This is a genomic window from uncultured Ferrimonas sp., from assembly GCF_947489035.1.
Lineage (GTDB): Bacteria > Pseudomonadota > Gammaproteobacteria > Enterobacterales > Shewanellaceae > Ferrimonas.
In genome coordinates, this window is sequence record NZ_CANLCI010000027.1 from 1 (window position 1) to 57,671 (window position 57,671).

Sequence of the window (57,671 nt, forward strand, 5' to 3'; positions counted from 1 at the left end):
AAAAAGCGTTCCATTGGGCTGTTATCCCAGCAATTTCCTCTTCTAGATAGGCTTTGCTTGATCTGATAACGCCACAAGACCTGTCGGAACTTTCGGCTCGTATAGTGGCTTCCTTGATCACTATGAAACATCACTCCATTAGGTTTTCCTCGTGACTCGTAAGCCATCGTTAAGGCCTTAGAAGTCAATTTACTATCTGGTGAAAACGACATCGCCCAACCGATAGGTTTACGTGCAAATAGGTCTATCACAACCGCTAGATAAGCCCAGCGACTTCCTGCCCATACGTAGGTAACATCCCCGACCCAAACTTGCTTTGGCGCCGTCACGGCAAATTGCCTATCGAGATGATTCGGGATCTCAATATGCTCTTGGGTCTGTTTGGCATAGCGGTGCTTAGGCTGCTGACAACTCACCAGGCCAAGCTTTTTCATTAACTTAGCCGCGCGATATCGACTTAGCTTAAATCCCTGACTGGAAGCCATCATCGCAATAGAGCGAGCTCCAGCAGAGCCATAACTTGTGCTATGCAGTTCACGAACCTTGGCACGCAAAAGAACCTCATCAGTACTGATTTCGCTGGGGCGAGAACGCCAGTATTTATAACTGCTGCGCTGAATACCGAACACTTCGCACAACCGGACTACGCTGTAGCTCTTCCTGAGCTTCTCGATTAACGAGAACTGTTCAGTGAGTCTGACATCAAGAGAGCCGTAGCCTTTTTTAGAATTTCATTGTGCTCTTCGAGGTTTGAGATTTTCTTCTTTAACTCTCGGATTTCAATTTGCTCAGGAGTCAGCGGTGATGCCTTGGGAGATTTCCCCTCTCGCTCTTGCTTCAACTGGCGAACCCATTTGTCCATTGCCGATTTACTAACGTTCATAGCCTTTGCGGCTTCAATGACTGAGTAGTTTTGATCTGCGACTAGCTGGGCCGCTTCAAGCTTAAAATCGGCACTAAAAGTTCTTCTTGTTCGTTTGGTCATAGTCACACCTGTTTGTGTATGAGGAGCATGATAACACCTCTAATCAGGTGGCCAGTTTTAGTCTGCCACTACAACAGGATGATCTGAATACACAAAGTCCATTCCTGTTAGGGATCAACTGAAAACGAAATGTCGGTGCTCCATGCTTCACTGTTTACGACTTCGATCTGTTGTTCCAACTTTTGCAGTAGTGCCAACTGCTGTGCCACATCAAGTTCGAACCCGAATTTAATGGTGTTGAAGCGAGATGTAGGATCAAATAGGCGCCAGTACCCCATCCCCTGATCAAGTTTAAGGTTGAGTTGACTTCCAGACCGAAGAGTTAGCTTTAGCAATCGTCTATGAGGAATATCCGAACGAAGGTTCATAACAGTCAACTCAGGCTCGGCCTTAGTTTTATATTTAAGCCAGTTGCCATATACGTCTCGATGATCTTCATCAAATTGCCAATCTTGATGCAACAGAAAACCACTTCGGTCTTTTTCATTAAAAAACGTCACGATCTTAATGGAAGGGCAATTAGGCAAAACATCACATAGCGCACTAATAACCTGAGAGACCAGCAACATACTTGCTGGGCTTTGTTGGTAACGATCGCTATAGAACACTTCTGTAACTTCATCGTTAGCAAGCATACTCACTAACTCATTATCACCATTTTTAAAAAGGTGCATCCAGAAACGCTCACCAAAACCCATCAACGATCCGTTTAACTGCTCGGTAATCTCCCACTCTCCGTAGTTAGGTTGATCAAGTTTAGGATATGCTTCGATTTGTTTTTCAGAGATTGAAAGCAAGCTACATTGATTACTTTCAACCACTAATCCGCCAGCATTTAGCCATGTGGAACCAGGGGTCAAATTTTCAATGTTCTTGACGGCTATAGAAGTGATATCACCTTTGACCAGAGCCTGAGCTACTATCCCATGACTACGATCAACGTTGTCATCCAGTGAGGTCAATCTTACGCCTATTGCTTGTAACGAAAATAACTCTGCTTGTGTCTCAGTGTCGAAATCAACATTTGGCACAATCAAATTGACTTTAACTTCATCTTTTACGATGTAAGTTATCAAATCATTTTTAAAGTAAGGGTGTAACAAATCCCAATCGTTGACTTCATCGGATAATACAAGTGTCAATTCTTGAGCGCCCTTGTTAACCCACTGGCGAACAGTTTGTGCTACAGAAGTAGGCTGATATGTACCACCAGTAAGTAGCTGTAATTCCTCAGGAAGGGCAATAAAGTTTATAAAATCATTACTCAACCATTGTTTAGCAACGGAGCGATCCAGTAGATCGTATTCCCTGCGAGTATCAGATTGCAGTAGGCAGTCTCCGCATGCTGTTTCGCAACTGCCGCACTCTAAGTTTCGAGTCATCTTAATTAAAAGATCTTCAACTCTTTGCGACGCTGAACTCGCAAATCCAGCCCCACCTGAAATCACATCAAATATTTGAATAACCAATGCGGCCCCTGCATCAGCTACAATCGCAGGCCGCACGGCATAACCTAACTCTGAAGTTGAAATACCCAATTGTTCGGCCAAGGCAGAACGAAGCGCTACAGCCAAAGTAGTGGCAATTATATAGCCTTCTGGACTCTCAGAGATGTACTCGTTTCTAAGTGGGTGCTTAAGGGTCAACTCAAACACATCGGTCTTAGTGTGAGCACCAAGGTGAATCTTATCCATGAGCGTTGGATGACCCTCGCACATTGTTTCTCGATCACCCTTTTTGTCTTTTGGTGAGGCTTTTAAAGGCCGGTGTGGTTTTTCTGTGTTGAACCAAGCTGGAAAATTTCCATTTTTATCCATTGACTCTGCACGTCCACAGGTCATACAAAGGGCATAACCTGTACCGTACTCCCCCGAAGTATGATGGAAAACTGTGCCATCAGTACTTGAAAGCATGCTCCCAATTTTAGTATTTGGTAGACTCACGTTAGCCGCCGCTCCACCACTAACCCATGCAGGCTGAACCGGAATGAATTTCTGGGTAGAAATATTATTCGTTGGCGATACATAGAAGTCGGTAACAAAACCTGCAGGCTGAAGTACACGCCTTATGTGTTTTTGCTTAATCGGCTGAGCGCAATCAGGGTTACTACAACGCAATTCAACCACCGCCCCCCCCTCAGTTTCATAACCTGTATGGCCACAACTATCACAACGCCACGCAATGTCGAACTTTTGCGCCTCATTTGTATTCGTGTGTAGATTCTGCCAGTGCAGTGCGACTCCTCCGGAAGTAAATACACGGCCATCGAGTACAACTTCAGAGCCTGGAGCGTATTCGCGAATAGCTACTGCAAGGTTACGACTCGGTAAGCCACGACTCCGAGTGACGTTATCAACACGATCTTTTTTTGAAGTTTTTTGTTCCTCTTTTTCACGGATAAAATCTTCAATGTTGTTGTTGTCGAAATTCACTATATCTGTCGGAAAACCGTACCCAGGTAAAAAAGACTTAGATGCTAATTCACGTAGAACAAATTCATTTTTAAGACGATATAATTCCTTATTAACGCGATATTCAAAAGGCGAGCCATTAATGGCCGATGTCAGTTGCGTATTGAGGTAATTAAACTCATTAAGCCAACAGTCACGCAAACGACGAACCTTAACTGCTGCGTTGGCGCATAAGTTAAAACTGGTATGGTGTTGTAATACCGTTCCATTAACTAGTGTTAACAGTTCTTTGTCGAAGTGATGAGCGTCGCTATCCAGCCAAGCTAACAAGCGTTCACACACCGAATCACTTTCCGGCAAGTAAAACCATTCAAGGTTAAGTTTAGTTTTCTCTTTGCTAGTTGTACCTATTTGGCGATTCAAAAACAACGAAAGCAGCAGTGAGTTAACATGTCGTTGAACCAGACGTTCAGAGTTAAACGCTACATATGGTGCAGGGATCTGTGTAACAAACGGCCACTTCGGGTTGTCAAATACACGTTGATCGTGGGGATTACTTTTACATAGTGTATAGGAGATTGCTCGTGATTCTTTGCTTCTTCCCGCTCGGCCCGCACGCTGCAAATAGTTCGCAGGGTGAGGTGGTACATTATTCATAACTACCGCAGAAATCCCGCCAATATCAACACCCATCTCCATGGTTGTTGAGCAATTTAAAACGTTAATTTTTCCTTTCTTAAACAGATCTTCATAATCATTTAGGCGCTGAGCACTCTGCTGAGCAGAGTGCTCAGCGGTACGATAGTAAAATCCCCCCTCAACGGCACGATCGTTAATATCAGTCCATAAGTTGGTCCGCCTTAAATTTTCGACCGCATCATCGTTGGCAACTTGTTCCCGTACCGCATTTAAACCATCGGCATAATCCTGCTGGCTGATGTCATATTCCCATAAATGAGGATATGGTACCTCTATACATTGATATTTTTCTGGCTGAGCTAATTTTCGCGGCAGGTAGGGGCTAAAGCCTTTAAATGTGCGATCAATCAACTTGTTGGTGATAGGACATACATAGGCTTTATTAATTAAAGAAAAAGTCATCTTATGACGATCTAACGCATATTGGTTACCATCACTATTGAGAATACGTGCCGTTAATGTCAGTACTTTCCACGCCTCGTTTAACCAACCGTCAATTAAATCCTTACCAACATTTGAATTCGCATCCAAGCCACTACCCAGACTCAATAGTTTAACAAGTCGGTTAAGTTGTTCACCTTTAATTTGTGGCCAGCGCTTAATTCGCCACTCATCCTTTTCTTCCGATTGTGGATTACGTAATAATTTTGCCGAAAAGTGACCACCGATCCATTTAATCCATCCCTCATCCTCCACGCGCATAAAGCTATTCTCACGCACGTAGAAGTCCAGTGCGACTTTTATAAAGTCCTTCCAATCATCAAGCGAAAGTCCATGCTGGTCCCAATGCGGCGGACACCGAGAAATCGACTCTACGCCTAGGTAGTCAACCTTCGCCAAGCCTTGAGTTTCACTACTATTTTGGCGTTTAGGGCGACGTGCAAACTCTCTGAACAACAGCATATCCGCTAGTTTCACGCTACCGTCAGTCTGCTTAAAAATCTCGGGGGATAGATATTGATTGTAAATCTTCATCGCCCCTTTGAAATCGTTTTTTCGAGCAAGTTCTTGCACCATATCGGTCCACGTCACCGACACAGGTTTAAATACTATCGCCCCAGACTCAATTGCATCCGCTTGGCGTTCTAGTTCGTCGATTGCCGCTTGCATGCTTGGCATACCCAAGGCTCTCAAACCAGCAGCTTTATCTCGCAACTCTTTTGCAGATACGTCCTCACGCACTTCGTCCTTAGTGACGTTGTAATCTAACTGCTTACTTTTTAAAACCTCAACGACGGCACCACGTAGCTTCGAGCGCTCAGCTTCTTGCTGCATGCGTACTGAAAGGCGTGCGGTGCCTTGACGACTATCGGTAAAGGTTATTAAACGTCGACCTCGCGCAGGCAACGATTGCGGACCGATATTACTATCGCCTTCAAAGTCTGCACAATACTCCAGCAAAGTAGGTACCACATTTGCTAGGTAAAACGGTGCGCCAAGCATAGCCCTGCGAAATGGCAGAGAGCCTTTGTATCCAATAAACCCACAATTACAACAATTCGCGTCGCCAGTTTGTTCATGAGTAAGTGTATAACCTTCACCACTCAACGAACCTATGTTGCCTTCGGGGCTAATGACCATTGTGCTGTAGTTAGCTTCTTCGTCAATCTGGCTGCCAAACACCTCTAGTAAGTTCCCAGTTTCTGATGCGTCTTGAATGTATTGAGACTCATCGCCCTCCCCCACTTCGTGTTGCAAAGAGAACTCGTCGCCAACGCTGTTATTCCACTGGCTAAGTTTGCCATTGCTATCTTTTGCCAAAAGGTGTGGTTCATTACATTCAAGGCAAAAGCTAAGCTCTAAAACCGGTGCGCCACAATCACACCGTTGACGTGCTGTTATGTATACAGTACCAAAAGGCCACCCTCGTTTTAGCGCCGTTTCCTGTTTACAAGCGCAATCCTTATCGATACATGCGAACAAGCCATTGGTCATGCGTTGAAAGAAGTGTGCCCTGACCTTCAAAAACGCTTCGCTGGACGCATCTGCTTTGGTACCCGTTAACAAGTCAACCCAACGCAACAATTGCTGTTGAGTTAACTCCACAAGTCCAGATGCCTTTCTAACTCGCTTTGCTATCTCATCTAGTGTAAGTGGCTTATTACTTTCAACAATGGCCGTTCTGATGTGCCGAGCAAGCGTATGGGACGAGAGTGCCTGAAAACGTTTTACTGATACTTCGCAGTCGAAAACACCCTTTTTGATTTCGGTGCCTTCCGGTTCAATCAACTCAATTTCTTCGAGCGTTTGTTGTTTACCTTCGACGAAGTCGATATCCGGGATAACCCGCCGGCCACCAATAACCTTAACTTGATTGGGTTCTACTCCGGCCAAATTTGCCAAGTAACTTTGAAGTTGGCCAGCTGCGTCCTCCCCTGCGATCGTGGCCGAAGTAGCGACAAAACGTACGTTTTTAGATTGGACTCCGAAAGACTGCAATACACGACGTAATTGCAAAGACAATTCTGCTGCCTGAGAGCCCACATAGGTATGAGCTTCGTCCAAAACTATCCACCGTAATGATTGCTGTTGTCGCGATAGTTCAACGATCGGTGCGTCGGCCTGTCGCACAAGCATGTATTCAAGCATTGTGCCGTTAGTCACCAGAATAGGGGCAGGTTCTTTGCGAAGTAACTCTCTCGACAGCACCTCATTTGGGCGTTCCTTCTGAGCTGAACGCATTTTGTTTTCGCTGATTTCGGTATTACCGTTGTATAAGCAATAACGAATGTTGCTACCAAAATGCTTTGTCCATGCATCTAGCCGCTCTTGTTGAGAGTTAATCAACGCATTCAGAGGATATAAAAATAGTGCGCGGACCCCTACCAATGGCTGTTTTGATTGTTCGACTTCTCGGTAAAGATCATTGATCACCGGCACCATAAAACATTCAGTTTTACCCGAACCGGTACCAGAGGTAACAACCACTGATTTCGGCTCCTCAGCCAGCAACGTTTCCCATGCAGCTAACTGATGCTTAAAGGGATGAAAATCAGCACCAAAGTGATAACGTCCATTGTGTTTGTCATCCAAGGCATCAACTACAGCACCACAAAGCAAGCTGCCTTTTAATTTCTGCATCTTTGGAGTTGCGAACTCCCACCCAAAGGTGTGTTCGAAAAGAGGTGGTGCCATAAACGATTGTTGTTCACCACTTTGCTGCGACATGATATCGGTTAGGTGCTCGCGCAGGTTTGGGTTGACTATCCCAAGTATGCTTAAGGTCGCTTCCTGTGCACGAGAAATAGATTGCTCAACGAGCGAAGAAAAATAATGGCTCATACTGGACTCCCTAACTAAGCGTCGTTCTGTAGGTGGCTAATCGTGAAACTAAACATTGGTTCAAACCATTCACGATCAAAGTCTTTCAACTTGCGGTAATCAAACAGCACTCTATTTTCAAATTGTTCGAGGACAGGTGTAGGAACACGCCCACATGCCACTGCTGCTGCGAATATAGGGGCATATACCACCCCATTTTGAAAATATGAGTTCACCTTGATATCAAAGGGCAATACATCTAAAGCATGACATAACCAACTTGAGTCACCACCGGAACCATTAGGCCAGTTGTTATCTTCACTGTGCACACGCAACAGATCTTGATACCACTCATCCTGTATAAGCGGCTGCATAATCACACTAGGCATTGGCGGGTTGCAGCGCTCTAGTTTTAAATATTCCGCCCCTGTAGAAGCTAACGATGGGATCTCATGTGCTAACTTATCGATTAAGTTGGCTTGCAATAATGTTTGCATTTCTTCGCCAATTCCCAAGCGTTGCAGAGTAGCACCAAACAAACGCTTCGCATCCAACCAGCATTGGAGAGGGATGAATTCCCACAACACCGGCAATTGCGCTTCCAACTTTGCAATGAAACTCGCATCCATATCGAACTTAAACAACGCAACTGCTAATGATCTTGGGTTTCGTACTAGGTGCCGCCAGACCTCAAATGTCGACATAGGCAAATACTGATAACGCTTCCACAACTGTTCCAAGTAGCTCCAACCACTGTGTTCCCAATCGTTCGCCATCTGCGCGATGACGTGTTCGATGGTTGTGACTTCATCCCGAGGATTAAATGCGCGGGCTGCCTTCTGTAATGTATTAATGTCGCTTAAATCGCTGTCTCTTTTATCACTCGGGATGAATCTCGCTCGAAATGAAACTTCGGAGTTCTCTGCGGGTAGAACCAACCAGGGGCCGCCGTCATGTAAAAAACTAGGTAATTCGTACTCGCCAGTTTCTACCCCTTCACTCATCCGGCTACTAAGTGCAAGGGGAACCTGTTCTGGCTTGGTAACATCCATCAATAGCGCTTTTACGCCGCTACCGTCTTGAAGAATGCGGCTATTCAGGCTGACTAATTGGCGGTCTCGATCGTATTCGATTGTCGTCGAATAATAACTGATGATGAAACGCTTAGTTTCGCCATTACCTTTGATCGCCAATTCAACTTTACTATCAAGGTTCTCACTCAAAGAGAGCAGTTCCAATACGTAATCCCGAAGGCCATAGAGGCTGATCTCTAACGGTTTATCAACCACGCGGTAATCCCAAGCAAAGCCTGCTGGATTTCGTTCGGTGAAATTATTCGAAAGGTCCGTCAATGTAATTTGATAGCGAGTTGGACATCCTTGTTGCGAAAACAGATTAACTCGGCACCCCAATAAATCGTCCACAGCCAGTTGGTTATGCAAAGGTTTACCTTCAGCATTAAAGGCTGTCATTCCGGTCGATGGGAACGGTATCAATAGCGTAATCGGGTCGGATAAAAGCGACGCTTGTATAGTTAAACTGAAGTTCGCAGGAGGCATCCCAGATGCTTCCAGTTCGATAGCTGTCGTGCCCTTGTACGGCTTAGATATTTCTCGTTCAAGTTCACTATCTGCTACACGAGCCAAGAACGGCGACTGGCTCGATATGTACACGGTACCTTGCCTTGGCGTTTCACCAGGTCGTAGTTCAACCTGAAAATCTTTAGGCAACACACCAATACGCTTTCTTAATAACACTTGGTTTTCGCTGTTTTTAACAGAAAACACTTGGCGGCCGTTAACTTCCGAGGGCGCCAAACTATGTATTTCCGCGCCATTCAAATAAGTACATAAACCAAATAAATGCTCACTAACACCCAAAGAGTTGAGTTCAGGCACTCCTTTAAACACCAGTGACGGTACAGTTTTCCACGTAACCAAATCCCCTTTCAGACTCAACAGTTCATCTGCGTAGTTTTCTGCCCCGGTAGTGACAACAAACGAATCGCCATTATTAAACGCCAGCGACACTTTACCTTCTAGGGTGAACGTAACCAGATTCGGAAACGACAACGATTCATTCACCGAAAAATCACCTCTAATCACTTCGGGTTTAACCGACCGTGGTACCAGCACCAATGCTTGTTCGGCCTTTGTTCGTGCAGTTGCTTGACCTGCGACAAGCCACCGGTCATTAGTGGCGACAAGCGTTAACGGCGAATCCTCGCAATCAACGGTACTCGCGGCTAAGATTATCCTTCCTAACTGTTGCCCCGACTGAAGCGCCACCAGAAATAGTTCACTATCAGTCGATCTCCGCACTACAGACGCCAAGCTCTGCCTGATGCTAACCTGTGTTTGATCACCGTCGAATTGGGCAAAACCGGTCCCTAAAGAAGCTAAGTGGCGCTCACCTTCAAAAATGGCCAATTCAATTCGACTACTCGTCAATTGGGTGCGATTGATATCAAAGCTACACCTAAACGGCAGCAACACATCGCTCACCACACATTGATTAGAGAAATCAATGTAATGCTTGCAACGTAAGTCGCGGCGCTTGGTGGCAACCTTACGTACCTCCTCGGTGGCACGCGACAGCAACTGACTTAAAAATAATGTGCCGGTTTCACTGTCTAACGGCAATGGAAACACTTCGCGCCATTGCGGGTAGTTTTGCTCTAGGTAGCTTACAGGGTCTGATTGAGAATCAAGGTTATAGGTATGAACGAAGCTATCCAACTTCTCAACCATATTGCGAATTAGTTCCACTGAACCTTCACCTTGCAGGGACTCAGGTAGATAGCCAAGTTTATTACTTATGAATTGGTTTACGGCACTGTCACCGAACTCGCGAACCATATGGTATCGGTCGAAGATGGAGGAAAAAGTTCGCTGGTATGAGTTGTCATTTCTCGACAACAAATTCGAGGGTAGCCCTCCTTCTCGAAACAACGATCCTAAATAATCATTACGATTTGATTGGCTGTAACGCGATACTGACTTGCGCCAATACCCCTCTAGGCCCTTGGGTACCGCTTCGCTGATTTCGGCTGGTGACAAACTAAATTTAAGTCGTTCAAAGATTGGTTCCCAACTCCAATCTTGGCTGTACTCCCGTCGAAACCACTCAGCGCAATACAAAGTAAAAACGGCGCACCACTCTTTGGTTAATGCCATGTTGTGCTGAAAACTTCGGCTACGATTCAATACCAACTCCAATTCGTCATACTCAGCTTTAGTCATATGTAACTGGTACAGTGACAACGCTTCGTTAGAGTTGTATCGTCGAGAAGAACAGAACTCGTTTAACCATGCTGACGGGGATAGTGCTGGTGACAATGTGTTATTGGACATCGTGTATTTAGCCGTTGTTTTTTATCGTTATACCATTGGCTAAACCAATAATAACGTGGAGTAAATTTGGTGCTTGCTAAGTTAACTTTCTTAGCTTTGCACATTTTAGTAATTGTTTACGCTTTACAGCTTACCGTTGCAGCTTGCAGCAAAACGGTAATTTGTCTACTCATAGGGCCTTGTTGATCAAATCCCTGCTCAAGATGCAGCTGTATCAATACATCTAATTGATTATGCAGCTGCCTGACGAACAGGCATTCCTAGCTCTATGACTTTATTCATTGCTTTCACCCCGGCTAACGCTTCGCCAACTTGACCATCGTAGTCACGCAGGCTCAGCTTCGAGCTGATGAGTTGTTTATAACGGTACATGGCCGTTCTGACAATGAGCGAAGATGGTACTGATTATCCTCTTTCCATTGCTTCAGTTCGTCCTTCTTCTGTGCTTCGACAGCCTCATTCCTAGGGTGCCCATTTTCCCAAAAAGCCGCATTAGAGCGAGGTGGGATTGTTGGCTTTATGCGCTTTCTTTGAAGCAGTTTGTGGCACTCTTTGGTGTCGTATGCACCATCTGCAGAAACTTGTTTTATCCGTCGACGAAGAGGGTTAAGCAAGGTCGGCAGCACTTCATTGTCCGCCACATTAACTAGGCTGACTTCAGCGGCTACAACCTCATGTATTGCTGCATCGACTGCGAGATGCAGTTTGCGCCATGTGCGCCGCTTTTCCTTGCCGTGCTTGCGAGTTTTCCACTCTCCTTCGCCGTATACCTTGAGGCCAGTAGTATCTACGACCAAGTGAGCCACTGGTCCTCGGCAACGATTGCGGTAGCTAACTTCAACGGTTTTAGCGCGCTTGCTGATACAGCTGTAATCCGGCGAGCTCAGGGGAACATTCATCAGTTTGAACAGGGAATTGATGAAGCCTTCAGTTGCGCGCAATGACAGACTGAAAATGCCTTTGAGCATCAGAGCTGTTTCGACGGCGGTATCACTAAACTGGAAGCCTCGCCCTCGACCACCGTGATGCTCTTTGCAACGCCAAGCGTTGATGGCAGATTCATCCAACCAGAAGGTTACGGAACCTCGATTTACCAGCGCTTGGTTGTACTGTTTCCAATTCGTGATTTTACGCTTCGACTTGCCCATTAACTTGTTCCATCAGTGCAACTGAAAGATCAGATCAGCGTTCGGCCAGATGGTTCCTTCTATTTAGTCAACAACGCCTACTCATAGCGTTAAGCTCGTATTTAGCATACGGGCATTCTATTAACTCAAAGAGTTCATAAGCCTATTAATGCCATGTTGTTGGTTAACAACTAGGCGGCTTGTTCCATCAAGCGCGGTGGCGAAAGGTACGATCCAAAGCCGCAACGATTCACTGCCTAAGTCGTTGAACTCAAACGCACTCGGTAAAGCTGATTTAAACCCATCGTGGCTCGGATAAATTAGATACAGATCACCTTTACCGCCTAAGTACTTATGGCCATAGGCAAACATCTGATACAGGTCAGATTGAGAGACGCCATAGTTGTGTTCATTAAGGTCAAGCAGCTTCCATTTAGTGTCCAATACAATGTCGCCACCTAGATTTGGCTTGATCAGCAGATCTGGTTTTAGCTGAAACTTGCGCTGCTTTTCGTGCCTGACTAAATACTTCGATTGGGCTTGGGTTTGTAGCGCTGCCCTACCCTCTAGCTGGCTTCGTAGTACCGAGGCCACATAGCTTTCAAACACCGATTCCATCGGAAACAACAGCGACAGTGAGTTGGTATCGCCCTTCATGCTTAACGGTGAAAACCCCGCCAGTATAAGCTTTACCCACTCTAATGGTCCGTGGTAATCGTGCATGCCGCGGTCCAATTTTAGGGCAGCTATGTCATGGCTTACAGATTTACTGGTCGGCACATCCACAAAGGCAAACTTCAACTCGCGCAGCAGCTTTTGATTGGATGGCAGTTTGGTGTAACTGCCAACTTTTTGCAGCGCCGTAGCGATTAGTCGATTGGCAGGCCGATTTAGCATGTACTTATCAAACTCAACATAGAACTTATGCTTGTTTACTATGTTATGGCGCAATTGTTGAGCCACCAGCAGTTTTCCTTTTTGCACCGATAAGTTGTCTTGCTGGCTTAAGTAGTCACTCTTTAGACCGCGCTTAATTAGGCGATTAACCGATTGTAAGAACTGCTGAATAAACACCTCAAGCAGTGGCATTCGCTTATTGGCCACACTAGCTTGATTGGCACTGATGTGACGAAAGCTGCCAAGGTGTTGCAGCATCAGCAACAAGGTATCCCGCGACCGCGCTTCAGCCTCTTCCTGATTTGCAGCTTTACGGCCAATCTTGGGCAAGATCTCGATGTGTTCGCCGGTTGGGGTAAACACCACGCCAACGTAGTTTTTTACCTGAATTAGCTCAACACCATAACGCTTACTTAAGCTAAGACAGCGACTTAAGTTGGACGGTTCCGCGCTTAAACAAACCCCTTTGAGGTATCGAAAGGCTCGGGCTGAGATCAGTACTGCCCTGATCTGCGATTCAAGCTGCGGCGCATCGTCTTTGCAAGCGATGTAACCATACTCAAAAACGGTACTGTGCATGCTTAGGCCCGGTCTCAGCATTATTGTCGTCTTGTTCGTTACTATCATCGCTGTTGGAGTCACCGCTGGCTAATTCAACACCCTGATAGATACCGATGTAAGCCGATGGTTGTTGCCACACCTCGGCTTTATCCGCGGCCAAGCTGTAGTTGGTGATGGTTTCGCCGTAGCGGTTTAACTGGTGGCCTTTGCCAAATAATGTCGCTAAGTCATCAGGCTGCTGTTGTTCCTTGATGACAAACTGTAACGAGTCTGGCTTTTGATTATCTGCTAGCACCAAACGGATCTTGTCCCAATCCTCGAAGAAATACTCCTCCAACAGAGGAATTACTTTGTTCTTAAATACCGAAACCAATACTGCAAAGCTGGTTACGTTGATGAAAAACGCATGGCCTAAGGTGTGTTCGCGATCGTAGAGGATCTCGATGCGTTTATTCAGTGCTATAAGCAGTTTCTCAAGATCGACGCCACTGACTACTTTGCCAGTTAGCAATTCAGGCTTTGGCATCATCTCTTGGAAATCGAAGCGGCGGCGCAGCGCAGTATCCATCATTGCCAACGATCGGTCGGCGGTATTCATGGTGCCAATGATATGCAGGTTGTTTGGTACGCTAAAACGGTCGCCCGAATGGGGTAGCGTTACTTCTAGCTGTTCGTCTGCTCCCCTGCGTTTTGATGGTTCAATCAGAGTGATCAACTCACCAAAAATTTTGGAGATGTTACCACGGTTAATTTCGTCGATGACCAATACATAGTTTTGTTTATGCCGCTGCTTCGTTTCGGGAAGCTGTTTAGGCATTCGCTGTTGAAGTTCGTGTAATACGCGCACGAAGTAGCTCGCGTGTTGACGAGCCAGGCCAGACACCGAGTCGTTCTTTTTAATCTCTTGTCTTTTAGTCACGCCCGCCAAATACAGGGTTCGTAAGTCCTCGAACTTCATGATTGGTAGCGAGCCCCAACTGTCACCGCCATAGCGAAAACCGCTGTCTTCAATTGCAACGATAGCGCAGGCGTCGGTGAGCTTAAAACCTTTGTCTTCACCATCCTCAACCGCCAGCTTAAACTCCCCTAGTGCCAATTCGAAGCGCTGCTCGGCATCAAGCGATGCTTGGTCTTTTTGGCTATCCATGGAGTTACGTTTAGCGTCGTTGGAGATGGCCTTGAAGATGCCCTCTTTTACACCATAACTTACTTGATTATCTGCGGTCGCGCTGGCAGACAACCCTTCAACAAACTCTTCATAGCCGTAGCTTTGGTGAAAGGTCACAAAGCGGATGCGCTTTTCGGCAATTAGCCGCTCATATTCCGCTTTAAGAGCATCACGGTTATCCCAAGTGAAAATTGGTTCAGCAGCTAAGACCGCCGCTTCAATGGTGTGATAGGTTTTGCCGGTACCAGGGGGCCCATAGAGGATTTGGTTGGTTGCAACGTCAGTAGTCGAAGGGCTTGCACTGAGTTCATCTACAGGTACTCCCTTCAGGGTATCTTCCTCAAAGTCGACTAAATTCAGGCCACTCGCGACTTGTGCGTAGCTCAGCTCAAATCGATTGATCGCTTCAACGGTCCAATCCACTAGTTCTGAGAAACTCATTGCTAGGGCTTCGGAAGGCGTAAGCGATGCCACAATCCCTGATTGCTCGTAACTGTCTCGAATCCCTTCATACGAATCTCGCAGTGGCTTCGAGGCATTAACGGTATCGATTTTTACCCCAAACCGGTCAGATGCGATATGCACGGTGTAAGCCAATTCCTTAGGTGCCGACGCTGCAGGGTAGATTTTGGCCCACAAGTAAGAGAAGAAATTCCCGCCTTGGTTGACTGGGCTACGGCGGATCTTGACATGACCTTGCGGAAATAAGCGTTTTTGAACCGTTTCCGCCCAGTCGTTAACGATGTTGTAGGCGGTTTTTAACTCGTCGTAATCCTTTTCTTGCTGTGGGTCATCTTTGACGCTTTTCTTGCCTTGCCATTTGTTTAGCAACGCTACGTGTTGCTGGGTGAAATACGGCTTGTTCATTGTTCATCCCTAAAACAAAGCACGCCGATGGCCGTGCTTTATGGTGGTTAACTTGTAGTGGTCAACTAAATTTGGCCACTACTACCAATCCGGTAATTGCAGACGCAATTGATGAAACAGGATTAAGACCCATTGCGGGCAGCCTGTTAATGCGTCGGGTACTCGATACCATCTAACGAATTAGGCACCGCAACCGCGTAACTCATCAGGGTCACGATAAGAGTCGACTCAAAGGCCGAATGTAGAGCGGCAGTCCGAACCTTTGATCTCTGTGAAGTTGAATCATATTGACGCTGGTGGAGATCCATGTAGCCGAGTTAAAGCTCAACGGAACTTACGTTGCTGAACTCAAAATTTCCTTCCAACGCCTCTTCAACTTCGGTTGTTGAAGGTGGTGACATGATGAAACGAAAATCGATTCGCCGATTCTTCGGATCGCTAGTTGGCTCTGGATACTCATGCCCTTTTACTGGGCGGTCGTCGCCATAACCACTGACGCTAAATATTGGTTGGAATTGAGGGTTAACCATCTCTTTTAACAATTTTGTGTCATCCACCAGTTTATTAAAGGTGTAGTTTGCACGAGCAGTAGACAGTACTCGATTGCTGGCAAACTGGTTAAGCAACGCCCCACGAATCGGCACATTATCAGTATGGCCCTCAATAAAAACAGAATTTAGCATCCCTTTGGTATCCGGAAGGCACTGCAGTTCCGATGGTTGCTGTGCTGAATAGCACGGAAGGATCTGCGCCAAAATGCTAGATACCGTGTTAAGACGCTTCAGATAACCAGTCTCTAACGCAGCCTCGCCCGTTGGAAACAAAATAGCGTCTTCACCCAAACGCATTACACCATGCTCGAAGTCCATATCCACGGTTAAGCCATTTTTTTGCAGTGCATACTTAATCGTTTTCAGTAATTGCTTGCGCTCCTCTACTCCTTGGATGATCTCAGACAAATAGCCTCGTGCTGCATTTCGCTCCTTGGCAAGCTTGTTGTTGGTGGCCTCAAGATCATCTTTTAGCTTTTCCAGTTCGCTATTCTTAACCTCGAGTTCTAGTGCTCGTCGGTTCAGCTGTACTTCCTGTTGCTTAAGCTTCTTAAGTTGAGCTTGATACTGTAATTCTTTTTTTAAGCTGTCTTCATTTGCTGACATCAGCGAGATCAAAAAGACAGCCAGCAGAATGATAAAAACAAAAATAAGCCCTGCCATAATGTCTGACATTGACAAGATATAGCTATTTTCATCGTTGTATTTTTTTGTCTTCATCCGTTGTTAACCATGTACTCAGAGCGTTTGGGTGTAAAACCAGTAACTTTTTTCAACAAGTAGGACACTGGGTATTGCCAAATCCCTGCACGGCTTAACGATATACCCATATTTGGCTTCATCATTGGCAGTTTTGCGATGAGATCGTGTGCCGGATAGCTATGCTTTGCTGCATTAAAAATGTAGCCCTTTTCACCATTTGCACTGTAGACAATAATTACTTGGTCAAATCGGATAACGATGTACGCTTTTCCATCATCCAGTGCCTCATGTGACTGGCAAGAGGGCACTTTATTTAATACGCTGACGTACTGGTCAAAAGCACAAAAAATCTGAATGTTGCGAACTACACCGGCTTCAACATAGGTGTCAAAAAACGCGTTAACCCAACGACTGTTTCCTATATCAAATTCCGATTCACTGTACTTTCGAAAGCTAGAGAACTTCGATGCGAGGTATTGTTGGCGTTTTTTAACCAAGCCATCAGGCTTAGTGTTACTATAGGTTGTTACAACCTGCTTGATTACCCTACGATTTCTCGCATTTGTATCAGATCGACGGGCTACCGTACTTACCGCGAGGATAATATCAGACGCGATTTCGATGATGTCTAAATCAATATCCATACTCACTAGGTTATCAATATTGCTTAACAACACTTCGTAGCTAATTACATCTACTCTCTGTTCAAATAGCACAGTTGCCCGCGGCCAAAAACCATCAAAGTCAAACACATTGCCAACCCGCTCTCGAACACTAGGCGCCAACACACAAAGATGAGCGATTACTCGCTGGGCGTACAACGAAATGTTGGGCAACGAAAAAGCATCGCCTTCAACAAGACGTTTTACGTGAGAGTAGCCAAGCGTAAGCTCTTCCTCTGTAGGAGACCAACTTTTACCAAATAGACGCTCTTCAACATTTGAAGACACCTTCGACAACAATGTTGGTGATGCATTATTTTTCATCAAAAATTACCTTCCATCGCCTTTTGAGCTTCTGTCGTGGTTGGCGGGGTCATGATTAAGCGGAAATCAATACGGCGATTGATAGGGTCATTTTTCGGGTAGTCGTATTCGTGCCCAGGTACTGGACGCCCTTCCCCATAGCCACTTACGCTAATAATGGGTTGCTCGGACACGTTAACCATTGTTACCAATACCGGCTGTAGTGTAGTGATTTCGCGATAAGTAAACATTGCACGACTAGAAGACAAGGCCAGATTGTCTTTATATTTTAGTGCCAAGCGGCCAACGATTGGTACGTTATCGGTATGCCCCTCAATAAATACAGAATCAACTTTACCCTTGGTGTCTTCTAAACACTTGCCATTGTTTGGTTGATTATCGCCATAGCAAGGCAGGATTTCTGCTAAAACTTCGGCAACTACAGCTAGACGCTCTAACTGTTCGGTATTTAGATCCGCTGAGCCAGTATTAAAGCGAATCGCGTTCTCGTTTAATCGTAAAACGCCATGCTCAAGATCGACATCCACTTCAATGCTGCGCTTTGCCAACAGCTCCTTAACATCCTCTAACAGAGATCTGCGCATCTGATCGTTTTCTTGTAGATCACTAACGATTCCATTGAGTTGCTTTAATTTCTCGTCTTGTTCTCGAGAGGCAACTAAGAAGTCAACGACGAAGATCGCAAGAGTAATAATAAAGATGAACATCAAACCAGCCATGATGTCAGAAACTGACATCATGTAGTTTGACTCATCACTGTGGCGCCTGTAACTCACGCTTCAGTGGCCTTTCGCAATTCGTTACGGGATAGGTCATTTACCAAGTCGCCAATCTCGTTAGTCGCATCAATAAGATTATTAGCAACATGGGCCGCTTTACCATCCATATCAACTAGTCGATCGTTGGCATGAGCTACATACTGCTCAAGCCCATGATTCAACTGCTTGAATGCGCCAACAATAGAAGACTCTAACTGACCAGAAAGCCCTGCTTGAGAGTCTATAGCTGTTCTCAATTGCTCGGTTGCGCTTGCGATTGAACGATTAGACTCATTTGTCGAGTCAGCAGTAGAGCGCATTTTTTCCACGAGTTCTTGGAATAAACGCATGGTTTCGTCATTTTGTTTATTGGCGTAAACAAAATCTGCCGATGTTTGATCTAAGTGCAACAGAGTATTAGATAGGTTTTCTAGGTTACCATTGCTCAATTGGTTAAGCTCTTTAAACGCTGAAACGCTGTCTCTGACTTCACTATTCATCTGATCGAAACCAGTCAACACTGAAGGCAGAGTTGCAAGCGAATCTGCCACTGCTGATTCCGCCCCTTTAATTTCCTCAGTAAGTTTCGATACTTGTTCGCTTAAGCTAGACGATACTTGTTCGAGCATTGGCGGCAGCATCTCATCAGTGAGAGCTTGATAGCGGCGAAGCGACTCTTGCATGTTTTGATCGGCCACACCGGAAATCTTTTCAGGGATCTGTTCGAATTCAGCAGAAATCTGACCCATGGTGGAGCCATAGCTTGCAGCCATGTCCGACATTTGTCGCTGTAAAACTTTGATCATCGACTGCACTGTACTGTCGACATTAACGATAATTTTCTGCTCGCGTTCCGCCATCTCTGCGACCGCAACATTCAACTTTTCGACCAGCCCGGTTACTGACTTTTCAATGTTTACACTTAATGTGGATGTAGCGCTAAGAGTTCGCTCTTGTGCTTGCGTTAAGCTTTCGACATTAACCTTTAAGCTCTCGCTCATCTGCGCCAACACATCGCCAATTTGGTCGATCTCTTTCCCGGCAGATTGCAACAATGTTTCTCGGAATTCCTTTGATACCCGAGAAATGGTTTCGTCGGTAATCCGCTGTTGATCCAACTGGAAGTCCGACAACGCTTTAGTTTGCGCTTCAGTCGCCTCTAACTGCAAACTCGCGAGTTTATCGGAGTCCATAAACTCAATATGGGATGACAGGTAGTCACTGAATTCTTTGACCGCTTTTTCCAGTTGGTGGAATCTATCTTTCTCAAACCACGAAAAAATCATGGAGCAAATGATACCGACAACAGATGTTGTAAAGGCGATGCTCGCGCCAGAAAGCAAAGGATTCAGTGATTGTTTTGCCGCATCAATGTCAGATGAGCTTAACCCGATCGACGCTTCGCCAATACCGATCATTAATCCAACAAAGGTAAACAGTAAACCCGCACCTGTAAGCGTATTAGGGATCGCCGTGTACTGCCTTAAGTTGATAACAGGTTCGACAATAGACTCCATATTGAATACCGAGCTGACCTGAAGAGTGTTACGCAACGCCGGTGCTTGTTCAGGCTTACGGCTGTAGTCCACATCGGGCAACTGCATACTGCGTTCGTAAGATTTCCAAGATGGTTTTAAGCAGTCGACCTCAGTAATTACTGACTTCATTGTCGTGTAGTTCTGAAAAGCAATTGACGCAGCGTTTGGCTGCCACTCTAGTTCCATCGCGTCACCGTTATCATCGTACTCAACTTTGGTCTTAAACTGGTTAAGTTCGTCATTTACAGACTGTAAGGATCGGACAAGGTGCCCTGTTTTCATTTTCAACAACATGCCCGACACAAGCGCAAATACCACGATAATTGTGCTAAACCCGAGTGTTAACGGGTCTTGAAAAATTGTTCCCATCAGGGTCTTCTTCCTATCTTAAAATAAATGTGGATATCAGAGAGGCCAAAATAGAGGCGTTCTTTGTCTTGAGAGGCTTGCAATCTCTGTTCTGAAGTCAAAGGCTCGAGCCAGTGTCGACCACTATTTGGGTTTAGTCTAATGCCTTTGTTCTTTAAGAACTGAGTTAATCGTTTTTGCCAGTAGCTGCGGTGGTCATGCACCCAATCTGGCGATAGTTTCATTAGGGTATAAGAGTCAATGTACTCAGGTTCAAATAAGATCGACTCTAGTTCCATCGTTTTTTCAAAAATACCTAGGTCAAAGCTGGTCCCACGGAAGCGTTCAATAAGGATGAAGTTACCCACCTCGAAGATACAAATCTCACTTTTGTCATTAAACGGCTTAGATTCCATCACTGTGACGTTGTATTGAGACAAATCAATTTGTCTGTTTAATAATTTTTCCGATCTGGCTGTTAACAGGAATCTAACTCTTTCGAAAGAGTCACTAAAATCGGCCCAATAGCTGGTCCGCTTCTGCAAATGGTTGGATTCTCTAAGCGTGATACCCGGATCAGTACGTATTTCACTGAGCTCATGGAACAGCACTTTAACGGATTCGAAATCGATCACGTTATACATACTCTTAAGTTTCAGTTGGGCGTCACGAGACAAACGAAACCAAATACTTTGTTTCGACTCTGGTAGGCAATATTTTTTAATCCAATTCTCAAAAGGTGTGCCCGTTACAACCTGATTTACCTTTGCCAATAGACACTCAAGTTGTTCGATGGTCTGATCGACATCCAAATGGTCTTGGCAACTTCGCCACCAAGTTAATTGACCGGTTGACGGGTTAACTGGGATAGCAGCTTCTGCTTGGCACAATAAAGCCTCTATATGTTGACCTTTACTCTCTAGCCCTAAAGATCGAAAAAATAACTCAAGACCTTGGTTCAGACTCAAGACCAGTTTTGCGCAGTCAATGTATTGTTTGTTTCTTAGATACCTAGCGACTTGGGCCTGCAGCTTTAACTCTGGCTTAAATGCCGCGGGAATAATCCGTGGAAACTGCTCCAATAGCACATCAGTAACCGGTTCGTAACCTCTGGCCAACCCTGCTACCAGTTTGATAACCACTTTAGAGAATCGTTGTTCGTCAGACAGTATCGCTCTCCAAACGGTTTGCACAGCTTGATCTAGCTGCCCTTCCTCCATTTGTTGGTATTGCTCGTCTGATCGAAGAACTAGCAGCCATTCAAACTCTGTAAGCACGTTACGATTGCTAAGCTTTTCAATGATATCAATAAGCGACTTGTCACTAACGAATACCTTTTCACAACTGGGATTACTCACCAAACCACCAAGCGGCGGAACAGTAGATGCAATTTGAGGCGATTTCGGCAGTCTTGGCTCAAGAAACCAAGGGCGATTTACTCCCACATTATTGCCCTCTTAGCTCAGTAAGGTCATGGCTCTTAAACTCGAACCGAAAGACAACCTTTCTATTGCCTTGTGCAGGCAGTTGATCGTCTGCATCAAGCTTGCCCCGTGCAGCAGGAAGGGCCTTATCAAGAAACCGTCCCTTATAAGGAAAGATCATTCGTTCGATGTAGGTAGTAACTGCTTCAGCCCGATTTAAGCTCAGCGACATCGCTTTGCGCTTACCCTCGTTTTTAGCGGCATGGCCTTCAATCACTAAATGAAGAACTTCGACCGAGGTTTCATCATTTAAGAAGATCGCTTGGCTGTAGATCGGGATAAGCTTATCTAAAAAGCTTTTGGCCGCGGGACTTAGCATTGCACCATCGTGCTTGAAATTTAAGCCTTCGCTCAACGACAACGAGCCTGTTTCCAAATCGACTTTTGATTCAATCCCAGCTTTGATCAGCCCTTTTTGGATTTCTTCTATGATGACAATACGGTTGCTTTCCGACTGCTCTTGATACTCGTAGAGCTCGGCCATTGTCACCACCAGCAATAAAGCAAAGACCATCAGCAGTCCTGCCATTAAATCGCCAATGGAGAGCCAACTGCCCGTTTCATCAATGTGTTCGTCAGCCTGCTCTACCGTTGGTTCCATCACGCCAGCGTCTCCGCTTTATCCGCCAGTTGTTCCTTTTCCTGTTGAACCTCTTCAATCATGGTATTAAGCAAATCTACCGCTCGGTCTAACCGCGAATATATTCGAGACGAGGTAGCGTCAAACGCCGAGAAATATTGCTCAACCGAGCTATTGGCTCGTCTAAAGTAGTCGTCCATCTCAGGGCGAATTTGCGTCGCTAATTGAGTAAACTGGGCAGAAGATTCGGCGTACGCCTTACCCAGATCGGAAACCTGACGTCCGATGGAATGATTCAGCAACTGGATCTCACTTACCCAATCCGCTTTTTCAAGCCCCATTGCTTTCGCCATGGATTGAACACGTTCGGCCGCTTGTGCGAGCTGCACGAACTGCTGGTCCAGATCGCTTAACAACGATGAGCGCTTCATGTATTCGTCTTCGAAAACACCTCTAAAGTTGTCAACAACCTCATTCAAACCGTTCTTCTGGTCATTCAATGACTCATCCAATAGACGATTTTGTTCTGTGAAGTAGAAAGTGAGCTTTTGCTGATATAGCTCTCGGAATCGCTCTAACTCTCTCTGAACCGTCGAAGACATACTCACTACTTTACTATCAATGTCTCCAAGGCCAGATTCAAGTTCATGTCGAGCGGAGTTCATCAACTGTGCCGACTCGACACCAACCGCTTTGAGTGTGATCGCTTGCTCTTGGAACATCGACTCAGATGCACCGATCATCACTGAGAATGCTTGCGTTTGTTGCTCAATAGAACGGCTACCGAACTGAACGATCCCTTTCACTTCTTCAGAGATAGCTGAAAGTGCTTTCGTACTGTTGGTCGCAAACTCATTCAGCGAGCGATCCATCGAAACAGTAAAAGCGTCGAGTTTAACCAAAGTACGCTGCTCAAACTCAACCACCTTCTCAGTGGTTTCTTCTAGTTTTCCAATCGACGACACGACATTTTTGTTTAAATCGTCGCTAACGCTAGCGAATTTAGTTACGGCTCGGTTGGTATCATGCAATTCAACAGTAACTGGCTTAACGACCTCATCACCCAATAACTTAACCAGGTAATCGAATTCATCCATTCGAGACTTCGACAGCTCATTTAGGCTCGCAACAACTTGAGCCGACGACATAGTTAACTGGTCCACGCCTGAATCAATTTGAGATGTGTCTTCTTTCACGCTTCGAATAGCCTCGACCAATGGCTGCTTAACCTGAGTAATTAACGCAACAACTAACTGCTCCTGGGTAAGCGGATTGGCATTGCTTTGCTGCAATGCTTCAAGTGCTTGAGATACCGCATACATGGCTTGGTTTGCTTGGCGGCTCTCGTCAACCACTTCGTGTAGCCTAGCCGTTATCGGCACACTAACATGCCGTTGCAACGAGTCATCAATCTCACTACGCGTAACCGTTTTCGCAACGAGATCGTCAATACAAGAAACTTTATGGCTGATGTCGGAAAGTCCATCCGTTATTGGTTTGGCAACGTTGCGTTCTAATACAGTTCCAACCTGAAGCCCAAGTTGTTGAGCCAATACGCCTTCATCCAGCTTCAGAGGCGCTAATGATGCAATGAGCTCCTTTCTCAACTTGTCAATGCTACTGTCGATTTGTACAGCATTAATCTGTGCAATAGCGGAGTATTCCTCGCTCGTCATTGCACTAGGCTTATCGATCAGCCCTTGAATCGCTGAAATCAGCGATGAGAAATCCATGGTCTCTGACTTGCTCTCTTTTTGATGCTCCACGATCTGATGAAGTAGATCGTTACCGGAAATCAGCTTGGATTTTTTTTGGATTTCAGTAATGAGCTTTTGTCGAGATTTGCTTTGCACTGAAAATGAAATACTTAGCGACACCATGAAAATAAAACTCGCCGCCATGCCTGCAATCGAGGTAGCGAATGCCGTGCCTAATCCTTCAATTAGGCCCATGGCTTGATTCACGAGCTCGGCCGAGCCAGTATTATCATTCCCTAGCGCCCCTAAGCCTAAAGTGATACCTACAAATGTTCCGAGAATACCAATGGTGGTCAAGATGGCTGGCACAGACTTGAACGCAGCAGTCGCAAAAGGCGGAACGATTCCTTCAGCTGGGCGAAGCAACAATACATGGCCACGTTCGAATGAGACTCGTTCGCCACGTTTACTTGTATGCGTAGCGCAGGATTGAACAACTAGCTCCTGTGTTGCTTGGTTTAGCTCTGAAATTGGCAAGCCTTCGTTCAAGGTAATCTCATTGAACTTCTTTCTTATCACGTGGAGGCTTCTAGAGTATTGACCTAGCGATTGCCAAAGCTGGTAGGCGCAGAACAATAGAATTAACACTGTAATAGCAATAAATATCACATTCATGTTTATCATAGTTTGTGTTTTCGTTGTGTTGCGTGCTGAAATTCAGGTTTCGTGAGTAGCTCAGACAGTAAGTGCTTGGGGATATGCTCTGCATTCCATTTTTCGTCACCATCCGCCGTTGTAACGGTTTGTTCACAAAATCGAACGCTGTACACGCTTCCATCTGGAAAGCCATCTACATCAAGTTTGAACCAGACAAGATTTGGATAAGTTCTGTATAGCTCGATTTGCCACGCAGACTTTTGCTTCTGAAGGCGTTTTGCCAACTCCGTATTGATATACGGAGTGCCGTCACCTAAAGCGACTTTCCATGCGCGATTAATCGCTGTGATTCTTTGCACGATTTGCTCTAAATTCATCATCGAATATGTTAGGTCAAAGCCAGTCTAAACCGAATGTGCCTTAAGGTAAGGTCAGGTAAGCGCATGCTACCTCAGTTGATTCCACCGGGCTATTTCAATATCTGCCTAGCTTTTATAATTTTTAATGCTCCAGATTGTATAGGTTCGGCCTAGGCTTGGGATCTACTAAGCTTAAAATCTGCAATCTAGAGCAATAATTTTCACGTCGACAATTTCAGTGTGCCATCAAATTAACAAAAAACACAACACGATCGCCATGAATTTTAACGATAAAAGATACAAAGCTCCTCACAAGATTAGTAATCAAAAAGCATGATCCATATGACAAATAAACCCATAAACAATCAATCTATTAATTATATAAACCAGTAGAAATAATAGGTCGGTTCTTCTTCCTTTTTGATATATTAGCATTCGCCTTAAGTAGCCGTTTTCTGTATTTCGAAGCCAGTAGATCTTTCAGGCGTTGTTGATCAAGCCCATCGCTCAGACGTACTGATACCAAAGGTTTCTGCGAGTTAAGCAACTTGCTGACGAGCAGGGGTAGTCCTCCCTTTTTTAACTGAAGCTAAAAGTAGAGGTTAAGCGGCCATCAACGGTGGTCGCCCATTGTTGGCTTTGTGTGGCCGTTCATGATTGAATAGCCCCGACTTTTCTAGACACCTGATTGGTTAGAAAAATACTGGTTCTCAAACTCTACTGGTGACAGGCCATCATTGGAACCATGTCGCCGCTTCGGGTTGTAAAACATCTCTATGTAATCGAACACATCACTTCGGGCTTCTTCTCGTGTTCCATAAATTTTCCGTTTGACCCGTTCGCGCTTAAGAAGCTGGAAAAAGCTTTCTGCAACGGCGTTGTCGTGACAGTTGCCTCGACGGCTCATGCTGCTGACCAGATTGTTGTCCTTCAAGAATCGTTGCCATTCGTCGCTGGGTTTTCGGCGCCAAACAGCCATGAGTAAAGCATCGGTGGCTAAGTTCAGTGGTCATCCGTGGCTTCATGGCCCATCCCACCACTTGGCGTGAAAACAGGTCTAGGACAACGGCCAAGTACAACCAGCCTTCATGGGTGCGGATGTAGGTGATATCGGTAACCCAGGAGCGATTCGGTTCTGCCACATCGAACTGCCGGTCCAGAGTGTTGGGTGCCGCGACTGGCGCTTTGCCACCGTAATGGGCTTTACGTTGTTTGTAGCCTGTTTGAGAGCGCAGGCCTTCAAGCTTCATCAATCGGGCGACCCGGTTCTTACCGCAAGCTTCTCCGTCTTCGCGCAAATCGGTATGGATCTTTCGATACCCGTACACACCACCGCTTTCCAGCCAGAACTGTTTAATGAGCCCAAGTAATCGCTCGTCGTCTTGCTGGCGAGCTGACTTGGGTTGCTTCAACCAAGCATAGAAACCACTGCGGTTAACCTGTAAGGCCCGACACAGCGGAACGACACCATAGCGGTCGAGTCGGGATTTTATGAACGCGTACCTTTCCTTGACTCGCTGGCAAAGTACGCGGCGGCCTCCTTTAGGATATCACGCTCCTCTTTGACCATACGGAGTTCAGCCCTGAGTTTGCGCAGCTCTGCCTGAAGATCAGCTTCTTCTTTTTGTTGGGCATCGGGCTTGTCATACCGCTTCATCCAGGCATACAGGCTATGGCTGGATACGCCGAGTGCCTTGGCTACATCGGCAACGGTTCGGTTCCGCTCAGTGATTTGCTTGACCGCTTCTTTTTTGAATTCTTCGGGGTAACGCTGACTGGACATAACATCTCCTTGTTCGAGCCTTATTGTAAGGCTCTGAGATGTCTATGGAAGTGGGGGGCTATTCATCTACATGGGCCACGGCAATTCGAGCCTTTCTACCGGCTTGTACTACGAGCTGCAACAAGCGCTGCGGGCTCAATATCCAGAACAACAAATCTACGTGGGCTTAGTGGAAGGCCACCCCGATTTCGAGCGCATAAAAAGCCAGATCCAGCACGACCACGTTACCAAAGCGCACCTGCGCCCCTTGATGGTAGTGGCCGGAGATCACGCCAGCAACGACATGGCCGGTGACGAAGCCGACTCATGGAAATCGCCACTGCAGCAACTGGGCGTTGCAGTGATCCCAGTGCTGTCTGGCCTTGGCAACAATGCCAAGGTACGCCAGCGCGACCTGAGCCACCTTGAACAAGCCGCAGCACACGCGGGCATTACCCTCAATTAACAAAACGGGGCATGCAATGCCCCAATTTTGGTGATCCGCTACCGGCGCAGCGGCGTATTAAAGCGCCTGCAGGTTACCCCGTTGGGGGCCTACCAGTTTTTAGCCTCACAGCTGCTGTCACGCTTATTCGCCATCGTGGCGACCGCGGTGATTGTGTTTGCGCTGGTGGCGCTGTTGTTTGATATTCGCCCCGTCGGCAATCCCTTACTGCTGCTACTGACCATGACTTTAGGCACTGCGGCGATGATCAGCATCGGCTTACTGGTGGCCAGCGCCACCCGCTCGGAGGAGTTTGGCAACGGCATCCTTAACTTGCTGTCGTGGCCGATGATGTTCCTTTCTGGTATTTGGTTTTCACTGGAAGGCAGCAAACCGTGGGTGCGCACTCTGGCTGATCTGCTGCCCCTCACCCACCTTAATGACGCCAACCGCGCCATTATCATCGACGGCGCCAACCTGTTGGCCATTGGCGATCATCTGCGGGTGCTGCTGCTGATCACCATCGGCTCGCTCGCCATTGCAGGCTGGCGCTTTAAGTGGCAATAACGACACCGCGAAACCGGCGCAAATTTCAACCTAAACCTTCTTAATTCAAGCCGTTATGTTGGCAAGCCCGGCTGGCCCAACACAATGTCATCCTCCTCCCAGAACCGTGAAGCGCGGTTTGCCTACGCTTATTACCTGCGCTGAACTAACCTATGCCTCGTTTCTCTTGGCCTCGTTTGCTTGCGCTCCGTTGGGCTCTTGGCCGTTGCTGATCTGGCGCTTTCTCGCCCAGCCTTAACCCCGTTGTCCCAACGGTTCGGTTTACGGCTCTGCTTGCCGCCGGCAAGGCGATTGAACAAACAACAGCAATTCCTTACCCTTTTCTTCGTCTGCGCTTAGTCTGTGATCACCGCTGCCTGGCTCACCAAGTCAATGCCAAGGTTGGCACAACACAGCTAAAGTCTGAAAAACGCCGTAGTCAAAGGATTTATATTAAATAAATCAGTAATTTATATCAGCCTTCCGTCACAATGATTACGTTTGATCATTCGAGGTGTGTGCAGCAGCCCGTCGTCACGGCACAACCGGCGGTTGCTCGCCCGCAAGGCAATGAACATTCCTCAACAATATCAACCATTAAACCGGTTGTTCAGCAGGCCGCACTTTTTCACGGTTAGAGGGCAAGTTACTTGACCCAATATCGTTATGAAGGTGTATCCTAATGTCAGGTGCATGAAAAAGGACGTTTCCACACCATGATCGGCTCTCGATTACCTATAACACTGTTGATCTGCTTTCAGCTGCTGGTTCTGGCAGCATTGGGTTTCCACCTGCTAGACAGCACCAAACAACACATTGCCCAAGATCAATTGGCGGTCATGACCGAATTACGTCAGATCGCTGGCTGGGATCAGCAGCAGATTGAAACCACCTTGGCTCGTTATCCGGTGCAATTTACTCGGATATTTTCCCCAGACAGCGCCGTGCCCTGGAAGTTTGGCCGCTTTAAGCCCACCAGCCACCCACTGAATCCGTTATTGGATCCGGTGCTGTTACAAGATGAATTTCTGATTGGCGAACGCCGCGTCACCATCGGTATGGACACCGATTATTATTTAGAAAAGAACGTGGCAGGGTTAATCACTCTAGCCGCAGGGTTAACCGCCGTTAATCTACTATTTTGCCTCATTCTTTTTGTTAGCAGCCGCAAGCAACGCAAGAACTTAAAAGCGATGGAAGCAGCGGTTGGGCGCCTGCCAAGCCTTGATCTGCCATCGATTGTTGATAACGTTCGTGGGCCATTGGTGCCGCTGGCGAAAAGCCTTAAATCCACCCGCGATCAGCTTCGACAGCACTTCAACAAACTGCAAAAAGCCAACGCCGAACAAGCGCAAGAAGCGATGACCGATCCGGTCACCAGCCTGGCTAACCGCGCGGCCTTCAATCTGGACATGGAAGAGTCTAACTCCCACGCCAACAGCCGCGGTCATTTACTGCTGCTGCGCGCGGCCAGCTTAGACGAAATCAACAACCGTTTGGGCAAGCAAAGTGGCGACATCTATTTGGCCACCATTGCCGGTTATCTGCAGCAGGTGGTGATCGCCAATCCAGAGCTGGCCCTGTATCGCTACAGCGGCACCGATTTCTTATTGCGTTTACCCAATGCCGATGACGAAGCCACCAACACCTTGTTGCTGCCGCTCTCGCGCCAGTTAGCCGAACTTGCTGAACGCGAAGAGGTGCCAAGTGCCGGTTACCTTGGGGTGGTGCCTTACCAGTCTGGCGATCGAGTCAGCCAGTTACTGATCCACCTCGATACCGCCATCAGCATTGCCCAATCGGAAGGGCCAAACGCGTACTACTGCCTTGAACCCACCTTAATGGATCTGGATATCGATGCCGATCGCTGGGAAGAGGTGATTGCCGATGTGATCGACAACAACCGCATCGAGTTTACCCAACAGCCGTTGATGTCGCTGAGCGAAGACAAGCCCATCTACCACGAGCTGTTTGCCCGCTTTACCAACAAGGATGGCAACCCACTGCCCACCCAAACGCTGTTTGCCATGGCCAGCCGCGCCGATCGCACCGTTGAGCTAGATAAGCTGATCTTCACCAACGTTGTGCGGCAGGTGCTCCACCACGGTGAAGCGGATCAATGCTACGGCCTCAACCTCGCCACCCACTCGGTCACCAACAGTGAGTTCCTCGCTTGGTTAGAGGAGCGCATCGCCCGCACCCCAGAACTGTCTGGTCGCTTGGTGTTGGAGCTCAGCGAACGATCCATCGATCTAAACCCGCGCCAACTGTCTAAGTGGTTCCAGCGCGTGCACCAACACGGCGTACGCATCGCCATTGAACGCTTTGGTAACGGCTTAACCTCTTTCCGCTCTTTACAAAGCCTGAAGCCCGATTTCGTCAAGCTGGATCCCAGCTTCACCAAAGAGGTGGATCAAGACTCGAATAACCGATTCTTCATCAAGATGTTGCTGGACATTGCGGTGCGCTTAGAGATCCGCGTTATCGCCACTCACATCGAGAAATACGAAGAGCGGATCACCCTCGAAGCACTCCGCGTGGATGGGGTTCAGGGCCATTTGCTCTCGGCACCGCAACCGCTGATGGCCAAACAGACCTAGTTTTTGCCCCAGTTGTGCACTGGGGCGCCTAAGGTTTCGCCATTCAACGAATAACCGTAACTTTCGTCAGTTGTTTAACGGCCGCTATTTGCCGATAATATTCGCTTCCTATTAGAAGTGATCTCGTTTACATGACCGAATATTTGCTCTTGCTGGTCAGCACGGTGTTGGTCAACAACTTTGTGTTGGTCAAATTCCTTGGCCTTTGCCCCTTTATGGGCGTATCCAGCAAGTTGGAATCCGCCATCGGTATGTCGATGGCGACCGCCTTTGTGCTTACCCTCGCCTCCACCTGCAGCTACCTAGTGCATCAATATTTATTGGTGCCGCTGGATCTAACCTACATGCGTACCCTCGCCTTCATTTTGGTGATCGCGGTAGTGGTGCAGGTGACCGAGATGGTTGTACGCAAAACCAGTGCCTCGTTGCACCGTGTACTGGGGATCTACCTGCCTTTGATCACCACCAACTGCGCCGTACTGGGCGTGGCTTTATTGAACATCAACGAACAACACGACTTCACCAGCTCGGTGCTGTATGGCTTTGGCGCCGCCGCCGGTTTCGCCTTGGTGTTGATCCTGTTTTCTGCCATGCGCGAACGGTTAGCCGCTGCCGATGTACCCGCCCCGTTTAAGGGCGCCTCAATCGGCATGATCACCGCCGGACTGATGTCGTTGGCGTTTATGGGCTTTATCGGGTTGGTGAAGTAATCGATGAGTAGTATTGCTATCGCGGTGATTGCCGTTGCCAGCTTAGCGCTGATCTTTGGCCTGTTATTGGGCTTTGCTGCCATTCGCTTCAAAGTTGAAGGCGATCCCATTGTCGAGCAGATTGAAGAAACACTGCCACAAACCCAGTGTGGCCAGTGCGGCTACCCTGGCTGTCGCCCCTACGCCGAAGCCATCGCCAAAGGCGAAGCCCCCATTAACCGGTGCCCACCGGGCGGCGAAGCAACCGTAGCCAAACTGGCCGATCTGCTGGGGGTGGAACCCGAGCCGCTGGATGCCGAAGCCAAAGACAGCACCCCAACTGTGGCCTTCATCATTGAAGAGGACTGCATCGGTTGCACCAAATGCATTCAAGCCTGCCCAGTGGATGCCATTGTTGGCACCGGCAAACAGATGCACACCGTCATTGCCAACGACTGCACCGGTTGCGATCTGTGCGTCGAGCCCTGCCCGGTTGATTGCATCGAGATGCGCCCTATCGCCACCACGACCCAAAATTGGAACTGGGACATCTCCCGCATCCCAGTGAAACAGGTTTCATAACGTGCACACATTGTTAGAACAGATCGATCGCGGCCAATTATGGACCTTCCCTGGCGGGATCCATCCGCCACAGCGTAAAGAAATTTCCAATCAAGCAGCGATCGCTACCTTACCGCTGCCGCCACAACTGCGGGTGCCAGTACGCCAGCACATCGGCGCCCCAGGGCGGGTGTTGGTTCGCGTGGGAGAGCAGGTCTTAAAAGGCCAACCGCTCACAGAAGCCGATAGCCCGATGGCGGTGCCCGTGCACGCGCCTACCTCTGGCACCATCACCGCCATTGCCCCTATGGCGGTCGCGCACCCATCGGGATTGTCCGAGCTGTGCATCGAGCTGGAGAGCGACGGCAAGGATCAGTGGCGGCCACAGCAGCCGATCAGCAACCCCAGCGAACTCAGCCCCAAAGCGTTGCGACAGATCATTGCCGCGGCGGGGATCGCCGGCATGGGCGGCGCGACGTTCCCATCGGCGGTGAAGTTAGCCACCCAAGACAAGATCAAATTTCTGCTGATCAACGGCGCCGAATGTGAACCCTACATCAGCGCCGATGACCGCTTAATGCGCGAACAGGCACCGCAAATCCTGCAAGGGATCGCCCTGCTGTGCCAAATCATCAACCCAGAACGGGTGTTGATCGGCATTGAGGACAACAAGCCCGAAGCGATTCGCGCAATGGAGCAGGCATTGGCCCAGGCCAAGATGCCGCAGGTACTGGTGCGTACCATTCCCACCAAGTACCCTTCGGGCAGCGAAAAACAGCTGATTGAGATCCTCACCGGTCAACAGGTGCCTAAAGGCAAGTTGCCAGCGGATCTGGGCGTATTGATGCACAACGTGGGCACCTGTTTTGCCATCAAGCGTGCCATCTGTAACGACGAGCCGTTGATTGAACGGGTGGTTACCGTAACCGGCGAACAAGCCCAGCAAGCGGGCAACTATTGGGTGCGGATCGGTACCCCCGTGGCGTGGCTGTTGCAACACACCCACACCAACGCCTTAACGCAGCAACCGCTGATTTTAGGTGGGCCGATGATGGGCTTTGCCCTGCCCGACAGCAGCGCCGCCATCAGCAAGGGCGCCAACTGCGTTATTGCCCCAAGCCTCAATGAATTGCCGCCGCAGCCACAGCCGCGCAACTGCATTCGTTGTGGGGAATGTGCCCAAGCCTGTCCTCAGCAACTGTTACCACAACAACTGTATTGGCACGCTCAGGCCGGCGAACACGACAAAGCCGAACAGCTGAACCTGTTTGATTGCATCGAATGCGGCGCTTGCGCTTTTGTTTGTCCGTCTGACATCCCTTTGGTGCAGCACTACCGCATCGCGAAATCCGCGGTTCGAGAAGAGAAAGCCGCCGCCGCGAAAGCCGCCGCCGCCAAGATCCGCTTTGAAGCACGCCAAGCCCGCTTAGATAAAGAGAAACAAGAGCGGGAAAATCGTCATAAAAAGGCCGCCAGTAGCAAAGCGGCCAGTGGCGCCGCCAACAGTGCCGGTGTCGCCGCCGCCATCGCGAAACTGAAAGCGGAAAAAGCCGCTCAAGCGGCCAGCGCCGAACACAACGACAGCGGCGAAGTGGATATGGCGGAGTTACGCCGCCAGCGCAAAGCTCAGGCACGAGCCGCCAAAGCGGCCCAAGCCGAGCACAGTGAGTCCAACCCAAGCAGTGACGAGGCCGATCCTCGAAAAGCAGCCGCTGCCGCCGTTGCACGGGCGAAAGCCAAGCGGGCAGCAGCGCAACAGGCCGGCACCGAGACCGAGGCCGCCGCCAAGCCGAAATCCGCCGCGGTGGCTGCCGCCATTGCCAAAGCAAAGGCCAAGCAAGCCACTGAAGCGGGCGTGGTAACCGACACCGCTGCGCCTCAAGCCGCCAAGCCGAAGTCACCTGCGGTGGCCGCCGCCATCGCCAAAGCAAAGGCCAAGCAAGCCGCTGAAGCGGGCATGGCAACCGACACCGCTGCGCCTCAAGCCGCCAAGCCGAAATCCGCCGCGGTGGCCGCCGCCATCGCCAAAGCGAAAGCCAAGCAAGCGGCTGAGCGGGCTAATTCTGCTGGTACTGATGCTGATACGGCCACAGGCACGGACACTGCTGCCGCAGCGGCAACGCCGGTGGCCGCCAAGCCTAAATCCGCCGCCATCGCCAAAGCAAAGGCCAAGCAAGCCGCTGAAGCGGGCGTGGCAACCGACACCGCTGCGCCTCAAGCCGCCAAGCCGAAATCCGCCGCGGTGGCCGCCGCCATCGCCAAAGCGAAAGCCAAGCAAGCGGCTGAGCGGGCTAATTCTGCTGGTACTGATGCTGATACGGCCACAGGCACGGACACTGCTGCCGCAGCGGCAACGCCGGTGGCCGCCAAGCCGAAATCCGCCGCCGTGGCCGCCGCCATTGCCAAAGCGAAAGCCAAGCAAGCGGCTGAGCGGGCCCAGCAGATTGATGACGACTCTGGTGCTCAGGCTGAGGCGACGGTTGTCGCCGATGACGGCGCAACCGAGCCAACAACCGTCAGTAGCGCCAAGCCAGCAGACAAACGCAAAGCCGCAGTGGCCGCCGCCATTGCCAAAGCCAAGGCGAAGAAAGCCGCCGAGCAAGCAAATAAAGAGAACAATTAATGGCATTTAAAATCGCCTCTTCCCCGCACCTGCAAGTGCGAATGCCTACCAGCAAAGTGATGCAGCTGGTGGCGTTAGCCACCCTGCCCGGGATCCTCGTGCAGTGGTACTTTTTCGGCTGGGGCAATCTGATCCAGATCGCCTTAGCGGTGGCCACCTGCGTTGGCGTAGAGGCGGCTTGTGTCGCCCTACGCGGCCGCGACGTCAAAGCCACGTTAAGTGACAATACCGCCGTGGTTACCGGTGTGCTCTTGGGGATCTGTTTACCGCCTCTTGCGCCGTGGTATATCGCGGTACTGGGGGCGATCTTTGCCATCGCCATCGTGAAACAGGTTTATGGTGGCATCGGCCAAAACCTGTTTAACCCAGCCATGGCGGCTTACGTAACCCTGTTGATTTCGTTTCCAGCGGTGATGACCCAATGGTTGCCACCGCAACCACTGGCACAGCAGCTGATCGGCTTCGGCGATAGCCTGCAAGCGGTGCTCTTTGGGTTAGACAGCATCAATCTGTCGATGGAGCAACTGCGCCTTGGCATTGATGGCAGCACCATGGCTACGCCACTGGATACCCTGAAAACCGATCTCACGCTGGGCTTTACCGCCTCGGAATCGATGACCAAGCCGATCTTCTCTGCCCTCAGCAGCCAAGGTTGGTTATGGCTTAACGGCGCCTTTTTGCTGGGCGGCTTAATCCTGCTGAAGCTCAAGGTGATCCGCTGGCACATTCCCGTGGCCGTGTTGGCCTCGTTGGCGCTGTTTAGCTTGTTGGATCTGCTGCTGGATCCCGATGGCAGCGGCGGCGTTATCTTTCATATGATGTCCGGCGCCACCATGTTTGCCGCATTCTTTATTGCCACCGATCCTGTTACCGCCGCCACCAGCACCAAGGGGCGCCTCGTCTTCGGTGGCCTTATCGGCTTACTGGTGTACCTGATCCGTACGCTTGGTGGCTACCCCGACGCCTTTGCGTTTGCGGTGATGTTGGCCAACCTGAGTGTGCCGTTAATCGATTACTACACTCGCCCAACCACCTACGGTCACCGGAGTTAAGCCATGATCCAATCAATGAAGAAAAATGGTTTACTGCTGGGCGCCTTTGGTTTAGCCGCGGCCGGCCTTGTTGCCCTGACCTACGCGGGCACCAAAGATCAAATTGCTGAGCAAAAAAAGCTGCAACTGATCAACACCTTAGAGCAGATCATTCCCGCAGCGCTGTACGACAACCAGCCGCACCAAAACTGCCACCAAGTAACCAGCTTGCAGTACTTGGGGAACGATCAACCCCATCAAGCGTTTGTGGCCACTTTTGGTGACGCTCCAGTGGCGATGGCGCTGGAAACCACCGCGCCCGATGGCTACAACGGCGAAATTGATCTGATTGTTGGGGTGGACTGGCAAGGCACCTTGCTGGGCGTTCGTACCCTGCAACACAATGAAACCCCAGGGCTTGGTGATCTGATTGACACCCGCCGCTCGGATTGGGTGGAAAGCTTTGCTGGCTACCGTTTGCAGGGCGATAAGGATCCGCGCTTTCACGTTAAACGCGATGGCGGTGATTTTGACCAATTTACTGGCGCAACCATCACCCCGCGAGCCTACGTTAAAGCGGTAAAAAATACCCTGATCTACTTTAATCGCAATAAAGACAACATCGCGGCAGCACCAACTTGTGGAGCCCAATCATGAGCCAATATCGCGACATTGTGTGGCAAAGCCTGTGGAAGAATAACCCTGGCATTGTGCAGCTATTGGGCTTATGCCCGCTGCTCGCCGTAACCAACACCCTCACCAACGCCTTAGGGCTTGGGATCGCGACGATGGTGGTGCTGTTTGGCTCCAACGTCTTGGTGTCGTTACTGCGTAAAGGGATCCCCAATGAGATCCGCATTCCCGTGTATGTGATGATCATCGCCGCCCTAGTGACCTGCGTCCAGTTGTTGGTGAATGCCTACGCCTACGGTTTGTATCTGTCGTTGGGGATCTTCCTGCCATTGATTGTGACCAACTGTGTCATTATCGGCCGTGCTGAAGCGTTCGCCTCTAAAAACAACGTGGCGTTAGCAGCGTGGGATGGTTTGATGATGGGGCTGGGCTTTACCGTGGTCTTAGCGCTGCTGGGCGGCACCCGCGAACTGCTTGGCCAAGGCACGCTGTTCGACGGCGCCGAGCTGCTGTTAGGCCCGTGGGCCAGTGCTCTGCGCATCGAACTGTTCCAATTAGACAGCCCATTCTTGCTGGCGCTGCTGCCCCCTGGTGCGTTCATTGCCATGGGCTTGTTGATCGCCGCGAAGAACCAAGTAAACGACAAAGTCGAAGCGCTGTTTGCGCCTAAGCCAGAACAAGCCAAACCGGTTGAGCGCGTACGCGTCACCAATTAGGCCAAAGGACGTTATGAATAAGGAAATACGCCGCCAAATTTTAGAGCGGCTACGGGAACAGCGCCCCAACCCAGAAACGGAATTGGAGTTCGGCTCGCCCTATGAACTGCTGGTGGCCGTGGCGTTATCCGCCCAAGCAACCGATGTGTCAGTCAACAAAGCCACCCGCTTGCTGTTTCCCGTAGCCAACACCCCGCAAGCGATGCTGGATTTGGGCGTTGACGGCGTTAAGCAGCACATCAAAACCATTGGCCTGTTCAACACCAAGGCGGTCAATGTCATTAAAGCGGCGCAGATGCTAGTCGATCAACACGGCGGCGAAGTGCCAGCGGATCGCGCTGCGCTCGAGGCCCTGCCTGGCGTGGGCAGAAAAACCGCCAATGTGGTGCTCAATACCGCATTTGGCTGGCCCACCATTGCGGTTGATACGCACATCTACCGCGTTTCCAATCGCACTAAGTTCGCCATCGGCAAAAGCGTCGATTTGGTTGAGCAAAAGCTGCTCAAAGTGGTGCCCGCAGAGTTCAAGGTCGATGTGCATCACTGGTTGATTTTGCATGGTCGCTACACCTGTTTAGCCCGCAAGCCCCGCTGTGGTTCTTGCATTATTGAAGATCTGTGTGAGTTTAAGGATAAGGTTTACCCTGACGAGTAACTCATCGCGGCATGGGCCGTTTATCCGTCGCTGCAAAGCCCATTACAGTGGCGCTCTGTGACAGCCTTAAGATCCAGGCGCGACAACCGCACGACAAATTGATGGCATTAAGGAGAAAAACAACATGGATATCGTGGCAGGACTCAGTGCCTTTTTAGGCTATTTTGCGAGTGGCGTTGTCGCCATCGCCCTGTTTAAACTGATCTACGCCTTCATCACCCCCTTTGATGAATGGGCGCTGATCAAAGCCGGCAACAACGCCGCCGCCCTCAGCCTTGGTGGTGCCCTGCTGGGCTACACCATCGCCTTAGCCTCTGCCGTTAGCCATTCGGTTACTTACGTCGACTTTGCCACTTGGGCCGCCGTTGCCCTGCTTGCTCAGCTGTTGGCCTTTGCCGTGGTTCGGTTTGCACTTTTAACCGACATCGTTGCCAAAATTGAAGACAATCATCTGGCCAGTGCCATTGTGCTGGCCAGCATTAACATCAGCATCGGCGTATTAAACGCCGCCTGCATGAGCTACTAGGAGCCCCTATGAAACGCAGTAATAACGTGCGTCTGGCCCGTTTTCGTAAATCCATTCCAACCACCAGCGGCGTTGCCTTGTCGGTATCATTAGTGCTCTCTGGCTGTAGCCCCGCCGAGATGCAAGAAACCGCGCAGATCTACAGCAATGTGGATGAGTGTGTGGCGCAATACCCCGATCAACCCCAGCTGTGTGAGCAGATTTTTGGGTCTGCCCAGATGGATCACCTCGCGACTGCGCCGCGCTTTACCAGCCAAGCGGATTGCGAAACCGAATTTGGCCCTGAAGCCTGTACCCCCGCGCCAGAAGGGGCCCAAGGCAACCCTGAAGGCAACCAAGCCGATGGCGGTGGTTCGTGGTTTATGCCGATGATGATGGGCTACATGATGGGCAACATGCTCTCTGGTGGTCGTTCCACCAAATACGCCCCGGTGTATGGCTCCCGCTCTAAAACCTCGCCACTGCGGGGCAAACTGTTTACCGGTAACGGCACCGTGGTTGGCAAAGCCGGCGACCGAACCGTTCGCACCTCGCCATCGGCGTTTAATAAGCCAAGCGCCCCAACGCGCGTTACCCGCAGTGGTGGCTTTGGCAAGATGGCGGCGCAAAAATCCAGCAATTCCCGCATGAGCAGCAAGTCTGGCTCACGCAGCTTTGGGGGCTAAATGAAGCGTCATTTAGTCAGCCCCCGTGCCCACTGGCAGCAGCAAGCGGAAGAGTTCGGCTTTGATTTTCATACCATGTACGACGAAGTGTATTGGGATGAAAGCCGCTACTACCAGTTCTCGTTAGCTCAAATCGAAAACGACATTGAGGATCCCACCGAAGAGATTGGCCAGATGTGCCTTGAAGCGGTGGATAAGGTGGTTAATTCTGAAGAGCTGCTGCAGAAATTCGCCATTCCTCAAGCCCACTGGGAAACCGTTGCCCGTGCTTGGCGCCTGAACGAGCCAAGCTTATATGCCCGCATCGATTTAGCCTACGACGGCACCGGCCCAGCCAAGCTGCTAGAGAACAACGCCGATACCCCAACCAGCCTCTATGAAAGTGGTTTCTTCCAATGGCTGTGGCTGGAAGATCGACTGAAAGATGGCACCCTTGCCAGTGGCTCGGATCAGTTTAATTCCATTCAAGAAGCGCTGATCAATCGCTTTGCACAATTTAAGCAAGAGTGGCCAGCGGTGCCGCTGCACTTTGCCTCCTGCGCTGAAAGCATTGAAGATCGTGGCACCGTGCAATACCTGCAAGATTGCGCCGAAGAAGCGGGCTTTAAGACCGTTTACACCGCCATCGAACAGATTGGTTTAAGTGGCAAAGGTGAGTTTTTGGATGGCAACGACGAGCTGATCCGTGCCTGCTTCAAACTGTATCCGTGGGAGTTTATGCTGCGGGAAGAGTTTGGCGATCACCTTGGCAAAGCCAATGTGCGCTGGCTGGAACCAGAATGGAAATCGGTGCTGTCAAACAAAGCCCTGCTGCCGCTGCTGTGGCAGATGTTTCCCAACCACCCGAACCTGCTGCCAGCCTACTTTGCCGATGAAGCCCATCGCAGTGGCAGCGGCCAGTGGGTGAAAAAGCCAATTTACAGCCGCGAAGGCGCCAACATCGAGATCATCGAGAGCGGCAAGGTGGTGGAATCCTCGGGCGGCGAATATGGCGAAGAGGGCTTTATTATTCAGGCCTACCATCAACTGCCTAAATTTGGCGACGATAATGCGCTGATTGGCTCTTGGTTGATTGGCGATAAAGCCGCTGGGATCTCGGTACGGGAAGATCACAGCCGCATTACCCAAGATCTCTCTCGCTTTGTGCCCCACTGCATTGTTGATTGACGCACGGTTAGCGCGATAATCTCTTCATCTTCCATCAAGCACAACGGCCGCGATTGCGGCCGTTGTTCTTGGTGCTGATCGGTTGATCACTGCCGGTGCGCTTACAGCATCTGCTGTTCGGCGTTCTCTTTCGCAGCGATGTTTTTCAAACCATCAACAAAGGCCTCTACCGGCTGACCGCCGCTGATCCCATATTTGCCGTTGATCACATAGGTGGGCACCGAGGTTACCCCCATCTGCTGATAGCGAGCGATGTCGGCACGCACCTCTTCGGCAAACTCATCACTGCCAAGCACCACCTGCACCGCTTCTTTGTCTAAGCCAACACTGACCGCCGTCTCCAACAGTTGCTGCGGATCACTGGGGTTACCGCCCTCGGTAAAGTACAGCCGAAACAGCGCCAGTTTCAGGGCCGTGTCTTGCCCCTGCAATCCGGCCCAGTGCAATAAGCGGTGGGCGTCAAAGGTGTTGTAGGTACGGTCTTGTTTGTCCAAGCGCATATCAAAACCCAGCTCATTGGCGCGGCGGGTGATCATCGCTTGGTTTTGGGCGATCTGCTCGTCGGTTAAGCCGTATTTCTGGGTCAGGTTGTCGCGCTTCAACTGCCCTTCAGCACCCAGCTGTGGGTTGATCTCAAACGGGTGCCACTGCAATTTGGCGTCGATGTCGCCTTGCAGCTGTTGCAGCGCTTGCTGCAGGCTTTGGTAGCCAACAATGCACCATGGGCAGGTCACATCAGAGACGATATCAATGGTTAAGGTTTGCATGGTTGCGGATCCCTTCGCGCGGGGGTGTATTGGGGGTATCCCGTTGATGTTGGCCGCCTTATCTTAGGGCGCGCTGTTTCCCTAAGGGTGAACCAACAAGCAAAAAAATTAGCTATCCACGTGCTGTAACAGGCTCTGACACAACTGTTTTAGCTGCAGCAGTTGATCGGTCGGCATCTTCACCTGACAGCGGATCTGCTCAGGCACTTGCTGCGCTTGTTGATGCAACGCTTGGCCTTGCTCGGTCAGCGCAATCAAGCGCACCCGTTCATCGTCGCTGCAACGGCGGCGGGTAATAAAGCCTTTACTTTCCAGCCTTTTCAGCAGCGGAGTTAGGGTGCCAGAGTCCAGATGCAGTTGCTGCCCCAGCGCTTTCACGTTCAGCTGCTGGTGCTGCCACAGTAGCATCATCACCAGATATTGCGGATAGGTTAGATCCAGCTGCGCCAGCAGTGGCCGATACGCGCGGATCACCGCGTTGGCGGCGCTGTAAAGTGGAAAGCACACTTGGTTATCAAGCTGCAATCTATCGACCGTTTCAACGCGACTGTTTTCATCGCCGGAATGGGTGACAGCCATCGGTGCCTCCTTAAATTAGATTGCACACAATATACTTGCCTCCCCCGAAGAACTCAATTACCATCAGAAACAATTAAATTGTGCACAACTGAAATAAAGAGAATGCCCCATGGAAACCTATAAACTCAGCCTTATCGCCGTCTTCGTGATCATCGCTACCATGCTGCTGCAACACATCGTCGCGATTGGTGCCCACCGCAAACAGCGCCGCTATGTGCCGGGCATTGTGGATCCGCAACTGAGCCACAGCTCCTTTGTGTTTCGCAGCCACCGCACCTTCCAAAACTCCCTTGAAAATGTACCGATGATGCTGGCCACCATCGCCTTGGCGATCTATCTCGGCCTTGATGCGGATTTGTTGGCTATGGTGGTATGGACCTTTGCCGTGGCACGCATCATCCACATGGTGCTGTTTTACGCCATCGCAACGGAAAAGAACCCCAGCCCGCGCAGCTACTTTTTTGGCATTGGGCTAATCGCCAACCTGATTTTGCTGGTGTTACTGGGGCTGCATTTCTGAAAAAATCATCCGCTATTGGTGATTAACATCCACATGGAACTCAGTTTTTGTAATCAAGATCATGTCTAAATCGCGCCAGTTGTAGTTCAATTAACTCATAGGTGGATGCCTAAAAAAAACATAATCAGAACAACAATAATTGTATTAACACAGGCGTTGATGCGCCGCGCATATCTCAGAGAAATTATTGATGTCAAAGAGTTCGATTCACCCCACGCTTATCACCCGTAACGATCGGTTTATCCGCTGCAACGAGGCTTTTACTCATGCCTTTGGTTACAACATTGACCAGCTCCAGCAAAAAAGCGTCAGCGAATTTCTCTTTCACGATGAAGAACTGACTCTGAAGCTGATCCAATTTCAAAATGTGGATGACGCTGAGTTCAATATTGATGATGTGTGGTTGTGCCAACAGGCTCAAGGTGAAATCCAACCGGTCTTCTTTGAATCCGAAACTCTGGCCACTGGCGAGCAGAAACTGTCGCTGCGATTATTGCAACATCGGGGCTTAGATCCGGTCACTAGCCTGCCTAATGGCTGGGCGGTCAGCATCCGCTCTGACCGTTTTTTCCAAGATCCTCAGCGCCACCAAAATCTGGGTTATTTGATCGTGAAGGTCGATAACTTCTCTACCGTTAACTTTCGTTTTAGCTTTGAAAGCGGCAACCGTTACCTCAATAAAGTGGTGCAGTTGCTGCAGCAAACCTTGGGCAAAGAGTGGTTGGTGGTGCGCTTCTCTGGGGCCAAGTTTGGCATGGTTCACATTGGCGATCCCAACCAAGATAATGCCGAGTTCCAGCAATACGTTGAGCTTTGCTGTCAGAAACTGTGCCGCGCCATGGAAGCCCCGATCGAACTCGAGCCCGGCGCGGTTGTGAAAAAACAGTTCAGCATCGGTGCAAACGCCAATGCGCGTCCGTTTCAAACCTTTCAAGAGATGGACATCGCCACTGAAATTGCGTTCATCCACTCCCAAGGCTTCAGTCGCAGTTACTACACCTTTGCCAAAGAGCACCACGGTGGCAGCCTGCTGCGTAATAAACTGCTGATTGATGAATTGCCTCGTGCCGTGGAAGCCGATCAAATCAACTTGGTGTTTCAGCCGCTGTACCATGTGAGCACACGCCAAGTTATCGGTTTTGAAGCGTTGTCTCGCTGGCAGCACCCACAACTGGGCCACGTTAGCCCCATTGAGTTTATTGGCGTGGCCGAAAACACCGGCTACAACACCGACTTTGATCTGTATGTGTTTGCCAAGGTGTGTCGTCAGGTAATGCAATGGCGCCAACGCTTTGCCCATGTGCCGCCAGTGGCCGTGAACTTCTCGGCCAAAACCTGCGAATCCAGTGGCTTTGCCGCGGCGGTTGAACAGGTGCTGCTGCAAACGGGCTGCCCCGCCGATGCGATTGAGATTGAGATCACCGAAACCGCAGAGATCTCTCACCAAGAAGATTTCTTCCATAACATGGATCAGCTGCGGAGCTTAGATCTGCTGTTGGTGTTGGATGACTTCGGTGCCGGTTATTCCTCGTTGCAGTTATTGCGTCAATTGGCCTATAAAATTGGCAAGATTAAAATTGACCGCGAATTCATTAACGACATCGACACCAGCGATTTCAATAAGGTGCTGTTTAAGCAAACCATCGAAATGTCAAAGATGTTGGGGGTTAAGGTGCTGGCCGAAGGGATCGAAGAGGAATCACAGCTGCAGCTGTTAGAGCAGTTCCAATGTGATTTTGCCCAAGGTTACTTCTTACAACGCCCGGCTGACATCACCGCCACCGAAGTGCTGCTGCAACAACTGAACAGCAACTAAGCGGCGTTCGCCCCGTGCCGATGTAACCATTGGCTGATTTCGCCCCAGTGCGCTTGGTGACTGGGGCGAAAGTAATTGAAATGGCCAATCCCACCAACCGCCTTTACTTCATCCCATTGCCAAATGCGTTCACTGTGGCGCGCCTGTGAGTAACGCTGGGCGAGATCGGCCACCGCCGCCGGTGGCGCATAATCGTCATCGACAAAACCGATGTTCAACAGCGGCCCCTGATAAGCGTGGTAGCCAGAAAGATCAAAGCCATTGCGGGGATCAAACAGGTAATCTTTACTGCGTCCCCAACGTGCCCACTGACGAATGATCCCCACCGGTAAACTCTGCTTCGACAACCCCACCTGCTGCGCCGGAAAACGCTGGCCTTGGCTTAATAGTGGCAATAACAGATGCCAAAACAGCCACATTTTCCACTGCTTACGGCCGTAATAGCGCCAATATGGCACCGATGATCCAATGCAGGTGATGCTGGCGATGCCATCCAGCGCCTGCGACAGCCCCAGTAATTGGCCGCCACAGCTGTGACCAATCACATGACAACGTTGCCCCTGCGCTTGGCTTTTTAAGTAACCCAAGGCCGCAGGGAGATCCTGAGTGCCCCAATCGCTCATGCGTACATCCACGTCCGCCGCCACCTGCAATGGCGAATCGCCAATGCCGCGATAATCCACGCTGATCACCTGATAACCTTGGCTGGCAAGGTGGGTGGCAAAGGCGCGGTAGAAACGCTGCGGCACCCCAAGCGCGGGGGCTAACAACACCGCCCCACGGGAAGGTTGCTGCGTACTGGGATAACAATGAACGCTGAGCGGTTGGCCATCGGCACACTGGATTTGCTGTGGTTGCATCAAGGCTTAGTCTGGTGATGTGGGGGTCTGCCCAACATGCTGCCATTGCCGCCCAAATGCAATTGATGCCGATTCACTACCGCGCATGAGCAAATGCGCCCCCCCCCCATAAACACCCACATAAGCAGCAACGTTGGGCAGTTGGCACGGGGTAATCGCTGTGCTTAAATCGGTGAGTAATTAAGCCGTACTAGCCACGGTGACACACAACAACAATAAAGGAAGCAATGGATATGCTTAGCCCACTACGCCCTTTGTTCGGGGCCGCGTTATTACTGCCAATCATGGCCAGCGCGCAACAGATCATGCTGCTGCCGATTAACGCCGAACTGCAATTTGGCCAGCCCATACAGGTAAGCCAAAGTGAGGGTTACAACAACCAACCGGCCTTTAGCAGCGACAGCAGCCAACTGTTTTATTCCAGCAATAATGGTGGCGAAAGCATGGACATCATGGCTTACCACTTAAGTGATGGGCTGCTTACCAACCGCACCAACACCCCAGATGAAAATGAATTTTCACCACAATCCGGTGACAGCAACGATGAGCTGGTGTACGTGGTTGAACAAGGAGTGCCCGATCAAAGCGTATGGCGTCAGCGGCAAGGCAAACCGCGCAGCCGTGCCGTTCGCAGCTTTATTGATAGCGGTTATTACGCCCGTAACGCCGACGTAGGCACTCTGTTGTGGGCGCGCTATGGCCATCACCTCTACTTCGAGCCCAATGGCGAGCAAGCCGACGAGCGCCACTTTGTTGCCGCCAGCGTTGGTCGGAGCATCCACGCTATCCCCGCCAGCAACCAGTTCAGCTTTGTTCACAAACAGATCAACGCCGATTGGGTGATCAAACGCTACCAGCCCAGCACGGGCGCCATTACCCCGTTGATCTCAATTGATCAGCAAAGCGAGGATTACACCTGGCGTGATGGCAACACCATTTGGAAAGGCCGTGGCAGCGTGCTGTTGCAGTGGCAACAAGGCGAGCAACAATGGCAGCAAATAGCCGATCTAAAGCCCCTTGGGATCAACACCATTGGTCGCTTAGATGTCAGCCCCAATGGCAAATGGTTAGCGCTGGTTGATTTAGACCGCTAGGCTTGCCAACGCATTGCTGCCCCCCTCTTTTTCGCCACAAAAAAACCAGCCATAAGGCTGGTTTTTTGGGTCATCGAGGCTTATTCCGCCGCCAGCCACTCAACAGAGAAACGGCTACCGGGGCCTTGTGCCAGCTTCTCCGTTAGCCACGGCAGCAGTTCATTCATCTGCTGTTCGAGCTTCCAAGGTGGGTTGATCACAATCATGCCGGAGCCGGTCATGCCGTGGGCGTTGCTGTCGCCCATCACGTTCATCTCAATCTTTAAGATGCTCTTAATGCCCGACGCCTTCAGGCGTCGCTCAACAAAGTCGATGTTTTCACGGAACACCACGGGGTACCAGATGGCGTACGTGCCGGTCGCCCATCGCTTAATGCTCTGCTCTATGCCATTAACCAGATCCGCGTACTCGGTTTTCAGCTCGTAAGGTGGATCAATCAACACCACCCCACGGCGCTCTTGCGGTGGCAAGCTGGCACGCAGCTGCTGGTAACCGTCGGTCTTGTAGATCTTGGCACGACGATCGCCGCCAAACTCCTGCTTCAACAGCGGGAAGTCCGTTGGGTGCAGCTCGGTCAGCACCAAGCGGTCTTGGGCGCGCAGTAACAACCCCGCCATTTTCGGGCTGCCTGGGTAGTAGCGCAGATCACCCGTTGGGTTAATGGCTTTTACCGCCTTTAAGTAAGGGTGCAGCAATTGCGGGCAATCCAAGCCCCACAGGCGACCGATGCCATCAACACACTCAGCGGTTTTCTCAGCGTGTTCGGATTGCAGATCGTAACGACCGGCACCGGAATGGCTGTCGTGGTACACAAACGGCTTATCCTTGCCTTTTAGGGCTTCAATGATCAGCGCTTGAACCGTGTGTTTTAACACGTCGGCGTGGTTACCAGCGTGGAAGCTGTGGCGATAGCTCAGCATGATGCGACACTCTTAGGAATTGAAAGACCGCGTAATATAGCAAACTGCAGCAACAACAGTGTGCCGGATCGAAAGGAAAGTCGCTGCCACGACAAAATGACAGCGTAATTGCAGCTTATTTGCGCTTTTGCGACGACATTCGCTCAGCCAGTGCATCAATCAGGCGATCGACCCATGGCGAGACCCAAGGCACGATTAAGGCTGACAGTGCCAACGCCACTAAAATATTCATACCAGTTCCAACACGAAAACAGAGCACACCTACGACTTTAGTCTAATGCTTGGCGTTCCGTGCCATAACTGCGTCTGAATTGACGCGGCTCAATCGTCGATATTTTCCCCAAATCGGCGTGCAATCGCGTCGGCGGCGAAAGCCCAACCAAAGGACAGCACTGGGCGCAGTAAGAGCGTTAACGGGATCGCCAACAGTGCCAATAGGAACAATTCGAACATTCACAGCTCCACAACCAAAAAAAGGCTCGTATATCGAGCCTAAAGCGGAGCCAGTCTATCAGGGAAAATGGGCAAGAAGCAGTCAATCGCTAGACCATAATGGTCACTTTGCAGGCTTTTTGTTTAAGCGATTGAAAAACATAAGCTTGTTTTTTGTGCGGTGCATCACAACATAAACAGCGGCTATCGCCCTACAGCAAAATGCGATTTAACCGACCCACCAGCTCCATCTGATTTCGACATTGGGTTTTGCTTAAGATGTGGCGAATGTGGGTGCGGATGGTGCTTTCTTCTACGTCAAAGCCCGCCGCAATGACCTTGGCTGGCACCCCTTGGGCAATACGCATCGCCACCCGCCCTTCTTGCGGCGATAAGCCAAACAGGCGGATCACCGACAGCAGCGCACCACCATTTTCGCCAAAGGTGATGCTGGTAAATTGCAGTAGGATCTGGGCGGCACCATCCACCATGCCGTGCAGATCCAAACGCCAACAATCCGCCTTCGGCCCCAACAACAGCTGCCGCGCCTGGCCATCTTTGCAGCTGCGCAGCTGTTCGATGCTCTCCTGCAGCTGCTGCTGTTGCAGCTTATCTCGCAACTGTAACTGCCGCTGAAACAGCGACAGCCACTCCCGTTCGCACAAACGTTCAAAGGCACCGTTGCTGTGCAGCACCTTGCCATCACAATCCAGCACCAACAGTGGCTGGCGCCAGCGCGGTGCCCACATCATTTGGTACACCTGATTCTCAATCTGCTGCAACAGCTGCCGCTGTTGCCATTGTCGCTGCCAACGTTGTAACCGCGACGCAATCAATCCCGATTCTTGCGAACTGAACTGCGCTTGCTGACGCTGCAACAACAACTGTACCCGTTCGTGGGGGCCATTCGCGCTGCTGGTTAGAGTCAATTGCTCTACCGTCGCTTGGGGTGGCAACACCACGTCAGAGCGATGGCTTGCCAGTAACTGTTGGGGGTGGCCGAGGGGATCAGCCAAAAACAACGTGCCACTGTCTGCGCCAAACTCATCACACAATTGCAGTAAATACTGCCGCCACGGCGGTGCCTTAACCGCTGGGCTTACTTCGCTTCGAATCATTCGCCTTCCTTAGCAATTTCAGTCGATTAGCGTTACATCCACAACTTTGATGACAGCAAAAAAGGGCATAACTTCTATCTTTTGAAGTGTCTTCCTTACCCAATCTCTGCGGTTGGCCAAGTAGATACAGGCACTACTTAGCGAACAGCAGCCTTCCCTACGGGTGCGGAAGCATTCCTCCTATGACAACCCTTTGCGGCACATTTATTGTGCCGCTTTTTTTTGCTTTGTTAACCTCAACACGGCTAACTTAAAAAGGTAGAACAAATTAGTTCAAGTGGTGATTAATCGCTGAAACTAAACATAAAAACCACCTTGGAGTTGTGATGTCGCAGTTACCTTGTCTCAGTACCACCGTCGCCCACAGCAAAGCGCAGCTGCAACCACAGCGTCAGTACGATGTGATTGTGGTGGGGGCTGGGATCACCGGGGCTGGGATCGCGCGGGAAAGCGCTCGCCGAGGGTGGTCGACGCTGCTGCTTGAACAAGGGGATTTTGCCAGTGGCACCTCCAATTTCAGTTCAAAAATGGTGCACGGCGGTTTGCGCTATCTGGCGCAGGGCAACTGGCGCCTAACCAAAGAAGCCGCCCAAGCGCGAGAGCAGTTGCTGCAGCGCTGGCCCGATCTGGTTAAACCGATGCCCTACTTATTTACTGCCCAAGGGCCACTGGATGCGGTGCAGCATAAATTCGGCTTGTGGCTCTATTACAAGCTGTCCGGCGCCCACGTTCGCCACAAACCGGTGCACTTTTCCCAACAAGAGCTTAATAAACTGCTGCCGGGATTAACGGTGTCGGCTCCTTGGGGGGCTAACCGCTATTTCGACGCCATTTGTGACGACGCCGCTCTGGTGCTGCGTACCTTGCAAGAAGCCGCCTTGTACGGGGCCCATCTTTGCCACTACACCCCGGTGCTTGCCCTTGGCCAATCTCAGCCCCAGCAGATCGAGGTGACGTTGTCGCATCAGGGCCAGCCAATCACGCTGCAAGCGAAAGTCGCCATCAATGCCACGGGTGTCTGGGCCGATAATTTAACCCCCATGCCAGCGGGCATGAAGATCCGCCCGCAACGGGGCTCGCACCTTTTGTTGCCGTGGCAGCAACTGCCATTACCGGCGGCAATGACCTTCATCCACCCTCAAGATCAGCGGGTGGTGTTTGCCTACCCGTGGGCGGGCTGCACCGTACTGGGCACCACGGATTTGGATCACCTGGCCGATAAGAATCAGCCCTGCGTGATCAGCAGCGCCGAACAAGAGTATCTGCTGGCGCTGCTGCCACTGCTCGGCTGCCAGCAGCAGCCCACCTTGTTGGCCAGCTGGTCTGGGCTGCGACCGATAATGGCCGAAAACAACAACACCGATGCGCCGTCCAGCGTCAGCCGTGAACACCTGATTTGGCAGCAGCAGCGGTTGTTGAGCATTTCCGGCGGCAAGCTCACAACCTTTGTCACCATGGCCGAAGAGGTGCTGGATCAAGCCGCCCGCTTACTGCCCCAAGCCGCCGCCCAAGCCGATACACCGCTGCAAGCCCCATTGCAGTCCGACGTTGAGTACTGGCACGGTACTCAAATCAGCAAAGCGTCGCTGCGTTATTGGAGCGCCCACGGTGCCATTACCCAACTGAGTGATTTGCTGATCCGCCGTACTCGCCTCGGCTGGGTGCTTGGCCCTGCGCTAAAGCAACAGCAGCAGCAGTTACAACAGCTGTGCCAACCGTTACTGCTGTGGGATGAGCAGCAATGGCAACAGCAGTGGCAGCAGTATTGGGCGGAATTTGATCGGCAGTATCGGCCTCACTCATAGTGGCGTCGCTGCGCCATCACCGCGCAAATCGCACAACAAAGCGGCAGAAATGAAAAACGCTCTCATTAGTGGCGCCCTCTTGTGATCCAAGCCGACCGCTGGCATCGTTAACCCAGTCGATTTGATATCACAGCGCATCGCCGCTAGGGAGCCTTTGTGGCTGATATTCCAACACTTATTTTATCGCCTTTGCTGTTAATTCAAGGCAAATGGTTGCGCTGGCGTCTGCCCAAACTGGATGAAGCCGCAGGGCCTCGCCAAGGCGAACAAGGGGATGGTCAACCGTTGTCATTGCTGGTGTTTGGCGACAGCGCCGCCGCAGGAGTGGGGGTTGCCCAGCAACAACAGGCGTTAGCTGGGCAATTGAGTTTAGCGTTGTCTGCCCACTATCAACTGCGCTGGCACCTGCACGCACAAAGTGGCTTAACCACCGCGCAGGCGGATCCGTTCATTAAGGGGTTACCAACCCAACAAGCGGATGTGGTGGTGATCTCATTGGGGGTTAACGACGTTAAATCCACCGGATCGGCCCAGCGTTGGTTGCTTGAACTTGATGCGGTCGTTAGCCGTTTGCGAGCCGAACTGAAACCGCAGCTGATCCTAATCGCCGAGTTGCCGCCAATGGGGCAGTTCCCCAAGTTCCCGCAGCCATTGCGCGCGTGGCTCGGCTGGCGCGCCAACCAGTTTAACCAGCACCTGCACCAATGGGCGCAGCAGCAACCTCTGGTGCAGCTGACCAGCATCCCCAAAGAGCAAGCGGATCTGGCCGTTGATGGGCTGCATCCCGGCCAAGGCACCTACCGCTTATGGGCCCAGCGCGTACAGCAACAGATCCGTTCGGCGCTGACGGTGCAGCGGGCACCATAACAAAGGCGCCCACTGCACTGTGCAGAAGGCGCCTCAATTCATATTGCGTACCGGTGGCTCAAGGTCGATGCCAACAGCTCAGTTTGGCGCAGCCACCGTTAACGATATTTTGCGAGCCAAAGAAAAAGCCATGTGGCTGTTGTAATACGCCGCTTCATTAACAAAGGTGGGGTACAGCGGCTCGTCGCCATCAAAGTAGCCAACGCGGCCATCAAAGTATTGGAAGATCGGCTCCCCCGGCTGCAATGGGGTGAAATCACTGCCTTCAAGCCGCTGGTGGACCATCGCTAACGGCTGGCCGGCCTCATCCAACGGCAGGCTTTTACTGCAAACGCTGGTAAACGCCTCGATGGTGGCTGGCAATGGCGGCAGCTCGTTACGCAGCTGCAACGAGGTGAACTCCAAAATCAGTTCGGTCATCAACCGCATCTGATCCAAAATATCCTGACGCAATACCGATTGCGGCTGTGGCCCCACTTCCACCATCACCCCCCGTTTGCCCACCGTGCACAGGTAGCCCCACTGTTGGTAAGTTTGTTCCAACTCAAACAGCAGCACCGCTTCTGGCATACGCTGTTGCACGTACGCCGCCAACTGACGCTCCCAGTGGCTGTCGTGCAATAAAATCAGGGTTGGTCCCATGGTCGAGGTGGTGTTGTGCAGATCAATCACCAGATCGGTCTGGCTTGCGCCTTTTGGCCCAAATTGTTGATTGATGGATTTGGCTCGCAGGGCTTCGTAATTGATCAGATTGAAATCGGCCAAGCGTTGCGGGGTAAACTCTCGGTTAAGATCATCATCAATGTAACGGCGGTTGCATTCGTGCGCCTTCGGATTGGCTTGCAGTGTTTGTATCACCAAATTGGGGAAAGATAAGGGTTGCTGCTGCCACTGCTTCAGCAACTGAACCCCTGAAAATTCATTACCGTGGGTGCCGCCCACAACCAACACTTGCCATGCCGAGGTCATACTTCAATCCTTATGAATAACTATTCAGTCATTGTGCCAAACAACTCGCCACATTCACAGTGGCGCGAAATCAACCGCTTAAATACACAGCAGGTTTGATCCTTTTATTGTTCAGCAGGTTACCCACAAAAACCGTGATTAACTTTGTGGATAACTTACTTTGTCCGTATTTCATCAGGGTTTGACGGCTGATGCTTTTTTGAACAGCCCGATCCCGACAGATCAATAAGCATAAAAAACAGGCAGTTATTGTTGATTTGCGGATCCGGTTCCCAGTGCTATGGTGGTGACTAATATTCACCAATAGACCCCCTGATGTTACGTGCTGAGTTTGTTGATTCCATCGCCACTATCTGCCCAAAACAGTGGCAGCCACTGTTTGATAATGGTTATCCATTTACCCAGTTACCGTTCCTATTGGCATTGGAACAACAAGGCGGCGTTGGCGGCGACAGTGGCTGGTTAGCGCAGCACTGGTTGCTGTGGCGCAACAACCAGCTGATCGCGGCGGCGCCCAACTACATCAAGCTGCACTCTTATGGCGAATACCTATTCGATTGGGCTTGGGCCGATGCCTACCAACAACACCAACTGAACTACTACCCCAAGCTGCTAAGCGCCATCCCCTATACCCCAGCGACTGGGCCCCGGCTGGGCATCGCCGCAGGCGAGGACAGCACCGAAATTATCGCCGCCTATAGCCACAGCGTGCGCCAACGTGGGCAACAACTGCACGCCAGCAACGCCCAGTTGCTGTTCTGTGATCAGCCATTACAGCAACAACTGCAGCAGCAAGGCTGGCTGTCACGGCGAGACATTCAATTTCATTGGCACAACCGCTCTTACGCCAACTTCGAGCAATTTTTGACGCAGTTAAGCGCGCGCAAACGCAAAAACATCAACAAAGAACGAGCGTTAGTGGCTCAGGCTGCTGTGCAGATACGCACCTTAGGTGGCGATGAGATAGACAACGCGATGTGGCAGCGTTTTTACCACTGTTACCACACTACCTACCTGAAACGATCGGCGCGGCCGGGCTACCTGTCCTTGGACTTTTTCCTGCAACTTGGTCGCACCATGCCCGACAATGTCGTCATGATAGCTGCTTTTTCTCAACAGGAACTGGTTGCGGCGGCGCTCTACTTTCAGGATGACAGCAGCTTGTATGGGCGCTATTGGGGCAGTTTGATCGAGCAGCCGGGGCTGCATTTTGAGTTGTGTTATTACCGCGGCATTGAATATTGCATCGGCAAGGGCTTACAACGCTTTGATCCCGGCGCTCAGGGCGAGCACAAGTTAGCGCGAGGGTTTGAGCCCCACTGGGTGTATGGCAGCAGCTTGCTGTTCGATTCGCCTTTTGCCGCCGCCATTGCTCGCTTTTGCCAGCAAGAAGATCAGCTGCTGCGCCAACGAATGCAGGAATTGCAGCAGCGTTCGCCGTATAAACGGCTTGATTAACCGACTGACGCGTTAGCGTTCAAACACCAACAAACGATTATTGGCGGGCATCGCCACGTCATCAATCAATTCAAATCCGGCCCTTTCGGCCAGTGCCACCACGGCCTCAATCGCGCGGATCCCCATGTGCGGCGCCTGTTGTCGCAAGTGCTGATCAAAATCCGCATTAGACGCCGAGGTAAATTCGCCGCCGTAGTTGAAGGGGCCATACAGACAAAACACCCCATGGGTTGCCATCTGCCGTGCTACCCCAGCAAACATCTGTTCAACTTCAGCCCACGCCATGATGTGGCAAGTATTGGCGCTGAACGCCGCATCAAAACCAGCCAAAGGCCACTGCGGTTGATTAACGTCTAACACCAACGGCGGGTGCAAATTGGCCGCCGGATAACGCTGATGCCACGCAATGATCCCCCCGTGGTTTACTGCACGATCGGAACAATGCCATTGCAAGTGCGGCATATTCGCCGCAAAGTGCACACTGTGTTGGCCGGTGCCAGAGCCAATTTCCAGCACTTGCTGACACTTGGCAAAAGCCCGTTGCAACACCGCTAAAATCGGTGCTTTATTGTTATCGCATGCTTGGGAAAATGGCGCAGACATCGGCTCTCCTTCAATCCTTGGTGTCTTACTCTTGTCCGGCGTAGCGCTCTAAGCCCCACACCAAACCAAAACCCAGTGCCATGCAGCCTAAAGCCAGCAGCAACTGAGGATCGTGGCCGCTGATCTCGGCAAACTGCCACGGCGATAATGTTTGCTCGGTTAAGGGCACTTCCACCCCTTTAGAATTGATGCGTGTGGTTAGAGTTTGTTTCCACGGCCAAACCTTATTCAAGGTGCCCACCATCAAACCGCACAGAAACGACAGCGTTAAGCCGCGGAATCGGGTCAGCAAGAAAGACAGCAGGTGGCTAAAGGTCAGCAGCCCCAATACCGCCCCCCCCAAAAAGAGGCCGATGATGGTGACATCAAACTCTTTCACCGCCGCAATGATCGGCACATACAGCCCCAGCAGCAGCAAAATAAAGCTGCCGCTGATCCCCGGTAAGATCATGGCACAGATGGCCACCATGCCCGCCAGCACCACATTAAGGTGGGTCGGATCCAGCGCCAACGGATTGGCCGCAGTAATGAAATAAGCAAAACCGAACCCTGCCACCGCCGCCATCAGGTTGCCCGGCTTGGCCCCGCCCACCTGCTTACTGATGTGCACAATCGACACCAAGATCAAGCCAAAGAAGAAACTCCACACGGGAATGGGGTGATCCGTCAGCAAATAGGTGATCACCCGTGCCAGCGATGCAAAACTGGTGGCAATGCCCGCCAGCAACGTCAGCAAGAAACCGCCGTTGATGTGGGCCCAAGTGCTGGCAAGGCCATGTTGGCGTAAATGACCAATCAGGCTGGGATTAATACGGCGAATGGACTCCAGCAGACGATCATAGATGCCAGAAATAAATGCGATGGTGCCACCAGAAACACCAGGAACAACGTCGGCAGCGCCCATCGCCATCCCTTTAAAAAAGGTACGAAAATCAAAAGTCATGGATCAGCATTCGGTCTCAATTTGAATGAGCCGAGAGTATAACGACTAATCGCCTCTAGGCGCATGGGAAAAAACCGCTGCCGCAGTGCAATAAACAGTGAGAACAATCACAGTTCACTTTCGTGAACGTGAATCGCAGCACATTTATACAGGTTGGTTATAAAAAAGGCAGACAATGCACCAGCGGATGCGTATTCTGTGCGCATTCGCCCCAGGTTGTTACCGTTAGGGGAATGGTTACAACAAAATGACTAACAACGGCGAAACGCTTTATTTGGCCTCTGCACTGGGAAGTTGCAGGGGCCTTTTTCTTTTGTGCCCGGCTTAATCTCGCTCGCCTTCCAACCACCGCAATGCCGCCGCTCGGCTATCAAAAAAACGGATGACCTTGTAGGGAAATTGGCGGCGATTAATGGCGATGCTATCAATGATGTTTTCTGGGGTTGGGGCATTGCTGGTGTAGATGGCAGTACGTCGTTGCAGCCGATGGCGACCAACGGTTTTAGCGCCTTCATCGCTGTAGCTGTATCGCCTGTCGGCGCAGATCAGTAAATCGAAGGGGCTGTGGCATAAGCCATCAAACATCCGCGCCAGTTCATCACTGGCCTTGCGATCGATCACGTAACCGTCGTCAATAAAGATTTCGAAGCGCTGCTCGCTCCACTGCACGATGTTGGCGCAAGAAAGTCGATAACTCGCCAGTGGTCGCAGGGATTCCATAGCAATGAGCCTTAATAAAATAGCGAAAAAGTGACCACAGGTACGTTGCCTAGGCCAGCGATTATTCGCCCAAACTAATCAACCTCAACGCCAAACTCCAGTGTTTTTGTAACATTGTGATAACGCACTGTTGTTGTGGTCAATTTGCTCGCGCCATCTGGCTAAGCCACCGGCTGGCGTCGGCGCGACGGCGAAACAATCGGATCGGTTTGGCGGGGAAATTCAGTGCATTGATCTCAATGGCATTACTGAGTAATTCATAGCTGAGATCCGCGCGAGCGAAGATGGCCACATGGCGCTGTAGCGGGTTGGCCCCAGCGCACAACGCCGCTTCAAAGCTGAAACTGAATTCGCGGTCGCCATTGATGAGCAGATCAAAGGGACGCTGACAATGCTGCTGCCAAAAGTGCTCAATTGGCAGGCAATCACTGCGCTGCAGTACCGTGCCGTTATCCACTTGCAACTCAAACAGGGTGTCATGCAGTTGCCGGATCTCGGCACAGCCTACCCGATAGTGTGCCATCACGGTTGCACATTCGGCGTCCATGCCTGCGTACGTCTCTGTTTCCATGCCTACCTCCATGTCACGATTTAGGTCACCGCTGAGTAGGAAAAGTTACAGACAAAAATCCGCTTTGCAACGACTATTACACTTTTATGACTGCGATTTTGTTGGCGCCACAATGCCCAGTCGCGCCGACATACCACTGGCGCGTTCGGTTTGGGTTTCAATGGCGCTCGCCACCAGATCCGGTTCGCTGATCACCATGCTAAACCACCGCTTGGCGCGAGTAATGCCGGTGTAGATCAGCTCGCGGGTTAACACCGGATTGGGCTTATCCGGCAGCGCCAACGCGGTATGGGTAAATTCACTGCCTTGAGATTTATGCACGGTCATGGCGAACACGGTTTCCACCGCACTTAAGCGGCTGGGCAGCACCGCCTTTAAGCTGCCGTCGGGCATGGGGAAGATCACCCGCAACTGGCCATCGTCGGCGGCAAAAGGCAAACAGATCCCCACATCGCCGTTCATCAGGTTTACGCTGTAATCGTTACGCATCACCATTACCGGTCGTCCGGCATACCAGCCTTGATCATCGCTGATCAGCCCCTGCCGCAGCAGCAAACTGGCTACCCGTTGGTTTAAGCCGCTGACGCCCCAATCCCCTTCGCGTACCGCCGCCAGCAATTGAAACTGGCCAAAGGCATCCAGCACCTGTTGCTGCCACTGCGCTTCCGTTTGTTCGCTGCCGCACCCTTGGTTTACCAGCGTTAAGTAGTGGCGATAACCGTGGCTCTGCTGGCCATTACGCTCGGTTAACCCCTTGGCCTTGCCATCCAGCACCAAGGCATCAAACTGGCTTGGCTCAGGGCCGATAAAGGCCAGATCCCCTTGGCTGCGCTGCAACTGCAATCGCGCCGCCGCCACATCGCCGCCATTCACCGCTGCCGCCAATTGGCCAATGCCAGAATCGGCACCAAAACGGTGGGATTTACGCAGCATCACGATCTGCTGTTCCAGATCACAGCCTGGGCCTTGCCACGGCGATAAGTCGTAACCACTGGCGCGGTAAACAAAACCGTGGCTGTCGGCTTGGTAGCGCCCCTGATGGGCGAACTGACACAGATCCCCCAAGACCGCTCCGGCTTCCACCGACGACAGCTGATCTTTATCCCCCAACAGAATCAACCGTGCCTTGGCGGGCACCGCCGCCAGCAAGCTGGCCATCATCTCTAAATCCACCATCGAGGCTTCATCCACTACCAACACATCCAAGTGCAATGGATTGGCGCTGTTATGGCGGAAGTAACGGCTATCCGGTCGTGCCCCCAATAAGCGGTGCAACGTGGCCACATTGGCGGGGATCAAGTCGGCAATGGCGGTTGGGATCTCCGCCACTTGGCCAGCGGCAATGGCGCTTAACGTGCCCGACAGCGATTCCGATAAACGCGCTGCTGCCTTGCCCGTCGGCGCCGCTAACTGAATGCGTAACCCACTGCCCTCTTCTCCCTGTTGTTCTAGTGCCAGCGATTGCAGCAACGCCAGCAACCGCACCACGGTGGTGGTTTTGCCGGTGCCGGGGCCACCGGAGATCACGCTAACTCCGGATCGCGCCGCCAGCGCCGCAGCCACACTTTGCCAGTGCACCGTGGTGCCAGCGCGTTCGTCGGCGTCTTTCAAAGGATCAAACAGGTTGGCCAACCGCTGCGGCAGATCATCCGGCAGCTCAAAACGCTGCTGCAAGCGGGCATTAAACGCCGCCGCCACCTGCACTTCGTATTCGTAATAACGGCGCAGATACAGCAGTTCACCACTGAGCACCAAAGGCGCACTGCCCTCGTCGCTGGCATCCACCATGGTCGATTGCTGTAGCGCTTCGGTTAATTGCGGCAACGACCACGGCGCCAACCACTGCTGCGGTAATGTCTCGGCTGCAAACGCTCGCCCTTGGGGCGGCAAGCCCAATACCCACTCTGGCTTACGTTTTAAGCCATTCAGATCCAAACAGATGTGGCCACGGCCAACTTGATGGCTGGCCAGCGCCGCCAGCATCAACACCATCGGGTTGTGCTCGCCTTGCTGTTGCAACA

The 57,671-nt window shown here is 50.7% G+C and carries 43 protein-coding genes and 3 pseudogenes (1 of these 46 running past the window's edge); 19 read left to right on the plus strand and 27 right to left on the minus strand.

Features of this window, described 5'->3' with window-relative positions; translation table 11 throughout:
• The 15 genes and pseudogenes from Q0796_RS14510 to Q0796_RS14580 form a co-directional block, all read right to left on the minus strand.
• A pseudogene (locus Q0796_RS14510) lies at positions 1-985 on the minus strand (IS3 family transposase); the annotation flags it as partial.
• A gap of 107 nt (positions 986-1,092) precedes the next feature.
• Positions 1,093-7,377 (minus strand): DEAD/DEAH box helicase, encoded by a 6,285-nt coding sequence (locus Q0796_RS14515; protein WP_298444456.1) that lies wholly within the window; start codon positions 7,375-7,377, stop codon positions 1,093-1,095.
• Positions 7,378-7,391: 14 nt separating this feature from the next.
• A complete protein-coding gene (locus Q0796_RS14520; RefSeq protein ID WP_298444458.1) occupies positions 7,392-10,709 on the minus strand; it encodes an STY4851/ECs_5259 family protein in 3,318 nt (1,105 codons plus the stop codon).
• A 231-nt stretch (positions 10,710-10,940) separates the two neighbouring features.
• Positions 10,941-11,857: pseudogene (locus tag Q0796_RS14525) on the minus strand (IS5 family transposase).
• A 120-nt stretch (positions 11,858-11,977) separates the two neighbouring features.
• Positions 11,978-13,360 (minus strand): McrC family protein, encoded by a 1,383-nt coding sequence (locus tag Q0796_RS14530; RefSeq protein ID WP_363322320.1) that lies wholly within the window; start codon positions 13,358-13,360, stop codon positions 11,978-11,980.
• Entirely contained in the window at positions 13,293-15,329 is a 2,037-nt protein-coding gene (locus tag Q0796_RS14535) for an AAA family ATPase (protein WP_298444460.1), read from the minus strand. The genes Q0796_RS14530 and Q0796_RS14535 overlap by 68 nt, the downstream gene beginning before the upstream one ends.
• Positions 15,330-15,646: 317 nt before the next feature.
• Positions 15,647-16,600: an OmpA family protein gene (locus tag Q0796_RS14540; RefSeq protein WP_298444462.1), complete on the minus strand. Its 954-nt coding sequence runs from the start codon at positions 16,598-16,600 to the stop codon at positions 15,647-15,649.
• The gene (locus Q0796_RS14545; protein ID WP_298444464.1) at positions 16,597-17,568 is read right to left on the minus strand and encodes a hypothetical protein; all 972 of its coding nucleotides are present in this window, start codon (positions 17,566-17,568) and stop codon (positions 16,597-16,599) included. The genes Q0796_RS14540 and Q0796_RS14545 overlap by 4 nt, the downstream gene beginning before the upstream one ends.
• Entirely contained in the window at positions 17,568-18,308 is a 741-nt protein-coding gene (locus tag Q0796_RS14550; RefSeq protein WP_298444466.1) for a hypothetical protein, read from the minus strand. Before Q0796_RS14550 ends, Q0796_RS14545 begins: the two co-directional genes overlap by 1 nt.
• A gap of 32 nt (positions 18,309-18,340) precedes the next feature.
• Positions 18,341-20,233, minus strand: a complete 1,893-nt coding sequence (locus Q0796_RS14555; RefSeq protein WP_298444468.1) for a hypothetical protein — start codon at positions 20,231-20,233, stop codon at positions 18,341-18,343.
• Positions 20,233-21,657 carry an EH signature domain-containing protein gene (locus Q0796_RS14560; protein ID WP_298444470.1) on the minus strand — a complete coding sequence of 475 codons (1,425 nt, stop codon included), beginning with the start codon at positions 21,655-21,657 and terminating at the stop codon, positions 20,233-20,235. Before Q0796_RS14560 ends, Q0796_RS14555 begins: the two co-directional genes overlap by 1 nt.
• Position 21,658: 1 nt before the next feature.
• Positions 21,659-22,297: an OmpA family protein gene (locus Q0796_RS14565; RefSeq protein WP_298444472.1), complete on the minus strand. Its 639-nt coding sequence runs from the start codon at positions 22,295-22,297 to the stop codon at positions 21,659-21,661.
• A complete protein-coding gene (locus Q0796_RS14570; RefSeq protein WP_298444474.1) occupies positions 22,297-24,522 on the minus strand; it encodes a MotA/TolQ/ExbB proton channel family protein in 2,226 nt (741 codons plus the stop codon). The genes Q0796_RS14565 and Q0796_RS14570 overlap by 1 nt, the downstream gene beginning before the upstream one ends.
• Before the next feature lie 131 nt (positions 24,523-24,653).
• Positions 24,654-25,010, minus strand: coding sequence for a hypothetical protein (locus Q0796_RS14575; RefSeq protein WP_298444475.1), 357 nt, complete (start codon positions 25,008-25,010; stop codon positions 24,654-24,656).
• Positions 25,011-25,665: 655 nt separating this feature from the next.
• A pseudogene (locus Q0796_RS14580) lies at positions 25,666-26,772 on the minus strand (IS3 family transposase).
• Between the two features lie 70 nt (positions 26,773-26,842).
• Here Q0796_RS14580 and Q0796_RS14585 point away from each other — a divergent pair.
• From Q0796_RS14585 to Q0796_RS14645, 13 genes are all read left to right on the plus strand, one after another.
• The gene (locus Q0796_RS14585; protein ID WP_298444477.1) at positions 26,843-27,217 is read left to right on the plus strand and encodes a sirohydrochlorin cobaltochelatase; all 375 of its coding nucleotides are present in this window, start codon (positions 26,843-26,845) and stop codon (positions 27,215-27,217) included.
• 24 nt (positions 27,218-27,241) lie between these two features.
• Positions 27,242-27,763, plus strand: a complete 522-nt coding sequence (locus Q0796_RS14590; RefSeq protein ID WP_298444530.1) for an ABC transporter permease — start codon at positions 27,242-27,244, stop codon at positions 27,761-27,763.
• Positions 27,764-28,458: 695 nt separating this feature from the next.
• Entirely contained in the window at positions 28,459-30,342 is a 1,884-nt protein-coding gene (locus tag Q0796_RS14595; protein WP_298444479.1) for a GGDEF domain-containing protein, read from the plus strand.
• A 131-nt stretch (positions 30,343-30,473) separates the two neighbouring features.
• A complete protein-coding gene (gene rsxA, locus Q0796_RS14600) occupies positions 30,474-31,052 on the plus strand; it encodes an electron transport complex subunit RsxA (protein ID WP_298444481.1) in 579 nt (192 codons plus the stop codon).
• 3 nt (positions 31,053-31,055) lie between these two features.
• Positions 31,056-31,613 carry an electron transport complex subunit RsxB gene (gene rsxB, locus Q0796_RS14605; RefSeq protein ID WP_298444482.1) on the plus strand — a complete coding sequence of 186 codons (558 nt, stop codon included), beginning with the start codon at positions 31,056-31,058 and terminating at the stop codon, positions 31,611-31,613.
• A gap of 1 nt (position 31,614) precedes the next feature.
• A complete protein-coding gene (gene rsxC, locus Q0796_RS14610) occupies positions 31,615-34,215 on the plus strand; it encodes an electron transport complex subunit RsxC (protein WP_298444484.1) in 2,601 nt (866 codons plus the stop codon).
• A complete protein-coding gene (gene rsxD / locus Q0796_RS14615) occupies positions 34,215-35,267 on the plus strand; it encodes an electron transport complex subunit RsxD (protein ID WP_298444486.1) in 1,053 nt (350 codons plus the stop codon). The genes rsxC and rsxD overlap by 1 nt, the downstream gene beginning before the upstream one ends.
• A gap of 3 nt (positions 35,268-35,270) precedes the next feature.
• Entirely contained in the window at positions 35,271-35,903 is a 633-nt protein-coding gene (gene rsxG / locus Q0796_RS14620; RefSeq protein WP_298444488.1) for an electron transport complex subunit RsxG, read from the plus strand.
• Complete coding sequence (locus Q0796_RS14625) at positions 35,900-36,595, plus strand: electron transport complex subunit E (RefSeq protein WP_298444489.1); 696 nt, start codon at positions 35,900-35,902, stop codon at positions 36,593-36,595. The genes rsxG and Q0796_RS14625 overlap by 4 nt, the downstream gene beginning before the upstream one ends.
• Positions 36,596-36,608: 13 nt before the next feature.
• A complete protein-coding gene (nth, locus tag Q0796_RS14630; RefSeq protein ID WP_298444491.1) occupies positions 36,609-37,250 on the plus strand; it encodes an endonuclease III in 642 nt (213 codons plus the stop codon).
• A 124-nt stretch (positions 37,251-37,374) separates the two neighbouring features.
• A complete protein-coding gene (locus tag Q0796_RS14635) occupies positions 37,375-37,776 on the plus strand; it encodes a DUF350 domain-containing protein (RefSeq protein WP_298444493.1) in 402 nt (133 codons plus the stop codon).
• 8 nt (positions 37,777-37,784) lie between these two features.
• Positions 37,785-38,441, plus strand: a complete 657-nt coding sequence (locus tag Q0796_RS14640) for a DUF1190 domain-containing protein (RefSeq protein ID WP_298444495.1) — start codon at positions 37,785-37,787, stop codon at positions 38,439-38,441.
• Positions 38,442-39,608: a glutathionylspermidine synthase family protein gene (locus Q0796_RS14645; protein ID WP_298444496.1), complete on the plus strand. Its 1,167-nt coding sequence runs from the start codon at positions 38,442-38,444 to the stop codon at positions 39,606-39,608.
• 101 nt (positions 39,609-39,709) lie between these two features.
• On the opposite strand, the gene Q0796_RS14650 is transcribed toward Q0796_RS14645, so the two are convergent.
• Positions 39,710-40,375: a DsbA family oxidoreductase gene (locus tag Q0796_RS14650; RefSeq protein WP_298444498.1), complete on the minus strand. Its 666-nt coding sequence runs from the start codon at positions 40,373-40,375 to the stop codon at positions 39,710-39,712.
• Positions 40,376-40,483: 108 nt separating this feature from the next.
• Positions 40,484-40,954 (minus strand): MarR family transcriptional regulator, encoded by a 471-nt coding sequence (locus Q0796_RS14655; RefSeq protein WP_298444500.1) that lies wholly within the window; start codon positions 40,952-40,954, stop codon positions 40,484-40,486.
• A gap of 109 nt (positions 40,955-41,063) precedes the next feature.
• On the opposite strand from Q0796_RS14655, the gene Q0796_RS14660 reads away from it, so the two are divergent.
• Complete coding sequence (locus Q0796_RS14660; protein ID WP_298444502.1) at positions 41,064-41,474, plus strand: MAPEG family protein; 411 nt, start codon at positions 41,064-41,066, stop codon at positions 41,472-41,474.
• Between the two features lie 190 nt (positions 41,475-41,664).
• Complete coding sequence (locus tag Q0796_RS14665) at positions 41,665-43,290, plus strand: sensor domain-containing phosphodiesterase (protein WP_298444504.1); 1,626 nt, start codon at positions 41,665-41,667, stop codon at positions 43,288-43,290.
• Here Q0796_RS14665 and Q0796_RS14670 read toward each other — a convergent pair.
• Positions 43,287-44,150 (minus strand): alpha/beta fold hydrolase, encoded by an 864-nt coding sequence (locus Q0796_RS14670; RefSeq protein ID WP_298444505.1) that lies wholly within the window; start codon positions 44,148-44,150, stop codon positions 43,287-43,289. The two genes, Q0796_RS14665 and Q0796_RS14670, sit on opposite strands and share 4 nt — an antisense overlap.
• Positions 44,151-44,383: 233 nt before the next feature.
• Here Q0796_RS14670 and Q0796_RS14675 point away from each other — a divergent pair, with 233 nt between their 5' ends.
• The gene (locus Q0796_RS14675) at positions 44,384-45,244 is read left to right on the plus strand and encodes a hypothetical protein (RefSeq protein ID WP_298444506.1); all 861 of its coding nucleotides are present in this window, start codon (positions 44,384-44,386) and stop codon (positions 45,242-45,244) included.
• An 80-nt stretch (positions 45,245-45,324) separates the two neighbouring features.
• On the opposite strand, the gene Q0796_RS14680 is transcribed toward Q0796_RS14675, so the two are convergent.
• The 3 genes from Q0796_RS14680 to Q0796_RS14690 form a co-directional block, all read right to left on the minus strand.
• Positions 45,325-46,164, minus strand: coding sequence for a 23S rRNA (adenine(2030)-N(6))-methyltransferase RlmJ (locus Q0796_RS14680; protein ID WP_298444508.1), 840 nt, complete (start codon positions 46,162-46,164; stop codon positions 45,325-45,327).
• Positions 46,165-46,485: 321 nt separating this feature from the next.
• Complete coding sequence (locus tag Q0796_RS14685; protein WP_298444510.1) at positions 46,486-46,617, minus strand: hypothetical protein; 132 nt, start codon at positions 46,615-46,617, stop codon at positions 46,486-46,488.
• Positions 46,618-46,808: 191 nt separating this feature from the next.
• Positions 46,809-47,714, minus strand: a complete 906-nt coding sequence (locus Q0796_RS14690) for a helix-turn-helix transcriptional regulator (protein WP_298444512.1) — start codon at positions 47,712-47,714, stop codon at positions 46,809-46,811.
• 326 nt (positions 47,715-48,040) lie between these two features.
• Between Q0796_RS14690 and Q0796_RS14695 the strand changes: the two genes are divergently transcribed.
• Positions 48,041-49,519, plus strand: coding sequence for an FAD-dependent oxidoreductase (locus Q0796_RS14695; protein ID WP_298444514.1), 1,479 nt, complete (start codon positions 48,041-48,043; stop codon positions 49,517-49,519).
• 156 nt (positions 49,520-49,675) lie between these two features.
• Entirely contained in the window at positions 49,676-50,386 is a 711-nt protein-coding gene (locus Q0796_RS14700) for an SGNH/GDSL hydrolase family protein (protein WP_298444515.1), read from the plus strand.
• A 78-nt stretch (positions 50,387-50,464) separates the two neighbouring features.
• Here the strand turns inward: Q0796_RS14700 and Q0796_RS14705 are convergent, their stop codons facing one another.
• On the minus strand, positions 50,465-51,355 hold the full coding sequence (locus tag Q0796_RS14705; RefSeq protein ID WP_298444516.1) for an aspartoacylase: 891 nt from the start codon (positions 51,353-51,355) through the stop codon (positions 50,465-50,467).
• Between the two features lie 315 nt (positions 51,356-51,670).
• Here Q0796_RS14705 and Q0796_RS14710 point away from each other — a divergent pair, with 315 nt between their 5' ends.
• Positions 51,671-52,813 carry a GNAT family N-acetyltransferase gene (locus Q0796_RS14710; RefSeq protein ID WP_298444518.1) on the plus strand — a complete coding sequence of 381 codons (1,143 nt, stop codon included), beginning with the start codon at positions 51,671-51,673 and terminating at the stop codon, positions 52,811-52,813.
• A gap of 12 nt (positions 52,814-52,825) precedes the next feature.
• Here the strand turns inward: Q0796_RS14710 and Q0796_RS14715 are convergent, their stop codons facing one another.
• From Q0796_RS14715 to recD, 5 genes are all read right to left on the minus strand, one after another.
• Positions 52,826-53,416, minus strand: a complete 591-nt coding sequence (locus Q0796_RS14715) for a DUF938 domain-containing protein (RefSeq protein WP_298444519.1) — start codon at positions 53,414-53,416, stop codon at positions 52,826-52,828.
• Positions 53,417-53,441: 25 nt separating this feature from the next.
• Positions 53,442-54,359: a DUF368 domain-containing protein gene (locus tag Q0796_RS14720; protein ID WP_298444520.1), complete on the minus strand. Its 918-nt coding sequence runs from the start codon at positions 54,357-54,359 to the stop codon at positions 53,442-53,444.
• A 324-nt stretch (positions 54,360-54,683) separates the two neighbouring features.
• Positions 54,684-55,079 (minus strand): hypothetical protein, encoded by a 396-nt coding sequence (locus tag Q0796_RS14725; RefSeq protein WP_298444521.1) that lies wholly within the window; start codon positions 55,077-55,079, stop codon positions 54,684-54,686.
• A 139-nt stretch (positions 55,080-55,218) separates the two neighbouring features.
• Positions 55,219-55,650, minus strand: coding sequence for a hypothetical protein (locus Q0796_RS14730; protein ID WP_298444523.1), 432 nt, complete (start codon positions 55,648-55,650; stop codon positions 55,219-55,221).
• Positions 55,651-55,734: 84 nt separating this feature from the next.
• On the minus strand, positions 55,735-57,671 hold the 3' portion of the coding sequence (gene recD, locus Q0796_RS14735) for an exodeoxyribonuclease V subunit alpha (protein WP_298444525.1). It continues 130 nt past the right edge of the window; the window shows 1,937 of its 2,067 coding nt (coding positions 131-2,067); its start codon lies off the right edge, out of view; the stop codon is at positions 55,735-55,737.

What these genes read in the sequence shown, in the direction of transcription:
- Q0796_RS14530 (WP_363322320.1), bottom strand. Translation starts at nt 13,360, where the DNA reads ATGATAGTAACGAACAAGACGACAATAATGCTGAGACCGGGCCTAAGC.
- Q0796_RS14540 (WP_298444462.1), bottom strand. Translation starts at nt 16,600, where the DNA reads ATGAAGACAAAAAAATACAACGATGAAAATAGCTATATCTTGTCAATG.
- Q0796_RS14730 (WP_298444523.1), bottom strand. Translation starts at nt 55,650, where the DNA reads ATGGAAACAGAGACGTACGCAGGCATGGACGCCGAATGTGCAACCGTG.
- Q0796_RS14715 (WP_298444519.1), bottom strand. Translation starts at nt 53,416, where the DNA reads ATGTCTGCGCCATTTTCCCAAGCATGCGATAACAATAAAGCACCGATT.
- Q0796_RS14640 (WP_298444495.1), top strand. Translation starts at nt 37,785, where the DNA reads ATGAAACGCAGTAATAACGTGCGTCTGGCCCGTTTTCGTAAATCCATT.
- Q0796_RS14575 (WP_298444475.1), bottom strand. Translation starts at nt 25,010, where the DNA reads ATGATGAATTTAGAGCAAATCGTGCAAAGAATCACAGCGATTAATCGC.
- Q0796_RS14520 (WP_298444458.1), bottom strand. Translation starts at nt 10,709, where the DNA reads ATGTCCAATAACACATTGTCACCAGCACTATCCCCGTCAGCATGGTTA.
- Q0796_RS14550 (WP_298444466.1), bottom strand. Translation starts at nt 18,308, where the DNA reads ATGATGTCAGTTTCTGACATCATGGCTGGTTTGATGTTCATCTTTATT.
- nth (WP_298444491.1), top strand. Translation starts at nt 36,609, where the DNA reads ATGAATAAGGAAATACGCCGCCAAATTTTAGAGCGGCTACGGGAACAG.
- Q0796_RS14690 (WP_298444512.1), bottom strand. Translation starts at nt 47,714, where the DNA reads ATGATTCGAAGCGAAGTAAGCCCAGCGGTTAAGGCACCGCCGTGGCGG.
- Q0796_RS14635 (WP_298444493.1), top strand. Translation starts at nt 37,375, where the DNA reads ATGGATATCGTGGCAGGACTCAGTGCCTTTTTAGGCTATTTTGCGAGT.
- Q0796_RS14565 (WP_298444472.1), bottom strand. Translation starts at nt 22,297, where the DNA reads ATGGAACCAACGGTAGAGCAGGCTGACGAACACATTGATGAAACGGGC.
- Q0796_RS14625 (WP_298444489.1), top strand. Translation starts at nt 35,900, where the DNA reads ATGAGCCAATATCGCGACATTGTGTGGCAAAGCCTGTGGAAGAATAAC.
- Q0796_RS14645 (WP_298444496.1), top strand. Translation starts at nt 38,442, where the DNA reads ATGAAGCGTCATTTAGTCAGCCCCCGTGCCCACTGGCAGCAGCAAGCG.
- Q0796_RS14660 (WP_298444502.1), top strand. Translation starts at nt 41,064, where the DNA reads ATGGAAACCTATAAACTCAGCCTTATCGCCGTCTTCGTGATCATCGCT.
- rsxB (WP_298444482.1), top strand. Translation starts at nt 31,056, where the DNA reads ATGAGTAGTATTGCTATCGCGGTGATTGCCGTTGCCAGCTTAGCGCTG.
- rsxD (WP_298444486.1), top strand. Translation starts at nt 34,215, where the DNA reads ATGGCATTTAAAATCGCCTCTTCCCCGCACCTGCAAGTGCGAATGCCT.
- Q0796_RS14705 (WP_298444516.1), bottom strand. Translation starts at nt 51,355, where the DNA reads ATGACCTCGGCATGGCAAGTGTTGGTTGTGGGCGGCACCCACGGTAAT.
- Q0796_RS14545 (WP_298444464.1), bottom strand. Translation starts at nt 17,568, where the DNA reads ATGAAAAATAATGCATCACCAACATTGTTGTCGAAGGTGTCTTCAAAT.
- Q0796_RS14515 (WP_298444456.1), bottom strand. Translation starts at nt 7,377, where the DNA reads ATGAGCCATTATTTTTCTTCGCTCGTTGAGCAATCTATTTCTCGTGCA.
- Q0796_RS14675 (WP_298444506.1), top strand. Translation starts at nt 44,384, where the DNA reads ATGCTTAGCCCACTACGCCCTTTGTTCGGGGCCGCGTTATTACTGCCA.
- Q0796_RS14655 (WP_298444500.1), bottom strand. Translation starts at nt 40,954, where the DNA reads ATGGCTGTCACCCATTCCGGCGATGAAAACAGTCGCGTTGAAACGGTC.
- Q0796_RS14685 (WP_298444510.1), bottom strand. Translation starts at nt 46,617, where the DNA reads ATGTTCGAATTGTTCCTATTGGCACTGTTGGCGATCCCGTTAACGCTC.
- Q0796_RS14680 (WP_298444508.1), bottom strand. Translation starts at nt 46,164, where the DNA reads ATGCTGAGCTATCGCCACAGCTTCCACGCTGGTAACCACGCCGACGTG.
- Q0796_RS14650 (WP_298444498.1), bottom strand. Translation starts at nt 40,375, where the DNA reads ATGCAAACCTTAACCATTGATATCGTCTCTGATGTGACCTGCCCATGG.
- Q0796_RS14710 (WP_298444518.1), top strand. Translation starts at nt 51,671, where the DNA reads ATGTTACGTGCTGAGTTTGTTGATTCCATCGCCACTATCTGCCCAAAA.
- rsxG (WP_298444488.1), top strand. Translation starts at nt 35,271, where the DNA reads ATGATCCAATCAATGAAGAAAAATGGTTTACTGCTGGGCGCCTTTGGT.
- Q0796_RS14695 (WP_298444514.1), top strand. Translation starts at nt 48,041, where the DNA reads ATGTCGCAGTTACCTTGTCTCAGTACCACCGTCGCCCACAGCAAAGCG.
- Q0796_RS14555 (WP_298444468.1), bottom strand. Translation starts at nt 20,233, where the DNA reads ATGGGAACAATTTTTCAAGACCCGTTAACACTCGGGTTTAGCACAATT.
- Q0796_RS14665 (WP_298444504.1), top strand. Translation starts at nt 41,665, where the DNA reads ATGTCAAAGAGTTCGATTCACCCCACGCTTATCACCCGTAACGATCGG.
- Q0796_RS14595 (WP_298444479.1), top strand. Translation starts at nt 28,459, where the DNA reads ATGATCGGCTCTCGATTACCTATAACACTGTTGATCTGCTTTCAGCTG.
- Q0796_RS14535 (WP_298444460.1), bottom strand. Translation starts at nt 15,329, where the DNA reads ATGAACAAGCCGTATTTCACCCAGCAACACGTAGCGTTGCTAAACAAA.
- Q0796_RS14670 (WP_298444505.1), bottom strand. Translation starts at nt 44,150, where the DNA reads ATGCAACCACAGCAAATCCAGTGTGCCGATGGCCAACCGCTCAGCGTT.
- rsxA (WP_298444481.1), top strand. Translation starts at nt 30,474, where the DNA reads ATGACCGAATATTTGCTCTTGCTGGTCAGCACGGTGTTGGTCAACAAC.
- Q0796_RS14720 (WP_298444520.1), bottom strand. Translation starts at nt 54,359, where the DNA reads ATGACTTTTGATTTTCGTACCTTTTTTAAAGGGATGGCGATGGGCGCT.
- Q0796_RS14585 (WP_298444477.1), top strand. Translation starts at nt 26,843, where the DNA reads ATGGGCCACGGCAATTCGAGCCTTTCTACCGGCTTGTACTACGAGCTG.
- Q0796_RS14725 (WP_298444521.1), bottom strand. Translation starts at nt 55,079, where the DNA reads ATGGAATCCCTGCGACCACTGGCGAGTTATCGACTTTCTTGCGCCAAC.